The 55,053-nt window shown below is 70.1% G+C and carries 56 protein-coding genes and 3 pseudogenes (2 of these 59 running past the window's edge); 37 read left to right on the forward strand and 22 right to left on the reverse strand.

Annotated features, from left to right (window positions below; genetic code table 11):
• From AB0E02_RS00245 to AB0E02_RS00265, 5 genes are all read left to right on the forward strand, one after another.
• On the forward strand, positions 1-239 hold the end of the coding sequence (locus AB0E02_RS00245) for a glutamate--cysteine ligase (RefSeq protein ID WP_362134294.1). 910 nt of this gene lie to the left of the window's left edge; only the last 239 of its 1,149 coding nucleotides appear in the window; its start codon lies beyond the left edge, outside the window; its stop codon occupies positions 237-239.
• 14 nt (positions 240-253) lie between these two features.
• Positions 254-415 (forward strand): KGG domain-containing protein, encoded by a 162-nt coding sequence (locus tag AB0E02_RS00250; protein WP_362135512.1) that lies wholly within the window; start codon positions 254-256, stop codon positions 413-415.
• Positions 416-907: 492 nt separating this feature from the next.
• Entirely contained in the window at positions 908-1,708 is an 801-nt protein-coding gene (locus AB0E02_RS00255; protein ID WP_362134296.1) for a restriction endonuclease, read from the forward strand.
• A gap of 410 nt (positions 1,709-2,118) precedes the next feature.
• The gene (locus AB0E02_RS00260; protein ID WP_362135514.1) at positions 2,119-3,720 is read left to right on the forward strand and encodes an FMN-binding glutamate synthase family protein; all 1,602 of its coding nucleotides are present in this window, start codon (positions 2,119-2,121) and stop codon (positions 3,718-3,720) included.
• A gap of 83 nt (positions 3,721-3,803) precedes the next feature.
• Positions 3,804-4,685 carry an RNA polymerase sigma factor SigF gene (locus AB0E02_RS00265; protein ID WP_362134298.1) on the forward strand — a complete coding sequence of 294 codons (882 nt, stop codon included), beginning with the start codon at positions 3,804-3,806 and terminating at the stop codon, positions 4,683-4,685.
• 209 nt (positions 4,686-4,894) lie between these two features.
• Here the strand turns inward: AB0E02_RS00265 and AB0E02_RS00270 are convergent, their stop codons facing one another.
• The 3 genes from AB0E02_RS00270 to AB0E02_RS00280 all read right to left on the reverse strand — a co-directional run bounded on the left by AB0E02_RS00270 (position 4,895) and on the right by AB0E02_RS00280 (position 5,854).
• On the reverse strand, positions 4,895-5,068 hold the full coding sequence (locus tag AB0E02_RS00270; RefSeq protein ID WP_362134300.1) for a CsbD family protein: 174 nt from the start codon (positions 5,066-5,068) through the stop codon (positions 4,895-4,897).
• A gap of 147 nt (positions 5,069-5,215) precedes the next feature.
• The gene (locus AB0E02_RS00275; RefSeq protein ID WP_362134302.1) at positions 5,216-5,467 is read right to left on the reverse strand and encodes a DUF5133 domain-containing protein; all 252 of its coding nucleotides are present in this window, start codon (positions 5,465-5,467) and stop codon (positions 5,216-5,218) included.
• A 216-nt stretch (positions 5,468-5,683) separates the two neighbouring features.
• Entirely contained in the window at positions 5,684-5,854 is a 171-nt protein-coding gene (locus AB0E02_RS00280; protein WP_030410393.1) for a hypothetical protein, read from the reverse strand.
• A 122-nt stretch (positions 5,855-5,976) separates the two neighbouring features.
• Between AB0E02_RS00280 and AB0E02_RS00285 the strand changes: the two are divergent.
• A pseudogene (locus AB0E02_RS00285) lies at positions 5,977-6,221 on the forward strand (TetR/AcrR family transcriptional regulator); the annotation flags it as partial.
• Positions 6,222-6,321: 100 nt separating this feature from the next.
• Here AB0E02_RS00285 and AB0E02_RS00290 read toward each other — a convergent pair.
• Together AB0E02_RS00290 and AB0E02_RS00295 are read right to left on the reverse strand one after the other, a co-directional pair.
• Positions 6,322-6,717 carry a VOC family protein gene (locus tag AB0E02_RS00290; RefSeq protein WP_362134304.1) on the reverse strand — a complete coding sequence of 132 codons (396 nt, stop codon included), beginning with the start codon at positions 6,715-6,717 and terminating at the stop codon, positions 6,322-6,324.
• A gap of 145 nt (positions 6,718-6,862) precedes the next feature.
• Positions 6,863-9,340 carry a WD40 repeat domain-containing protein gene (locus AB0E02_RS00295; protein WP_362134306.1) on the reverse strand — a complete coding sequence of 826 codons (2,478 nt, stop codon included), beginning with the start codon at positions 9,338-9,340 and terminating at the stop codon, positions 6,863-6,865.
• 200 nt (positions 9,341-9,540) lie between these two features.
• Here AB0E02_RS00295 and AB0E02_RS00300 point away from each other — a divergent pair, with 200 nt between their 5' ends.
• From AB0E02_RS00300 to AB0E02_RS00320, 5 genes are all read left to right on the forward strand, one after another.
• Positions 9,541-9,780, forward strand: coding sequence for a hypothetical protein (locus tag AB0E02_RS00300; RefSeq protein WP_362134308.1), 240 nt, complete (start codon positions 9,541-9,543; stop codon positions 9,778-9,780).
• Positions 9,781-10,074: 294 nt separating this feature from the next.
• Positions 10,075-10,689 carry a DUF1326 domain-containing protein gene (locus tag AB0E02_RS00305; protein ID WP_362134310.1) on the forward strand — a complete coding sequence of 205 codons (615 nt, stop codon included), beginning with the start codon at positions 10,075-10,077 and terminating at the stop codon, positions 10,687-10,689.
• Positions 10,686-11,444, forward strand: a complete 759-nt coding sequence (locus AB0E02_RS00310; protein WP_362134312.1) for a DUF2182 domain-containing protein — start codon at positions 10,686-10,688, stop codon at positions 11,442-11,444. The genes AB0E02_RS00305 and AB0E02_RS00310 overlap by 4 nt, the downstream gene beginning before the upstream one ends.
• A 339-nt stretch (positions 11,445-11,783) precedes the next feature.
• Positions 11,784-12,347 (forward strand): ferritin-like domain-containing protein, encoded by a 564-nt coding sequence (locus tag AB0E02_RS00315; RefSeq protein ID WP_362134314.1) that lies wholly within the window; start codon positions 11,784-11,786, stop codon positions 12,345-12,347.
• 138 nt (positions 12,348-12,485) lie between these two features.
• Entirely contained in the window at positions 12,486-12,875 is a 390-nt protein-coding gene (locus AB0E02_RS00320; RefSeq protein ID WP_362134316.1) for an STAS domain-containing protein, read from the forward strand.
• A gap of 87 nt (positions 12,876-12,962) precedes the next feature.
• On the opposite strand, the gene AB0E02_RS00325 is transcribed toward AB0E02_RS00320, so the two are convergent.
• Positions 12,963-13,298: a hypothetical protein gene (locus tag AB0E02_RS00325; protein WP_362134318.1), complete on the reverse strand. Its 336-nt coding sequence runs from the start codon at positions 13,296-13,298 to the stop codon at positions 12,963-12,965.
• Positions 13,299-13,623: 325 nt separating this feature from the next.
• On the opposite strand from AB0E02_RS00325, the gene AB0E02_RS00330 reads away from it, so the two are divergent.
• On the forward strand, positions 13,624-14,226 hold the full coding sequence (locus AB0E02_RS00330; RefSeq protein WP_362134320.1) for a hypothetical protein: 603 nt from the start codon (positions 13,624-13,626) through the stop codon (positions 14,224-14,226).
• A 118-nt stretch (positions 14,227-14,344) separates the two neighbouring features.
• Here the strand turns inward: AB0E02_RS00330 and AB0E02_RS00335 are convergent, their stop codons facing one another.
• Positions 14,345-15,322, reverse strand: a complete 978-nt coding sequence (locus AB0E02_RS00335; RefSeq protein ID WP_362134322.1) for a zinc-binding dehydrogenase — start codon at positions 15,320-15,322, stop codon at positions 14,345-14,347.
• A 137-nt stretch (positions 15,323-15,459) separates the two neighbouring features.
• Between AB0E02_RS00335 and AB0E02_RS00340 the strand changes: the two genes are divergently transcribed.
• Positions 15,460-15,804, forward strand: a complete 345-nt coding sequence (locus AB0E02_RS00340; RefSeq protein WP_362134324.1) for a transcriptional regulator — start codon at positions 15,460-15,462, stop codon at positions 15,802-15,804.
• 50 nt (positions 15,805-15,854) lie between these two features.
• Here the strand turns inward: AB0E02_RS00340 and AB0E02_RS00345 are convergent, their stop codons facing one another.
• Positions 15,855-16,367 (reverse strand): GNAT family N-acetyltransferase, encoded by a 513-nt coding sequence (locus tag AB0E02_RS00345; RefSeq protein ID WP_362134326.1) that lies wholly within the window; start codon positions 16,365-16,367, stop codon positions 15,855-15,857.
• Positions 16,368-16,713: 346 nt separating this feature from the next.
• Between AB0E02_RS00345 and AB0E02_RS00350 the strand changes: the two genes are divergently transcribed.
• Positions 16,714-19,284 carry a HEAT repeat domain-containing protein gene (locus AB0E02_RS00350; RefSeq protein ID WP_362134328.1) on the forward strand — a complete coding sequence of 857 codons (2,571 nt, stop codon included), beginning with the start codon at positions 16,714-16,716 and terminating at the stop codon, positions 19,282-19,284.
• 207 nt (positions 19,285-19,491) lie between these two features.
• Here the strand turns inward: AB0E02_RS00350 and AB0E02_RS00355 are convergent, their stop codons facing one another.
• Positions 19,492-20,205: an SDR family oxidoreductase gene (locus AB0E02_RS00355; RefSeq protein WP_362134330.1), complete on the reverse strand. Its 714-nt coding sequence runs from the start codon at positions 20,203-20,205 to the stop codon at positions 19,492-19,494.
• A gap of 111 nt (positions 20,206-20,316) precedes the next feature.
• On the opposite strand from AB0E02_RS00355, the gene AB0E02_RS00360 reads away from it, so the two are divergent.
• Entirely contained in the window at positions 20,317-21,195 is an 879-nt protein-coding gene (locus AB0E02_RS00360) for a helix-turn-helix transcriptional regulator (protein WP_362135516.1), read from the forward strand.
• Between the two features lie 24 nt (positions 21,196-21,219).
• Here the strand turns inward: AB0E02_RS00360 and AB0E02_RS00365 are convergent, their stop codons facing one another.
• Positions 21,220-21,777 (reverse strand): DinB family protein, encoded by a 558-nt coding sequence (locus tag AB0E02_RS00365; protein WP_362134332.1) that lies wholly within the window; start codon positions 21,775-21,777, stop codon positions 21,220-21,222.
• 340 nt (positions 21,778-22,117) lie between these two features.
• Between AB0E02_RS00365 and AB0E02_RS00370 the strand changes: the two genes are divergently transcribed.
• The 4 genes and pseudogenes from AB0E02_RS00370 (at position 22,118) to AB0E02_RS00385 (ending at position 26,452) form a co-directional block, all read left to right on the forward strand.
• The gene (locus tag AB0E02_RS00370; protein WP_362134334.1) at positions 22,118-23,020 is read left to right on the forward strand and encodes a GNAT family N-acetyltransferase; all 903 of its coding nucleotides are present in this window, start codon (positions 22,118-22,120) and stop codon (positions 23,018-23,020) included.
• 114 nt (positions 23,021-23,134) lie between these two features.
• A complete protein-coding gene (locus tag AB0E02_RS00375) occupies positions 23,135-24,124 on the forward strand; it encodes a BtrH N-terminal domain-containing protein (protein ID WP_362134336.1) in 990 nt (329 codons plus the stop codon).
• Positions 24,125-24,338: 214 nt separating this feature from the next.
• Positions 24,339-26,000 (forward strand): annotated as a pseudogene (gene ctaD / locus AB0E02_RS00380) (cytochrome c oxidase subunit I); the annotation flags it as partial.
• A gap of 74 nt (positions 26,001-26,074) precedes the next feature.
• Positions 26,075-26,452, forward strand: a complete 378-nt coding sequence (locus AB0E02_RS00385) for a hypothetical protein (protein ID WP_362134338.1) — start codon at positions 26,075-26,077, stop codon at positions 26,450-26,452.
• 78 nt (positions 26,453-26,530) lie between these two features.
• On the opposite strand, the gene AB0E02_RS00390 is transcribed toward AB0E02_RS00385, so the two are convergent.
• Positions 26,531-27,202 carry a TetR/AcrR family transcriptional regulator gene (locus tag AB0E02_RS00390; RefSeq protein WP_362134340.1) on the reverse strand — a complete coding sequence of 224 codons (672 nt, stop codon included), beginning with the start codon at positions 27,200-27,202 and terminating at the stop codon, positions 26,531-26,533.
• A gap of 111 nt (positions 27,203-27,313) precedes the next feature.
• On the opposite strand from AB0E02_RS00390, the gene AB0E02_RS00395 reads away from it, so the two are divergent.
• The 3 genes from AB0E02_RS00395 (at position 27,314) to AB0E02_RS00405 (ending at position 29,799) form a co-directional block, all read left to right on the forward strand.
• Positions 27,314-28,237: an alpha/beta hydrolase gene (locus AB0E02_RS00395; RefSeq protein WP_362134342.1), complete on the forward strand. Its 924-nt coding sequence runs from the start codon at positions 27,314-27,316 to the stop codon at positions 28,235-28,237.
• Positions 28,238-28,356: 119 nt separating this feature from the next.
• Positions 28,357-28,533, forward strand: coding sequence for a 50S ribosomal protein L32 (gene rpmF, locus AB0E02_RS00400; protein WP_362134344.1), 177 nt, complete (start codon positions 28,357-28,359; stop codon positions 28,531-28,533).
• Positions 28,534-28,596: 63 nt separating this feature from the next.
• Positions 28,597-29,799, forward strand: a complete 1,203-nt coding sequence (locus AB0E02_RS00405; protein ID WP_362134346.1) for a GTP-binding protein — start codon at positions 28,597-28,599, stop codon at positions 29,797-29,799.
• Positions 29,800-30,063: 264 nt separating this feature from the next.
• Here AB0E02_RS00405 and AB0E02_RS00410 read toward each other — a convergent pair whose 3' ends face one another.
• On the reverse strand, positions 30,064-30,393 hold the full coding sequence (locus AB0E02_RS00410) for a hypothetical protein (protein WP_051822940.1): 330 nt from the start codon (positions 30,391-30,393) through the stop codon (positions 30,064-30,066).
• Between the two features lie 346 nt (positions 30,394-30,739).
• On the reverse strand, positions 30,740-31,222 hold the full coding sequence (locus AB0E02_RS00415; protein ID WP_362134349.1) for a MarR family winged helix-turn-helix transcriptional regulator: 483 nt from the start codon (positions 31,220-31,222) through the stop codon (positions 30,740-30,742).
• A 112-nt stretch (positions 31,223-31,334) separates the two neighbouring features.
• Between AB0E02_RS00415 and AB0E02_RS00420 the strand changes: the two genes are divergently transcribed.
• The 6 genes from AB0E02_RS00420 (at position 31,335) to AB0E02_RS00445 (ending at position 37,691) form a co-directional block, all read left to right on the forward strand.
• On the forward strand, positions 31,335-32,069 hold the full coding sequence (locus tag AB0E02_RS00420; protein ID WP_362135518.1) for a dienelactone hydrolase family protein: 735 nt from the start codon (positions 31,335-31,337) through the stop codon (positions 32,067-32,069).
• Between the two features lie 205 nt (positions 32,070-32,274).
• Positions 32,275-33,936, forward strand: a complete 1,662-nt coding sequence (locus AB0E02_RS00425; protein WP_362134350.1) for an alpha/beta hydrolase — start codon at positions 32,275-32,277, stop codon at positions 33,934-33,936.
• A 297-nt stretch (positions 33,937-34,233) separates the two neighbouring features.
• Positions 34,234-34,740 (forward strand): helix-turn-helix domain-containing protein, encoded by a 507-nt coding sequence (locus tag AB0E02_RS00430; RefSeq protein ID WP_362134352.1) that lies wholly within the window; start codon positions 34,234-34,236, stop codon positions 34,738-34,740.
• Between the two features lie 5 nt (positions 34,741-34,745).
• Entirely contained in the window at positions 34,746-35,312 is a 567-nt protein-coding gene (locus tag AB0E02_RS00435) for an ImmA/IrrE family metallo-endopeptidase (RefSeq protein ID WP_362135520.1), read from the forward strand.
• The gene (locus AB0E02_RS00440) at positions 35,305-36,495 is read left to right on the forward strand and encodes an MAB_1171c family putative transporter (RefSeq protein WP_362134354.1); all 1,191 of its coding nucleotides are present in this window, start codon (positions 35,305-35,307) and stop codon (positions 36,493-36,495) included. Before AB0E02_RS00435 ends, AB0E02_RS00440 begins: the two co-directional genes overlap by 8 nt.
• On the forward strand, positions 36,492-37,691 hold the full coding sequence (locus AB0E02_RS00445; protein ID WP_362134356.1) for a cytochrome P450: 1,200 nt from the start codon (positions 36,492-36,494) through the stop codon (positions 37,689-37,691). The genes AB0E02_RS00440 and AB0E02_RS00445 overlap by 4 nt, the downstream gene beginning before the upstream one ends.
• Positions 37,692-37,729: 38 nt before the next feature.
• Here AB0E02_RS00445 and AB0E02_RS00450 read toward each other — a convergent pair whose 3' ends face one another.
• The gene (locus AB0E02_RS00450; protein WP_362134358.1) at positions 37,730-38,614 is read right to left on the reverse strand and encodes a hypothetical protein; all 885 of its coding nucleotides are present in this window, start codon (positions 38,612-38,614) and stop codon (positions 37,730-37,732) included.
• Positions 38,615-39,017: 403 nt separating this feature from the next.
• On the opposite strand from AB0E02_RS00450, the gene AB0E02_RS00455 reads away from it, so the two are divergent.
• Positions 39,018-39,704, forward strand: a complete 687-nt coding sequence (locus AB0E02_RS00455) for a CBS domain-containing protein (RefSeq protein WP_362134360.1) — start codon at positions 39,018-39,020, stop codon at positions 39,702-39,704.
• Positions 39,705-39,750: 46 nt separating this feature from the next.
• Here the strand turns inward: AB0E02_RS00455 and ppk2 are convergent, their stop codons facing one another.
• The gene (gene ppk2, locus AB0E02_RS00460; protein WP_362134362.1) at positions 39,751-40,569 is read right to left on the reverse strand and encodes a polyphosphate kinase 2; all 819 of its coding nucleotides are present in this window, start codon (positions 40,567-40,569) and stop codon (positions 39,751-39,753) included.
• Positions 40,570-40,787: 218 nt separating this feature from the next.
• On the opposite strand from ppk2, the gene AB0E02_RS00465 reads away from it, so the two are divergent.
• Positions 40,788-41,471, forward strand: coding sequence for a CBS domain-containing protein (locus AB0E02_RS00465; protein WP_362134364.1), 684 nt, complete (start codon positions 40,788-40,790; stop codon positions 41,469-41,471).
• A complete protein-coding gene (locus tag AB0E02_RS00470; protein WP_362134366.1) occupies positions 41,468-42,085 on the forward strand; it encodes a CBS domain-containing protein in 618 nt (205 codons plus the stop codon). The genes AB0E02_RS00465 and AB0E02_RS00470 overlap by 4 nt, the downstream gene beginning before the upstream one ends.
• Before the next feature lie 45 nt (positions 42,086-42,130).
• On the opposite strand, the gene AB0E02_RS00475 is transcribed toward AB0E02_RS00470, so the two are convergent.
• Positions 42,131-42,706, reverse strand: coding sequence for a hypothetical protein (locus AB0E02_RS00475; RefSeq protein ID WP_362134368.1), 576 nt, complete (start codon positions 42,704-42,706; stop codon positions 42,131-42,133).
• A 194-nt stretch (positions 42,707-42,900) separates the two neighbouring features.
• Between AB0E02_RS00475 and AB0E02_RS00480 the strand changes: the two genes are divergently transcribed.
• Entirely contained in the window at positions 42,901-43,608 is a 708-nt protein-coding gene (locus tag AB0E02_RS00480) for a response regulator transcription factor (protein WP_362134370.1), read from the forward strand.
• Positions 43,609-43,656: 48 nt separating this feature from the next.
• Here AB0E02_RS00480 and AB0E02_RS00485 read toward each other — a convergent pair whose 3' ends face one another.
• A complete protein-coding gene (locus AB0E02_RS00485; RefSeq protein ID WP_362135522.1) occupies positions 43,657-45,327 on the reverse strand; it encodes a GAF domain-containing protein in 1,671 nt (556 codons plus the stop codon).
• 292 nt (positions 45,328-45,619) lie between these two features.
• On the opposite strand from AB0E02_RS00485, the gene AB0E02_RS00490 reads away from it, so the two are divergent.
• Positions 45,620-46,501: a universal stress protein gene (locus AB0E02_RS00490; RefSeq protein WP_362134372.1), complete on the forward strand. Its 882-nt coding sequence runs from the start codon at positions 45,620-45,622 to the stop codon at positions 46,499-46,501.
• Positions 46,502-46,546: 45 nt separating this feature from the next.
• Here AB0E02_RS00490 and AB0E02_RS00495 read toward each other — a convergent pair whose 3' ends face one another.
• Positions 46,547-47,401, reverse strand: coding sequence for a universal stress protein (locus AB0E02_RS00495; protein WP_362134374.1), 855 nt, complete (start codon positions 47,399-47,401; stop codon positions 46,547-46,549).
• Positions 47,402-47,691: 290 nt separating this feature from the next.
• Here AB0E02_RS00495 and AB0E02_RS00500 point away from each other — a divergent pair, with 290 nt between their 5' ends.
• Together AB0E02_RS00500 and AB0E02_RS00505 are read left to right on the forward strand one after the other, a co-directional pair.
• Positions 47,692-48,153: a cyclic nucleotide-binding domain-containing protein gene (locus AB0E02_RS00500; protein ID WP_362134376.1), complete on the forward strand. Its 462-nt coding sequence runs from the start codon at positions 47,692-47,694 to the stop codon at positions 48,151-48,153.
• 339 nt (positions 48,154-48,492) lie between these two features.
• Positions 48,493-49,416: a nitroreductase gene (locus AB0E02_RS00505; RefSeq protein WP_362135524.1), complete on the forward strand. Its 924-nt coding sequence runs from the start codon at positions 48,493-48,495 to the stop codon at positions 49,414-49,416.
• A 134-nt stretch (positions 49,417-49,550) separates the two neighbouring features.
• On the opposite strand, the gene AB0E02_RS00510 is transcribed toward AB0E02_RS00505, so the two are convergent.
• Positions 49,551-50,066, reverse strand: a complete 516-nt coding sequence (locus AB0E02_RS00510) for a GNAT family N-acetyltransferase (protein ID WP_362134378.1) — start codon at positions 50,064-50,066, stop codon at positions 49,551-49,553.
• 178 nt (positions 50,067-50,244) lie between these two features.
• On the opposite strand from AB0E02_RS00510, the pseudogene AB0E02_RS00515 reads away from it, so the two are divergent.
• A pseudogene (locus AB0E02_RS00515) lies at positions 50,245-50,655 on the forward strand (DinB family protein); the annotation flags it as partial.
• Between the two features lie 99 nt (positions 50,656-50,754).
• Here the strand turns inward: AB0E02_RS00515 and AB0E02_RS00520 are convergent.
• On the reverse strand, positions 50,755-52,644 hold the full coding sequence (locus tag AB0E02_RS00520) for an ABC transporter ATP-binding protein (RefSeq protein WP_362134380.1): 1,890 nt from the start codon (positions 52,642-52,644) through the stop codon (positions 50,755-50,757).
• Between the two features lie 365 nt (positions 52,645-53,009).
• On the opposite strand from AB0E02_RS00520, the gene AB0E02_RS00525 reads away from it, so the two are divergent.
• Positions 53,010-53,456: an RICIN domain-containing protein gene (locus tag AB0E02_RS00525; RefSeq protein WP_362134382.1), complete on the forward strand. Its 447-nt coding sequence runs from the start codon at positions 53,010-53,012 to the stop codon at positions 53,454-53,456.
• Between the two features lie 37 nt (positions 53,457-53,493).
• Here the strand turns inward: AB0E02_RS00525 and AB0E02_RS00530 are convergent, their stop codons facing one another.
• Positions 53,494-54,681 carry an acyltransferase gene (locus AB0E02_RS00530; RefSeq protein WP_362134384.1) on the reverse strand — a complete coding sequence of 396 codons (1,188 nt, stop codon included), beginning with the start codon at positions 54,679-54,681 and terminating at the stop codon, positions 53,494-53,496.
• Positions 54,682-55,011: 330 nt separating this feature from the next.
• Positions 55,012-55,053 carry the end of a MarR family transcriptional regulator gene (locus tag AB0E02_RS00535; RefSeq protein ID WP_362134386.1) on the reverse strand. It continues 414 nt past the right edge of the window, so the window shows 42 of its 456 coding nt (coding positions 415-456); the start codon falls outside the window, past its right edge; it ends in the stop codon at positions 55,012-55,014.

Below are 55,053 nucleotides of genomic sequence, written 5' to 3' on the forward strand. Positions count from 1 at the left end.
TCGATGCCCTGACCGGGCAGGTTCGTCCGGTGTCGGAAGTTGCTGAACGGCTGGTGGGCCACGTGCGCCCGGCGCTGGAGCAGTACGGGGACCTGGCGGAGGTCACAGCGCTTTTCCAACGGCTGGCGGCCCGCGGTGACGGGGCGAGTCGGCAGCGGGCCTGGGGCAGGAGTGGGGCCGGGCCGGCGGGAGTGGTGGACCGGCTCGTGCTGGCCACGGCAGGCGCCGCCCCGACGTGAGCGACGGACCCAGCATGGCGCGGGTGGCCGCACGCATCCCGTGTGCTGACCGCGCTGGGACCGCTGACGCTGCTCCACAAAGAGGCCACGAGAGCGGCGGCAATTTCGCCAATGACCCGCAGCGTGCCTCGGAGGCCGGCCAGAAGGGCGGCCACGAAAGCGGTGGGCAGCGATAGCTGGCCGGACTGGGAGGGGCCGGGCAAGGTTCAGCTTGCCTGGCCCTGGCTCCTTCGGTGCGGAGAATGGCACAGCGTTATGGGTGACACGCTGCGGAGCTGAGCGCTGCGCCGGCGTCGTACGGCCCGCCCAGCAGTGCTTATGCGGTGGTGGTGCCGGGCCCCGCCGAGCAGCGCAGGCGCGATTCTACGGCGGGGCGATGGCCGGTCCACGGTTGGAGCGCTCCAAGTGCTCGTCCCTCGATTGCCCTGACACGGCGCCTCGCCCGGGGCCCGGGGTGCCCGGGGTGCCTGGGGTGCCTGGGGTGCCCCGGGGGGGCGGGAGAGCCCCGGGGAGGACGGGGGTGACCGGGCGCTCGGAGCGCTCGGAGCGCTCGGGTTGCTCCGGGGAAGAGCAACCTCCCCCGGTCTCCCCGTTGTTGTGAGGAGCCCCGAGTTGGGGGCACAAGATCCAAAGGATCTTCGTCGACCGTTGGGAGAGGCAAACAGACCATGGTGACCCCCATACGCCGGCCGCGGCCCCCGCGCCGTCGGCCCGCCTTCAGTCTGCGGCAGCTGTCCCTCTCGTTCGGGCTCCTCGCGATCGCCGTCACCGGAGTGGGCCTGACCTTGCAGAAGGCCATGGCCGCCGCGAGCGCGCACCCCGGCCCCGCGGTTGGCGTCGGGCTGGTCGTCGTCGTGGCGCTGGCGCTGGCGCTGCTGCTGCGTCGGGGACGGCTCCGGCGGGCCGCCGCGCGGAGGGTGCCGGCCGGGCGGACGTGCGCGGCCTGTGGGGGAGTGGCCGGGGAACGTGTGCTCGTACCCCTGGGGGAGCCCGTCGGTCCAGGCGCGGTGGAGGAGCTCGACGCGCCAACGACGGAGGATGCCGGCCCCTGCCCGGTGGTGGACGTCGACCCTCGCCCGCCGGAGATCGACGACTACGCCGAAATGGACGCCGACGCGTTCGAGGAGGCGGTGGCCGGCCTGTGCGAGCGCGACGGCTGCGAGGACGTCCGGGTGGTCGGCGGCGCCAACGACCTCGGCGCGGACGTCGTGGCCGTGGCACCCGACGGCCGCAGCGTCGTCATCCAGTGCAAGCGCTACGGCGCGGACAACAAGGTGGGCTCCCAGGAACTGCAGCGTTTCGGCGGTACCTGCTTCACCGTCCACGGAGCCGATGTCGCCGCCGTCGTCACCACCAGCGCCTTCACCGATCCGGCGCGGGAATACGCGGAACAGTGCGCCATCCTCTGCTTCGACCATGACGACCTCGTCGGCTGGGTGTCCGGTACCGGCCCGGCGCCGTGGGAGTGAGCGCGCTGGGTCCCCGGGCGGAAAGCCGGGCGGCGGTGTGGCGGGAGCCGGGTGACGAAGGGCGCGTGTGCGGGGCCGGACGTGGGCAGCGGAGCGCCGCACCCGGAGCGCCCGTAGGGAGTGCTGGTCGTCGAGTCCGCCGGCTCGTGGCGGAGTTCCAGCGGACCGGCGAGCGACGTGCGCCGGCGGTACGCCGACCGGCGACCCCACGACCTGCACGACTCCGACTGAAGCGGGAGCGGGCGGGTAAACGGCCAGCATTGATCGAACGGCCCGTCCAGCCCGCCCGTTCCTGGGTATCCGTCGCGATGCGGGGCCGTCGCCCTACTTCTCGGGAGCTGATGGTGACCACCAATGCTGGCGTCAGCGGTTCGCGGGCCGGCTCCGGCGGACGGCCGGGCGGCGCGCGCATGCGTCCTCTTGCCCACCTCTTCCGGTGGCTTTCGGTGGCGGCGCTGCTCGTGGCCGCCGCCGGACTCGTCGCGGCGGCGGTGCTGGCATCGCCCTGGTGGTGGCCGCCGGCCCTGGTCTTCCTCGCCCTCGGCGCGGTCGGTGCCGCCGACCTGGCGCAGCGTCGGCACTCGGTGCTGCGCAACTACCCGGTCATCGGACATCTGCGGTTCGCGCTGGAAGCGATCAGGCCGGAGCTGCAGCAGTACTTCGTCGAGCGCAACTTCGACGGCCGGCCCTTCGACCGCGACGTGCGCAGCCTCGTCTACGAGCGCGCCAAGGGCACCGAGGCGGAGGAGCCCTTCGGCACCGAACGCGACGTCTATGCCGCCGGCTACGAGTTCATGGTGCCGTCCATGGCCCCCAAGCCGGTTCCCGACCGGCACCCCACGGTCCGGCTCGGCGGCCCGGACTGCACCCGGCCGTACGACATGGCGCTGCTGAACGTCTCGGCGATGAGCTTCGGCTCGCTGTCCGCCAACGCGATCCTCGCCCTGAACCGCGGTGCCGCCCTCGGCGGCTTCGCCCACGACACCGGGGAGGGCGGTCTGTCCGAGTACCACCTGCGGCACGGTGGCGATCTCGTCTGGGAAATCGGGACCGGGTACTTCGGCTGCCGGACCGCGCAGGGCGCCTTCTCACCGTCCGAGTTCGCCGACAAGGCGGCGCACGACAGCATCAAGTGCGTCTCACTGAAGCTGTCCCAGGGCGCGAAGCCGGGCATCGGCGGCGTCCTGCCCGGCGACAAGGTGAGCGCGGAGATCGCCCGGGTCCGGGAGGTGCCGGAAGGGCGGACGGTGACCTCCCCGCCCTACCACCGGGCCTTTTCCACCCCGCGCGAACTGGTCCGCTTCCTCGCCCGGATGCGCGCACTGGCAAGCGGCAAACCCACCGGCTTCAAGCTCTGCGTCGGCTCCCGACGGCAGTTCCTCGCGGTCTGCAAGGCCATGCTCCAGGAGGGCATCACCCCCGACTTCATCATCGTCGACGGCGCCGAGGGCGGCACCGGCGCCGCTCCCCTGGAGTTCGCCGACCACCTGGGCGCTCCGCTGACCGAGGGCCTGATCACCGTGCACAACGCCCTGGTCGGCTGCGGCCTGCGGGACCGGATCAAGATCGGCGCGAGCGGCAAGGTGGCCACCGGCGCGGACATGGTGAAGCGCATGATCCAGGGCGCCGACTTCACCAACGCGGCACGCGCCATGATGATGGCCGTCGGCTGCATACAGGCCCAGCGATGCCACACCAACACCTGTCCGGTCGGGGTGGCCACCCAGGACCCGTACCGGGCCCGCGCGCTGGACGTGGCCGACAAGTCCGCGCGCGTCCAACGCTTCCAGAAGGCGACGGTGGACAGCGCCCTGCAGATCATGGGCTCGATGGGTGTCCAGCACCCCGACGAACTCCGCCCCCACATGGTGCGCCGCCGCCTCGACCCGCTCACCGTCCGCTCGTACGAGGAGCTGTACGAGTGGCTCTCCCCGGGCGAGCTGCTGGCCGTTCCCCCGCAGGACTGGGCCGCGGACTGGTCGGCGGCCGACCCCGACTGCTTCACCGTCTGACCTCACAAAAGATGTACATGCTCGGTGTCCGACGGGGCAGGAGCTCACTCGACCGGGGCCTTACGAACGGGAAGGAGTCACTCATGAGCGTCAGCAGCGCGAGGGCGGAGACCGCGCAGGACATCGGTGTCGTCGACGGACCGACCGCGGTACCCGCTCCGCCCGCCGAGTTGCCCCTGATCGAGTCGCCCGAGAACCTCGCCCCGGGCGACGCCAGGGAACTGACCCACCTGTTCTTCGAGCAGTTGGAGAAGCTGGAGGAGGGCACGCCCGAGTACCAGTACGCGCGCAACACGCTCATCGAGATGAACCTCTCGCTGGTGCGTTACGCCGCCCGGCGGTTCCGCAATCGGGGCGATGATCTCGAAGACATCATGCAGGTCGGCACGATCGGCCTGATCAAGGCCATCGACCGCTACGACCTGTCGCGCAACGTGGAGTTCACCACCCTCGCCATCCCCTACATCACGGGCGAGATGAAGCGCTTCTTCCGTGACACCACCTGGGACGTACGGGTGCCCCGGCGGCTGCAGGAGTTGCGGGTCGACCTCGCCCGCGCCAATGAGCACCTGGCCAACGAGCTGGGCCGGGACCCCAAGGTCTCCGAGCTGGCGGCTCATCTGGACATCCCGGAGGAAGAGGTCATCGAGGGACAGGTCGCCGCCAACGGCTACAGCGCCTCGTCCATCGACGTCACCCTGGGGGACGACGGCAACGACGTGCCGCTCGCGGACCTCCTCGGTGACTACGACGAGGAAATGTACCTCTTCGAGGACCTGCACGCGCTCAAGCCGCTGCTGGACCGGCTGGAGGACCGCGACCGCCGGCTTCTGGAACTCCGCTTCGGCCAGGAAATGACCCAGGCCGAGATAGGCGAAATCCTCGGCATCTCCCAGATGCATGTCTCTCGCCTGCTCAACCGCTGCCTGGCCCAGCTGCGCACCGCCATGCTCCGCACGGACTGACCGCGCCGGCGGTCCCGGCGCATGCCGTGCCGCGACGGAGGCGGTTGGCCCTCGGTCTGCGGACGGCGTCTGCGCACGGGTAAGACAACGCCTGTCGGGTGCGGGCCAGTTCCCTTGGGACGGACCCGCACCCGACAGGCGCGACGTTTTTGCGGTACTCAGTGCTCAGTGCTCAGTGCTGCTCACCGTGCTCAGCACTTTCTCAGTGCTCAGTCATCAAGGGCGTCCTTGGCCTTTTCCTTCGCGCCCCGCAGATCGCCCTTGGTTTCCCTGGCCGAGCCCTCAGCTTCCACGCGCTCGTTCCCCACGGCGCGGCCCGCCGCCTTCTTCGCCTTTCCGGTGACCTGCTCGGCCTTTGCCTTGGCCTTTTCCTCGGCACTCATCGGGCTCTCCTTTAACCGATCTCATCGGGATTCATCGACAATTTCGTGTCCGCGCTCCCGGACCCGCCGGCCATACCTCTCTGGTGTCCGTTGTCGGGCCGATAATTCCTGCCGGTCCGGCCGGAGACCAAAAACAGCCGGAAGTCCTCAGATGGCGAGCGGCAGTACCGACGGGGCGCCCGGTGCGTACGCCGACTCCGCCAGATCCGCTTCGAGTTGTTCGGCGGCAAAGTCCAGGGCCGCTTCGACGGTCCGGGTTCCGGTGGAGACGCAGAGCGTGTAGGCGAGGTCCTCCGTGCGGCGCCTGATCTCCGGCGAACTCCGGTCCGAGCTCTGGGCACGGAGCTCCTCGTACTGCTTCACAAGATCCCGCAGTATTGCCGGATGGGGCTTCAGCACAGCAGTTCCTCTCTCGCGGAGATCGACATCGAGTGCCGTTTACCCGTGAAGACGTGCTTCACAGCCGTACTTCACCACCGTTTTCGGTCTATGTGGGCCGGAAGGGAACGGGAATGTCTGCGCAGGGACGCCTACCCGGCGGCCAAAGGGCTGGGCCCCGGCACCAACAGTGCCGGGGCCCAGCCCTTTCACTGGACTTTCACTGGCCCCCACTCGTCACCAGCGATACCAGCGACCCCGCTTTCCGGTGGGTCCGGCCGAACGTACGACAAAGCCCAGCAACCACACCGCGAGCACGATCACAGCCACGATCCACAGGGCCTTGAGCGCGAATCCGGCGCCGAAAAGAAGCAGGGCAAGAAGCAGAACCAGAAGAAGGGGAACCATAGTTATCAACCTCCAAAAGGCGTGTGCCCGCGCCTCCCGCCGTCACACCTTTCCTTTCACGTATTTCTTATGTGGCGGGTGCGAGGCATCCATTGAGCGGTATGGACGGAGCCGGGCCCGGACCCACCGGCCTCCCCGTTCTGACCGATGCCCCGACCCCAATCGCCTCCTACCTCACCGCCGAGCCTGAACTCGACCGCATCACCGCAGACGCCGACGTGGAAACGCTCGCACCGACGCTGATCGCTGATCGGGGCCGTGCACCTGCTGTGCGCCGACCGGCACAGCACGCCGTCGGAGGCCGGCGACCGTCCGCAAGGTCGTGACCGCGGTCGTTGCCGGCGTCCGGCGAGAGCCGCTGCGATGAATGGCCTGGTAGGGGGCGTGACGGGGGATCGCACCTCGGGAAGGCGCTGGGGGGGGCTGGCGGCTCGGTGGTGGGTAATCCGACCGGGCCGTGACCGCAGTTACGCGGTCCCGTGGCCCTCAAGGGCGGCCAGGACGAAGGGATGCCCTGCGGGGTCCGCGTATCGCCGGATGTCGAACGACCCGCCGTTGTCCCGGGTCTCCAGCGGACGCGCACCGAGGTCGATCGCCTCACGCTCCGCCTGGTCCATGTCGTCCTGCGGGACGACGAAGTGCAGGTGTGCCTGCTGTGAGGTGTCCGGCCGGGGCCAGCTCGGCGGCGCGGCGCCGTGGTCCCGTCGGACGACGATGCGGACGCCCGCGGACTCGACGATCTCGATGTAGTCCGGGTGGCTGCCGACGCGTGACGCGCCGCCGAGGAATCGGGCGTAGAACTCGGCCAGTTCCTCAGGTTCGGCAGCATCCAGCACCAGGACGCTGCGTTTGGCGACGGCCATTCTGGGTCCCTCCCTCCGGGGCAGGCCCTCGCCCGCCGTAAACCGTCGGATACCCGGGGACCGCCCCGTCACGCAGCGACGGACGGGGCCGGTGCTTACCTGGCGGCTTCGGCGATGGCGGTGGGCTTTCTCGTCCGTCGGGCACTCAAGACGTCTGCGTCGTGTCGATTTCGGGCTTCCGGTGGTGAGGGACTGTCCACAGCCGTACCCGCCGATCGTCGCAAGCGGTGGCGACCAGTGAGCTGTCCGGTGAGAACGCGAGGGCGCGCACGGTGTCGCAGTGGCCCGTGAGCTCCGCGCCGACCCCGTCGCCCCCGTCCGTCCGCAGCAACCACACGGAGTGCTCCTCGCCTCCGACGGCCAGCCATTTCTGGTCCGGTGAGAAAGCAAGTGCCTTCGGTGCCAGGACCTTCGGTACATGGCTGCCGTGGATCATCGTCCAGGTGCGGTGGCGGGTCTGAAGGTTGCAGAGCCGCACCCCCTCCATCAAGCCACCCAGTGCGAGGACCCGGCCGTCCGGCGAGAGGGCCATGGCCGTGACGGAGGGCCCGGCGCTGAGCAACGGCTGCAGGCTGTTGTCGGCCGGGGTCAGTTCCCATGCGACCATGTCCCACATCCACGCCCTGTTGCCGCGCTCGACGGCGACGAGGAGGCCGCCTGGAGAGATCGCCAACGACTCGATCGGGCTTCCGTGGCCGATGAGCGGTTCCCGGACGGCCTCCTGCGTGGCGGGATCCCACAGGCGTACCGCGCTGTCGGTGCCGCCCGTCGCCAGCACCTTGCCGTCGTGGGAGAACGCCGCTGACCTGATCGAGCCGGTGGGGGCAGGAAGCTCACCGACGAGTTCATGGGTCGCGGTGTCCCATAGCTGGACGGGTCTGCCGGTGTGCACGGCGGCCAACAACCGGCTGTCCGGCGAGAAGACCAACGACCGGGCCATTCCGCCGCGTTGGGTGAGCCGGGCACCGACGGGCTCGCGGGTGAGGGGGTCCCACAGTTGCACCGATCCGTCCTCTGCTCCGGTGGCCAGGAGACGGCCGTCCGGCGAGAACATCACCGCTCGGACGCTGTGCGGGCAGTGCAGCGGAGGGAGTGCGACGTGGTGGCCGTGCCGCAGGGCGTAGTGCACCGCGCTCGTGCCAAGCGGTTCCTCCGGCTGCGGGTGGTCGTCCCCGGCAGGAGTGGGAGTGCGGGAGGTCGTGGGGCGGGCGGCTGTCGGGAGCGCGAAGGCCCGCCGGCCGTGCAGGGCCTTACCGAGGAGTTCCACGGTGAAGTTCCTCAGCTGGACGTCTCCGTCGGCGCCGGCAGTAGCGATGAACGTGCCGTCAGGGGAAAAGGCGACCGCGAAGATCGGGCCCTCGTGCAGTTCTGCGACGAACGGACCCGTCTCGTCCTCCTGGGCCCATACCCGTAGCGTGCCGTCATGGCTCCCTGCCGCCACCAGACGTGAGCTCCCGGGAAGCATCGCCACTGCGTACACGGCGCTGCCGGGAGGGCTCAAGGTCATCACCTTGGCGGCGTCGTGCTGGCTGGTGTCTCTCACGTACACCGTCCCACTTGCGTGCCCGACAGCGAGGGCGAATGCCTGGTCGGCCATCGCGAACACCGGGCCGTGTCCCGCCAGGAACCGGGTGGGCTTGTCGGAGTCCCGGGCCCACCACCTCACCAGGCCGTTGGCGTCACCGGCCGCGAGACCGGAGCCGGGCGTGGCCAGGGCGATGATCGGGGTGCCCAGCCCGTCGAGTGGTGTGCCGTACGGCTTGAGCGAGTACGTAAGCCACTGCCGGACGGTGCCGTCGGCGCCGGCCGCGACCACCTGGCTTCCGTTGCCTCGGAACCGGACGGCGTGGACAGCACCGTCGTGGCCCGCCAGGGGGTCGCCGACCGGCTCCCGCGAGTAGGTGTCCCACAGGCGCACCGAGCCGTCGGCGCCACCTGTCGCCAGGTACCGCCCGTCCTGCGAGAAGTGCACCCCGTAGACCGGCCCCAGGTGTCCGGTGAGCGGGGCGCCGAGCGGCTTCGCGTCGCCTCCACCGCGCGTGGTGGAGGTGTCCCAGAGCTGAATCGTCCCGTCTGCGCCGCCGGCCGCCAGGCAGCGCCCGTCCGGGGAGAAAGCCAGGCAGTAGACGGCGCGGCTGCCGTCGACAATCGGCAGGCCGTACTTGTCGCGCAGGCGCAGGGACGGCACAGGCGTCGAGTCCCCTTCAGGGCGTTCCCGATCCATGACGGCGTCCTGCTCCGGCCGTTCGGAAGGGATCGGCGTGAGGAGGGCGGTACTTCGGCGCCTCGATTGCAACGCGGTCGCAGCTGTCCATCGCGTGCGCCATTCGTCCAGCGCCGGTGCTCTGCGGTCGGGCGGAGCACATTCCTCCCCGTACTCGTCCCAGGACAGCAGGGTGCGCACGAGGAGGATGAGGGTGTCGATGCTGACGTGCTTGCCGTTGAACGCGGCGCTCTGGGTCCCGAGCGGTAACGAAGTCGCCTCGCCGAACAACTTCTTCGCGCGCGCTTCGATCTTGCGCAGCGAGGGTCGGCCCCGCTGTGCTTTCAGCCGCGTCAGACGCGTCCCCAAGTCCGCGAGCGCCTCTTCGTAACTGCCTTCTGCCACCTGCTGGTCGACCACGCTCTGCTCCCCGTTGCGTCCCGGAACAGCAGGTTAGAGCTCCCCCGACGAACGGACGTGAACTTTCCTGAACAAGCCTGAACGCGAAAGTGTTCGACTGAACACGACCGCTGCTGAACGGTTGTACCGAGCTGATCAGCGCTTTGCGGGTTCGTTCGATCGATGCAGGTCATGGCGGTGCTCCGGGCCAGAGTTGAGGCATGTCGAACTCAAACCACTCGCCAGCTGTCCCTGCGCCTTCCACCGACCGGGCCGAGCCCGAGCCGGAGGCGCCGTTCTTGTCCGTGCACACCACCGTCGTGCTGCTGACGTCCGTCGTCATCGGGATCGTCGTCGGTTGTCTGACGGCTCTGGCCGGGACGCCGGTCGCGGCAGCGGTCGTCGCTGGGATGGCGGCGGCCGGCGCCAGCATCCCGGTGCTGCGCTCCCTCATCCGGTGACCACGCGTCCAGCGCGGGGGAGAGCGACGCGGGTCTGCTCCTCGTCCGGCGAGGAGCAGACCCACGAAATTCGTGACTGCTGTGATCACGCGAATCGGTGCTTACCCGAGCCAGTGATCATCTGAGTCGGTGCTTACCTGAGTCAGTGCTTACCTGAGCCGGTGATCGCCTGGCAGCGGATCTGCGCGACGCAGGACCGTCGGGAATAGCATGGAAGAGAGCGACACCGGGACGGGGCGCACAGCCCGATGCATTCCCTTCGCGGCGGGGACGCGAAAACAGGGAGGAAGAGCCATGTCCTGGAATCTGACCGGCACGTACCTGGAGAGCTGCAATTGCGACGTGGTGTGCCCGTGCACCACCTCGGGCCTCACCGCTCCGGCCGACCACGAGCGCTGCCAGGTGACCTTCGCGTTCCATGTGGACAGCGGGAACGTGGACGGCGTGGACGTGTCCGACCGCAGCGTCGCCGTCTTCGTCGACGGGCCCCGGGTGATGGCCGAGGGTGACTGGCAGGTGGCGTTGTACATCGATGCTTCGGCCGACGACGGTCAGGCAGAGGCGCTGGGCAAGATCTTCTCCGGCCAGGCAGGCGGGCCGATGTCGGTGCTCACTCCGTTCATCGGCGGGGTCCTCGGCGTGCAGCGCGTTCCGATCGCCTACCGCGACGACGGCCGCCGCCATGCCGCGCGGGTGGGCGACGCCATCGACATCGAGATCGAGGACCAGGTCGCCCCGCAGTACGGCGAGGACGGCCCGGTGATGAGTCTGACCGGCATGTTCCATCCGGCGAGCAGCACGTTGACGATCGCCCGGTCCACCCGGGCGACGGGCGCGGGTGTGTACGGCCGGTCCTGGGACTTCACCGGCGGCAACGGACACTACGCGCCCTTCACGTGGGCGGCGTGACCGGCAGACCGGTCACCGCCCGCGGCACGGCGGGCTCCTCCGGGCTGCTGCTGGTCGCGGCGGCCGCCGCGTGGGTCTGGGTGGTGACGCGCTGGGGCGGCATGCCGGCGATGCCCGGCACCATGGGCCTGGGCCTGCCCGCTTTCCTGGCCGTGTGGACGCTGATGATGGCCGCGATGATGTTGCCCGCCACGGCTCCCGTCGCCGCGCTGTACGCACGTACCCTCACCGTGCACCGGGCGTCGCGCATGGCCGTTTTCACGGTCGCCTACCTGATCGTCTGGGCCGCGGCCGGACTGCCGGCCTACGCGCTGGCCGTCGGCCTCGGCCGGGCGGCGAGCCTCCCCGCCGGGGTGGGGACCGCAGCAGCCGCGGCCGTGTTCGCGGTCGGCGGCGTCTACCAGCTGACGCCGCTCAAGGACCGCTGCCTGGCGAGGTGCCGCTCACCGCTCGGACTGATGCTGCGCTACGCCTCGTACCCGGGGCGCTCGCGCGATCTGCGTGCCGGCGCCCACCACGGAGCCTTCTGTCTGGGCTGCTGCTGGTCGCTGATGGTGCTGCTGGCGGCGTTCGGGCTGATGAACCTGTGGGCCATGGTGGTGCTGGCCGCCGTGATCACCGCCGAGAAGCTCGTTCCGGCCGGTCGCCTGGTGGCCCGCGCCGTGGGGATCGCCTCGCTCGCACTGGCCGTCGCCGTGGTCTGGGTTCCGGCGCTGGCCCCGGGCCTGACCGGCGGCGGAATGACCGGGATGTGAGGACGGGCCGTCCCGGCCGGGGGCTCGCACCCTCCTGAACGCCGCAAGCGCGTACGCGGCGGCCCGGCCCACCAGGCACTCACCGCGCATCCCAACTCCCTTTCCGCGCCTGCCCGGAAGTCGTCCGGCGGCCGACCGGTGACGCGGGTCCCGTTCGAGGAACCAGGAATAGCCCCTGATCATCGGGGCAGGCGATGCATCGGCACAGATCAAGCACGACATCCGACATCCGTTCTCCCGGTTCGCGGAATCGCAGTGACTGGATCTCCCAGCGAGGTGAGGGGAATTCCCCCGGAGCACGGGTGACGGTTCGGACGGAGAGGTGGACCGGAGAAGGTCATGGCTGAATTCCTCACGGATATCGAAACCATCCGCGAGCGAGCGCGCATGGAGATCGAGAAGGGCCCGATCACGGATGCCTACGGCGCGGACCTGGAGCGGGTTCTCCAGGTGCTCAACGAGGCCCTGGCCACGGAGATCGTCTGCACGCTCAGGTACAAGCGGCATTACTACACGGCGTCGGGGCTGTATTCGGAGCCCGTCGCGGCCGAGTTCCTGGAACACGCCGCGGAGGAACAGCAGCACGCCGACAAACTGGCCCAGCGCATCGTCCAGCTCGGCGGTGAACCGGATTTTGACCCCGACACCCTGACGAAGCGTGCGCACGCCGGGTACGACGCCAGTACCGACCTGGTCGAGATGATCAAGGAGGACTTGGTCGCCGAACGCGTGGCCGTGGCCTCCTACACCGAGATCACACAGTGGCTGGGTGACGGCGATCCGACGACCCGCAGGGTCTTCGAGGAACTCCTCGCGCAGGAGGAGGAACACGCCGACGACCTGCGCGGCCTGCTGGAGCGGATCCCCCGGAAGACCACGAACGAACCGTCCGACCGCCCCTGACCGGGTGTTCGGTGTCCACTCGGCGAGCGAGGACACAGTCGAGGACACAGCACATGCGCGAGGACCCGGTGCATGAGCGAGGCACAGCGCATGCGCGAGGACACAGCGCATTGTCGACACAGTGAGGGAGCCCCACACATGTCTGATTCCGATCTGTTGAGCGTGGAAGTCACCGTCATCGACGAGCGGACCGCGATGGTCGCGGTGCGCGGTGAGCTCGACACCGACACCGGTATCGCCCTGCACCACCAGCTCGCCAATCAGCTCGCGCACGGCCGGCGGTATCTCGTGCTCGACCTGCGGGAGGTTCCGTTCATGGATTCCTCGGGGCTGAACGTCATCATCAGGGCGCACAACGACACCCGGCAGGTCGGCGGGAGTGTGCATCTGGCCGCCGTGTCACCGACCGTCCGGAGACTGCTCGACCTGACGGGGATCAGCTACACCACACCGGTCCGGGACACTCCGGAGGAAGCCCTGTTCGAACTCGCCGCCGCCTCCCTGCCGGAGTCGACTCCACCCTCCTGAGCGCACCCGCCGGGTTTCCCGGGGCGCAGAACGGGATCGTCCGGCCCGGCCGGGTCTGCTCAGGAGTCGCTGGTCAGGAGTTGCTGCTCAGGAGTTGGCGAGCGCCACCACGACGATGATCACCGCGGGAATCGCCAGGCCGGCCAGCACACAGCCGCAGCCCTTCGACGTGGCGCTGATGGCCTCCCGCGCCTCGGTCCGGCGGGCCGCGTGCTCGGCCGTCCGCACCGGGCGGAGGGCCCGCCAGACGGTCCGGCTGATCCAGTACGGGCTGGTGACCACGTAGAAGACGCACAACGCCGCGTAATACAGCGCCTCAAGGATCTGCGCGACGAAGGCCACCACGGCCAGTACGGGAAGCATCAGCAGGATCATCCCTGCCGACTTGCCGGCGGCCCAGGCATCCCAACTCGGCTTTTTCACCGGCGATGAGGGGAGTTTCCGCTGCCTACCGGTGGCTGCTTGAGCGGTGGTGGCGTGCGCGTTCGCGGGGGCCGTGGGAGGGCCCGTCGGCCGGTCGTCGTACGGGTCCGCAGGAGATTTGCTTGTCTTGCTCACGCCGGAAAGGTATCTGGGGCGCAGCAGCGGCGACGATTCGGCTCCGGGCGGCTGCTGAGCGTGACCCACACCCTCCAACGCACGCTAGCTTGAGCAACATGGCTTCTCGACCCGGCTTTTCCCTCCACTCTTCCCTCCACGGCTTCCCATCTGCCTGGCCATCCGTCTCTGTTCCCGGAGAGAGCAACTGATGACGTTCCGGGAGCACATGGTGCAGAGGGCGGCGCGTGCCCTGGCGGAGTTCCGCGAGGAACCGGCCTCCGGGATCTATGCCGTCACGTTCCGGATCGACAGCGTCGACCAGGACCCGCGCTTTCCATACCTGGCGATCGGCTACAACACCGACGCGGAGGTGAGCCGACTGCTGGCGACGCCGAGCCCGCCGGACCCCTGGGACGCCCGTTGGCACTACGCCTACTTCCCCTCGTCCGGGCTGGAGGGCATACGTATCTGTGGCCACCATCGCCAACTCGATCCACTCGGCGCCGAGTTGCACCGGCGGGAGGCGAGGGCGCAGGGCCTGTGGTACGAGGACGGCGACGAACTCACCGGCCCGGAGCGGGATGCGCGGAACGAGCGCCTCGACGAAGGGTTCCACGCACTCTGCGTCGACCTGGCGCGGCAGCTGCACACCGGCGGTGGGATCACCGCACGACTGGGACGGCCGGTGCCGGTGATCCTCTACGACATGTTCCAGCCCGACGAGATGTTCACCCTGACCAGAGCCGCCAACCCGGCAGATCTGGTCGCGGAGTTCCTGTCGCAGGACCCGGAGGGGCAGGTGCCGCTGTAGGGATGATGCGAGCGGAGGGTGCGGCGCCCAGAACGGCCGCGGGAGTGCAGCGATGCCCCCCTGACGACGGCGTCTGGCTCGACCGCGAGCACAGCGTCGGGGATCCGCTGCGCTGTGCTCAGTCGGTCGTGCGCAGCAGCAGCTTGCCCGTCGAGGTGCGCCCGCCCATCAGCCGGTGGGCCTCGGCCGCGTCCGACAGGGCGAACTCCGCGGTGATCGGGAGCGCCACGGTGCCGTCGACGACGGTGCGGAAGGCCCGTTCGGCCAGCGAGCGCAGCGCCTCGGGTGCCGACTGCGCGAGCGCCAGGATGGAGAAGCCCGCGACGGAACGGCCTTGCGGGTAGAGCTCGGGCTGTCCGACCTGCCACGGCTCGGCCCCGCCGGCGTTGCCGAAGGAGACCAGGCGGCCGAAGACGGCCAGCGCGTCGAGCCCGCGGCGGAGGGTATCGCCGCCCACCGGGTCGAGTACCAGGTCGACGCCCCTGCCGCGGGTGACGCGGCGGATGTCGTCGGCGAAGGTGTCGGCGGTGAATACCTCGTCGTAGCCGTGCTTGAGGGCGTGCCCGGCCTTGGCCGTGGAGGAGACCACACCGTACACAGCACCCGCGCCGACCGCCCGGGCCAGCTGTCCGGCCACGGTGCCGATACCTCCTGCCGCGCCGTGCACCAGCACGCTCTCTCCGGCGCGCAGGCGCCCCACCTCGTGGAGCAGGGCATGCGCTGTCGGCAATACGGTGGGCAGCGCGGCCGCGGTCCGTAGGTCCAGGCCCTCGGGAAGCGGGAAGACAGTGGTGGTTTCGGCGGCCACCACCTCCGAGTAGGCGCCGCTGTTGACGAGTGCGACGACCTCCTGCCCCGGACGCAGCCCCTCGACGCCGTGGCCGACGGCCCGGATCCGTCCGGAGACCTCCAGACCTGGCCGGAACGGCAGCGAGGCCACCCGGTACCCCTCGGCGCGTGCCTTGAGGTCCGCGAAGTTCACGCCCACATAGGCGGTGTCGATGGTGACTTGGCCCGGCCCCGGGGAGGGGGCTTCGGCCTGCACGACCTTGAGTACCTCGGGGCCGCCGTACGTCTGGAACTCGATTGCACGCATGGGTGGGACGCATCCTTCGACAGAGTGTTCAATGGAAAGCGAACACTGGCACTGTACGATGCTCATCGAACACTCGGCAAGCGGCCGGCCACACAGGTGTCCGGCGACGACGCGACGCGCACGGTGAGGAGAGGGATATGGCGAACCAGACTGAGGGCAGCAGCCACCGCGCGGCGCCGGTGCACACCGATCCCGAGGACGTTTCCCTCCTGACCGCGTTGTCCGCGCTCGCCGACTCCGTGCGTTTGACGCTGGTCCGCGAGCTGGCGGGCTCCGCCGACTGGACCCGTAGCTGCGGCAGCTTCGACGTACCGGTCGGCAAAGCCGCACTCAGTCACCACTTCTCGGTCCTGCGCGGCGCCGGACTGGTCGAACAGCGCGACGAGGGGCCCAAGCGGGTCAACCGACTGCGCCGGGAGGAGTTCGACGCGCGCTTCCCCGGGCTGCTCGATCTGATCCTCCGCGCCGACGAACCCGACTGAGCGACCAGCGACCGGGTGGGTCGGCGGCAGGCCGCCGACCCACGGGGTCATCAGTCGTGAGGATTCAGCTTCGTGACCCTGAAGCGGGCCACGTTCTCCTCGGTCGAACAGTGCTGGAAGCCGGCCTTTTCCAGTACGCGGACGGAGGCCGGGTTCGACAACTCCACGGTGGCGACCACGGTGTGGACGCCGGGCACGGTGAGCGCGAACGCGGCGAGGGCACGCGTGGCCTCAGGGGCGTAGCCCCGGCCGCGGCGGGAGGCCACGATGCCGTAGCCGATTTCGAGGATCCCCTCGTTGGGCGGCCAGAACAGGCCGATGGAGCCCACCACCAGGCCGCCGGCGCGCTCGATGATCAGGCGGTGGCCGTGTTCGCCGAGCCAGCCGGGGTGCTGGTCGAGGAGGCCCGCGATGACTCGGTCGCCTTCGGCGGGGAAGTCGTCGGCCCAATGGGGCGACCTGGTGTCGTCGAGGGCTGCGGTGGCCTCGGCCGCGGTCCAGGGCCGGAGAACGAGGCGGTCGGTGGTCAGCTCAGCGTGGGGGGATGTGAGGGAGGAAGCCATGTGTCACTCCTGGTCGTTGGAACGACCCGGGCCGCGCTCTGCTCACGCGGCGGGCCGGAGAAGGGCATGCTGAAGAGAGCCGTCGGCGGCCATATTCATCAACCTCCCTTGTCCCGTGATCACGCGCTTCCTGCGCCGCGTGACAGTAACAACGCCCTCAGGCAAGGGCAAAGCATTTTCCCGTCGATCAGACGGGCGCGGAGCGCCGGAGTGGTTCCCACACCGGGATCCGCGCTCGCCGACGTCCACCCGGTCAACGGGGGTCGCGTCAGGGGCGGGTAGCGCGGATCCCGTTACCCGGGCCCGGGAGGCCCACGGCCTCGTCGCGCTGTTAGTTTTCTGCGACATGAACGACGTGGACTGGGCCGAGCTGACGCACGCGTACGGAACCGCCGAGGACGTCCCCGGCCTGCTGCACGACCTGCGGTCCGACGACGCCGTGACCCGGGAGCGCGCGCTGGACGCGCTGTATGGGGGCGTGCACCACCAGGGTGACGTGTACGACTCGACGCTCGCCTGCATACCCCACCTCCTGGCCCTCGTGCAGGACCCGGGCGCGCCCGACCGGGGCCCCGTCATCGGTCTGCTGACCAGCATCGGCGCCACCGCGCACGCTGCTGCCGAAGAGGCCGGGGACACCATGCCCGACCCGGAGGCGGCGCTCGCCGAGGCGGCTGCCGCCGGGTGGGAGCCGGACGAGTGGTGGGAGGAGTACGCGTGCGCCCACGGACTGCTCGCCGGGCGGGCGCTGGCCACCGCGGTGCCGTCGATGGTGCGGCTGCTCACGGACGCCGACCCGGACGTGCGGGCGGCGGCGGCCACGTTCCTCGTGCGGTGCGCCGACGAGCCGGAGGCGTTGCTGCCCGCGCTGACGGGCTGTCTGCGCGCCGAACCGGTCCCGGCCACCCGGCAGTCGCTCGTCGAGGACCTGGCCGACCTGCTCGGCCGGCTCACCGACCACGAGGCCGGCCGCGGCACCGGGGTCGGCGAGCGGACCGGGCATGTCCAAGAGGCGGTCGACCTGCTGCGCCGCCTCGCCACCGGGGCGCAGTCGGACGAGGCCACGACCGGCCCCGACTCCGGAGCGGACCGCACCGGGGAGCCGCCAGCCCTCGCGGAGACGTCCGACCTCGCGAAGGCATCGGATCACGCGAAGGCATCGGGTCGCGCGAAGGCTTCGGATCGCGCGAAGGCATCGGCCCTCACGGAGGATCCAGCCACCGTCCTCACCGCGCTCACCGCCCTCGCGGCGCACGCCCCCGACGCGCTGCCGCCGAACGTCGCCGACCGGGCCATCGCGGCCCTCGACCGGGCGAGCGGTCGGCCGGCGCCGCCCCCGGAGAGCGGCCCGGACTCCGGCACGATGCTCTCCTACCTGCGCGACCTGCGCGCGCAGGCCTACCCCGGGGCCATCGAGGCGCGGCTGGTGGACGCCGTACACGACCTCCACGGAGCGCTCGGCGATCGGCTGCACGACCGCCATCGGCTGGTGCTGCACGATCTGCGGCGTACCGCGCCCTGCGTGCGCAGCGACGTTTTCGACCGGGTGAGGGAGCTCTACGGCGGCTGGCGAGTGCCCAAGCCGGAAGCGGCGGAGGCGGCGGCCCTCCTCGGTGGGGTGCTCGCGGCGTACGCCGAGACCATGGAGACGCAAACCGAGGACGGCACGGCCGACGACGCCGGATCCGCGGCCACCCCCGGCCCGGACGCACGAGTCAGTCCAGCCACCTCCGGCTCGGACGCACGCGTCACCGCAGCCGCCCCCGGCTCGGAAGCACGAGTAAGCGCGGCCACCGCTGCTGCCGCGGCCGAGGAACTGCGTTGCTGCTGCCTGCCGTTGACCGCCGGCATCCTGGACGCCGCCCACCGCATCGCCGACGCTTCCGGTTACCGCACCGGTCACGGATGGGAGCGGGACGCCGGCGGCGAGTGCCTCCAGCTCCTGGTGGCCGCCGAGGACGAGCGGGGCGCCCGGCTGCTCGGGGAGTTGCTGTACGGCAGGGCGCTCCCTGAGGGGCTGCCCGGCTGGTGCCGGGACCTCGGCCCGCATGCCGCCGGGATGGTGCCGGAGTTGGGGGCCCGCCTACAGCAAATCGCCGAGCGAACGGCGGAGGAACCGGGGGACGACCACGCTCTGGACGAGGCCGCCCGTCTGCTGTCCGCGCTGCGGTCGACAGGCTTCGACGAATCCGCCGGCGTGATCGCACCCTTCCTCGACGCACTCGCCGAGCAGGCGGAGAAGCAGGGGACCGGACTGCACCGAGCCGGAATCCACCTTCTCGCGTCACCGGACGGCATCGGTCCCGACGCCGCCGACCACACAGGGCTGCTGTGCCGCCTCCTCGCCGACCCCTCCCCGTACGCCCGGGTCGGTGCCGCTCGGGCGCTGTGGCACGCCGGACAGGACGCGGCGGAGATACTGCCGGTGCTCACCGCCGCCGTGGAGAACACCGTCGAGAACACCCATGACTGGCACGCCGGTCACGAGGCGTTGGAGCTGGCTGCGGTGATGGGCCCCGCGACGACCCCACTGGCGCCCGCCGTCCGAGCCTGCCTCGACGCGCCGCATGCCGGCACGCTCACCGCCGCCCGCGCGGCGCTGGCCCTCCGGGCGATGACCGCGGGCACGGGCAACGCGGCGGACCGGCCCGCCGCGGACCGGACCGCCGCGGACGCCGCGCTGCTCACGGCGTGGCAGGCCGATCGCTCGGTCCGCTCCGTCATCGCCGCCGGACTCGATCGCGAGGACCCGGCCACGCCACTGCCACCCGGACTGGCCGTCCTCCTGCGCGACGAGCTGGCCGACCCACGTCGTCTGGACAACCCGGGCCGGCCCACCCGCACGCGCTTCCGCCACGACACCGCGGCGGACGAGAGGTTCTACGCCCAGGCCACCGCCCTCCTCGCCCGCGCATGAGGCTCGGCTCATCGCTCACGGCACGCCTCCGTGGCCACCCGAGGGCGTTCCAGAACGCGCAGTGGTGGCGGCGCTGAGCCCTGCGGGTGGGGACGATGTGGTCGGGGGCTACACGGTAACCACGTCCGCCGTAACCAGGGATGATGCGTCCCTTCACAGACATGACGCGGCGCCGACCGCGAGACGGGCGGCGGCGCCGGTGCGGGTTCACATGAGGCGGTGGCCGCCATCGACATGCAGGACTGTCCCGGTGACGAATCCATTGCGCATCACCGAGACGAATGCCTGGGCGATGTCGTCGGGGGTGCCGATGCGCCGGACCGGGAGCCGTCCGGCCAGCTCGGCGAACGCCGCCTGCTTGTCCATGCCGAGTTGGTCCCAGATGGGGGTGTCCACCCAGCCCGGTGAAATGACATTGACCCGCACCGGGGCCAGTTCGATCGCCAGCCCGTAAGTCAGCGAGGCGAGCGCGCCGTTGGCAGCGGCCACGATCGTGTTGGAACCGTTCGGCCGGTAGGCGTTGATGCCGGAGGTGTAGGTGATCGAGCCGGTCACCCGGCCTGCTGCGTATTTACCCACGAGCCACGCCCCGAGCAGTTTGGTGTCCACAACGGACCTCGCGGTGGCCGAGGCGACCTCGGCGGTCCGGCCGTAGGCCCCGCTCGCGTCCATCGCGGTGACCGCCACATGCTCCACCCGCCCCACCCCGGCGAACAGTTCGGCCACCTCCTCTTCGCGCCCGATGTCGGCCCGTACCGTGCCGACCTTTCCCCTTGCGGCTCGCTCCAACTCCGCCTGCGCCGCGCCGAGCCGGTCCGCGGACCGGCCGGCGATCGTTACGTCCATGCCCTCGGCCAGCAGGGTCCGGGCCAGGGCCAGGCCCATGCCGGAGCCGCCTCCGATGATGAGTGCGTCAGTCATGAGCCGAGGTTCCGCCGTCCGCTGCCGGGCCGGGAAGGCCGTGCGGTTCCTGGGTGCGATACGGCCACCCAGGAACGGCTCCCCGATGGCACACTCGACGGCGTGAACGCGATGGCTGAGTTCCTTCGGATCCGGCGCGGGCGGATCGGCCCGGCCGACGTCGGTCTGCCCATCGGGCCGGGCGCCCGGCGGGCCCCCGGACTGCGCCGCGAGGAGCTGGCCGCGCTCGCCGGGGTCAGCATGGACTACTACACCCGCATCGAACAGGGCCGGGAGACCGCGCCCAGCGACGCGGTGCTCAACGCACTGGCCCGAGCCCTGCGGCTCACCGACGACGAGCACACTCACCTGCTCGCCCTGGCCGACCGCGCCGCCGGGCGGACGCCGCGGCGGCGGCCCGTCGAGCCGCAGCCCGTACGCCCCGCGGTGCGACTGCTGCTGGAATCGCTCCGGCCCGGCCCGGCGTACGTACTCAGTGACGTCAACGACGTGTTGGCCGCCAACCCGGAGGGCCTGGCCCTGATGCCGGGGCTCGACGACTGGCCCCCCGCCCGGCGCAACACGATCCGGTACACCTTCCTGCACCCGGCCGCGCGGACGGTCTTCGCCGACTGGGACCGGGTGGCCGGCAACTGCGTGGCGCACCTCCACACCGCCGAGGTCACCGCACCCGAGCGGACCGCCGCCCTGATCACCGAAATGTGCGCGGCCAGCGGTGAGTTCGCCGCGCTGTGGCGCCGGCACGACGTCCGGGTGAAGCGCGGCGGTCAGACCGCGTTCCAGCACCCGGTCATCGGCCCGCTCACCCTGGCCAACGAGATACTCGGCATCGCCGATGACGGCCAGCGCATGCTCGTCTATCAGGCCGCGCCCGGCACCGCCGAACACGACGCGCTGCTCCTGCTGGCCATGACCACCGAGCAGGTGGGAGCGCCCATGACCAGCGTTGCTGAGTCACGTCATGGGCGTCCCCCTCATGGGCCCGCATGAGGGTCCGTCCCCGCCCGCTCTGCACTAGCCCATGCTCTTGGCGCCATCCATGGACTCGCGGATGATGTCGGCGTGGCCGGCGTGCTGAGCGGTCTCGGCGATGATGTGCGTCAGTACCCGGCGGGCCGACCACTGGGCGTCGGCCTCGAACCAGGGGGCCTTCGGCAGCGGCCAGGAGGCCCCCAGGTCGGGCAGAGTGGCCACCACGTCATCGGTCCGGCGGGCCACTTCCGCGTAGTCGTCCAGCACACCGGCCAGCGTCTCACCGGGCAGCAGCCGGAAGCCGTCTGCACGACTGGCCCAGTCGGCCTCGGTCATCGCCGTGAAGTCCGGCATCGCAGAAGGACCAGTCAGGATGAAGTCGACCCAGTTCTTCTCAACCGCGGTGACGTGTTTGATCAGGCCGCCCAGGCACAGTTCGCTGGCGGTGGCCCGCAGCCTGGCCTGCTCGTCGGTGAGGTCACGCGTGGTGAAGCGGAGGAAGCCCCGGTGCTTGTCCAGTGCCTCAAGCCATTCGGCGCGCTCGCCGCTGACGGCCGGACGCTCTGCCTGGTCACGGATGGCCTGTTCGTTGCTGCTCATGGTCGCTGCCTTTCGGGTGTTCCTGTTGCGTCGGTGAGACCACGCTAAGGCTTATATAGGTCAGCCTCTGTCCTCAATCGATCACGAGGGCAACCGATCGAGCGTGGCGAGGCGTGCGCCGTAGCTCCCGCGGCCGACAGCAACTACGAGGCGGCGAACCCTGGAGGGAATTCGATGGACGTCCGGGAGCGGCCTCGCCTAGGCTGAGCGCACGCCCATGACCACAAGGAAGGAGGCGAGAGCGATGCCGATCGCGACAACCATGCGCTCCCGCCCCGTCCACCGGGCGTTGCTGGTCTGACTCGGGAGCGCGTCACTCTCCCGAAGGACTGTTTCATCCATGACTGAACTGGTCATTCGTCCGCTCATCGCGGGCGAGACGCCCCTGTTCGCCTCGCTGCCCGACCCCGGCCTCGTCGGCCGCGCCGTCCTCGGCGACGTGTACGGCATGATCGCCGACGGCGGTCAGTACCGGCCCGAATGGACCTGGGTCGCCCTGCGCGACGGCGTCGTGGTCGCCCGCGCAGCCTGGTGGGCCAAGCCGGGGGACGAAAAGCCCATCGCCCTCGATTGGTTCGACTTCACCGATGCCGAGGCCGCTGTCCAACTGCTGCGCACCGCCCCGCTGCACGCCGAATACAGCCTGCTGCTGCCGCCGGACTGGCGCGAGAAGCCGGAGGTGCGGGCGGCAGCGGAGGCCCGAACGGCCGCAGCGGAGGCGGCCGGCCTGCGGAAGCTGGTCGAGCGCTACCGCTACAGCTGGACCTCCGACTGCGCGCTGCCCCAGCGCACCGGGCGCCTGGCGTACCGGCCGGAGCCGGACGACGACGTCCTGCGCGGCGTGGTGCGCCGGATCCAGGAGGGCTCGTTGGACGCTCATGACGTGAACGACATCGCGACATACGGCAGGGATGGCGCCGTCGAGGAGCTTTTGAGGATCCTCAGCTGGATGCCCTCCCCGCGCGACTGGTGGCGCTTGGCCTACACGCCGGCCGGCGAACTGGCGGGCCTCCATGTCCCCGCCCACAATCCCTCGGGCCCCTGCATCGGCTTCATCGGGGTCGTGCCTGAGCAGCGCGGCAACGGTTATGCGCGAGACCTCCTGATCGAGTGCACCCACGACCTGGTGGCGCGGGGCGCGACGCGCATCGCGGCTGCCACCGACCAGTCGAACCTTCCGATGGCGGCACATTTCGCGAGGGTCGGCTATCCCATCAGCGAGGAACGCATCGACTTCGTCTGACCGGACCGGACCGGACCGAGCCGGACCGATGAAGCGAACCCTCACGCACCACAGGGGCGGCGCCGAACTTCGAAAAGAGGGGGGAGCCGCCGCTGTGGTGGAGGAAGCTATGGCATGACCACCGTAAGAGACATCGATGCCCGCGGTACGCAGCACTGTGAGACGACAGCTCTGGGGGTACTGCTACGGCACCAAGGACTCGATCTGTCCGAGCCCATGCTCTTCGGCCTCGGCTCCGGTCTGTCCTTCATCTACTGGGACAGCAAGAACATGGGCTTCCCCTTCCTCGGGGGACGGGTCAAGCCCTTCGACCTCACCAGAACCCTGGCCACCGGACTCGGGCTGCAACTCCAGGTCCAGGAGACCACCTCGCCCCGCAGGGCTTGGGAGAACGTGGCGACCCCCCTCGACGCCGGCCACCCCGTCGGGCTGCAGCTCGACTGCTACCACCTGGACTACTTCGCCTCGAAGGTGCACTTCGGCGGCCATGTCGTCGCCATGTACGGCTATGACGAGCACGCCGCCTACCTGGTGGACACCGACCAGCAAGGCGGAGCGGTATCCACCAGCCTGACCAGCCTCGCCCAGGCCAGGGCCGCGCGGGGCCCGATGACCGCCAAGCACCGCTCCTTCACCCTCACCGCCCCGAGGGACCTGCCCTCCCCACAGGGCCGGATCGTTCCCGCCATCACCGCCTGCGCCGACGCCTTCCTCAACCCGCCCATCGCCAACCTCGGCCACCGGGGCATCGAGAAGGCCGGCAAGCTGGTACCCACCTGGCTCCAGCGGACCGACGCCCCGCAACGGGACCTCCCGCAGACCGCGCTCTTGATGGAGAAGGCCGGCACCGGCGGCGCCCTGTTCCGCAACCTCTACCGCGACTTCCTCGCCGAGTGCACCGAACTGCACGACAGCAGCCGTCTGCGCACCGGCCTGGGGCTGTACACGGAGGCGGCCACCCTGTGGACGGAGGTGGCAGCCCTGATCACCAGGGCCGGCGAATCGGGTGAGACAGCATTCCTCCTGCAGGCCGGCACGATCCTTGGCGCTCTTTCACGTCTGGAACGCGAGGCCATGCAAGCGCTGAGCCGCCTGGAGGCGTGAGGCATCGAGCACACCTACCTGGCCGCGGCCCGCGCCGCCTTCACCACCGGCACCGCCTCGATCTGCGACGACAAGGCCCTGAGTACTCCAGTCAGGGCATGACCGCATCCCATTGGCGGCGTTTCGACCGCTGAAGACGGCTGTCCGGCTCCTGCCGCGGCCAGGATGGCGACTGACTGGCGAGCCAACCGCGAGCATCGGGAGAGACCCACCAGTGAGCATCCGCAACGAACCCCACGGTGCCGCGGCAGCCGAGGACTCGTACGAAAACGAAATCCCGCTCAAGGGCAAAGAGCCGGGCAACGTCGTGGTCAGGTGGCTGACGACCACCGACCACAAAACCATCGGCACCCTGTACCTGGCGACGTCCTTCGCGTTCTTCCTCATCGGCGGGCTGATGGCGCTGGTGATGCGCGCCGAACTGGCCCGACCGGGCCTGCAGATCGTGTCGAGCGAGCAGTTCAACCAGGCATTCACGATGCACGGCACGGTGATGCTGCTGATGTTCGCGACGCCGCTGTTCGCCGGCTTCACCAACTGGATCATGCCGCTGCAGATCGGCGCGCCCGACGTGGCATTCCCACGGCTGAACATGTTCGCCTACTGGCTCTACCTGTTCGGCTCGACGATCGCGGTGGGCAGCTTCCTCACCCCGCAGGGCGCGGCCGACTTCGGCTGGTTCGCCTACTCCCCGCTGTCGGACGCGACCCACTCCCCGGGAGTCGGCGCCGACATGTGGATCATGGGCCTGGCCTTCTCCGGCTTCGGAACCATCCTGGGCGCGGTCAACTTCATCACCACCATCATCTGCATGCGGGCCCCGGGTCTCACCATGTTCCGGATGCCGATCTTCACCTGGAACGTGCTGCTGACCGGTGTGCTGGTCCTGCTGGCCTTCCCGGTCCTGGCCGCCGCGCTGTTCGCCCTGGAGGCGGACCGCAAATTCGGCGCCCACGTCTATGACCCGGCCAACGGCGGCTCGTTGCTGTGGCAGCACCTCTTCTGGTTCTTCGGCCATCCAGAGGTGTACATCATCGCCCTGCCGTTCTTCGGCATCGTCACCGAGGTCATCCCGGTGTTCGCCCGCAAGCCGATCTTCGGCTACATCGGGCTGGTGGCCGCGACCATCTCGATCGCCGGCCTCTCGGCCACGGTGTGGGCGCACCACATGTACGTCACCGGTGGCGTGCTGTTGCCGTTCTTCTCCTTCATGACGTTCCTCATCGCCGTGCCGACCGGTGTGAAGTTCTTCAACTGGATCGGCACGATGTGGAAGGGCTCACTGTCCTTCGAGACGCCGATGCTCTGGGCGATCGGCTTTCTCGTCACCTTCCTCTTCGGTGGTCTGACCGGTGTCATCCTGGCCTCCCCGCCGATGGACTTCCATGTGTCCGACTCGTACTTCGTGGTGGCGCACTTCCACTACGTGGTCTTCGGGACGGTGGTGTTCGCGATGTTCTCCGGCTTCCACTTCTGGTGGCCGAAGTTCACCGGCAAGATGCTCGACGAGCGCCTGGGCAAGATCACGTTCTGGACGCTGTTCGTGGGCTTCCACGGCACCTTCCTCGTCCAGCACTGGCTCGGCGCCGAGGGCATGCCGCGGCGCTACGCGGACTATCTGGCGGCCGACGGCTTTACCAGCCTGAACACGGTCTCGTCGATCAGTTCGTTCGTGCTGGGCCTGTCGATGCTGCCGTTCCTCTACAACGTCTGGAAGACCGCCAAGTACGGCACGCCGGTGGGCGTCGACGACCCGTGGGGCTACGGTCGTTCGCTGGAATGGGCCACCTCCTGCCCGCCGCCGCGGCACAACTTCCTCACCCTGCCGCGGATCCGCAGCGAATCCCCGGCGTTCGACCTGCACCACCCCGAGATCGCCGAACAGGACCACGCGGCGTACCTCGGCAAACGTGACGCGGTGGAAGCACCCGGACATGAAGGCGACCGGCCGTGACCTCCCCGAGCCGTCAAGGGGCACCGCTGGACCGGCAGAGCGCCGCACTCGCCAACGAGGTCGAGGGCTATCTCCTTGCGCAAGCCGAACGTGAGCAGGCACGACGCGAGGCCGCAGCTCTCTGCGCGCGTCTGACCTGGCTCACGACGGGGCAGGCCGAAGAGCTCGCCCGCCACTACACCGAGCAGCGCCTCGGTCTGACACGCCAGGCGCTCCAGGCCACCGCCGACCGGGCCAAGCGCCTGCGCGGCGAATACGAGGCCCGCTACGCCGCACTGCGCCGCGCCTTGCTCAGGCGGCATGCCGCCTGTGCTTGCCTGCTGTTCCTCTGTTCCACCGCGGCCGGTGCGACGGCTCGTCTGCTGGGCAGCTGACCTGACCTGCCCTTGCCTGGACAGGACCAGAACCAGGGTCAGGGAGCTCGCCGAGGAGTATGGCCGACTGCGACCAAGTCAGCCCAGCACGCCGGTCAGGGCTCGGACCACCACGACGTCGAACCGATCGCGGGGGTTGCCGTCGGGCGGAGAAGCGGCGAGCAAGGCGGTGATGCGGGGGTGGCTTCCTGTGGCGGCAACGTGGCGTAGGTAGGCGGACCGGCGCGTGGCGCTGGTGTCCGTGGCCGCCCTTTCGTTCTGGACGAACAGTGCGGTCAAGCCGCTGATGAGGGCGAATGCCTCAAGTTTGGCGGCGGGGTCGGCCGGGTGGTCGGCGAGCACGTCGAGCACGTGCTCCAGGAGGTCGATCCCGTGGGGGCCGAGGGTGGGGCGGCCCATGACCATGGCGGGTAGCCATGGGTGACGGTGCATGATCTGCCGGGCCTGGCGGGCGAGGGTGAGCAGGTCGGCCTGCCAGTCGCCGCTGGGAGCGGCGAGGTGGTATTCGCTCGCGGTGCTGTCGGTCATCAGGTCGAGCAGCTCGTCGCGGGTGGCCACGTAGCGGTAGAGCGAGGCAGCGCCGGTCCCCAGGACTGCTGCGACGCGGCGCATGGAGACGGCCTCCAGGCCCTCCCGGTCGGCCAGTTCCACCGCGGCGGCGGTGATCTCGGCACGGCTGCGCTCGGCCCGGCGTCCGACCGGCGCCTGCTCCGGCCGCATCCAGATCACCGGCTCCTGCTGTTCTGCCACTGCCACCTCCCACGTTGCCACCAGCCTACCCATCGCATACGGTGTTCGCATACGTCGTTCGCGAACATCGTATGCGAACAGCGAAACGGTTTTGTGAAGGGGAGGGACGCGATGCCGCGCTTCGCGCACAACGACGAGATCCGGATCGCCTTCGAAGACCTTGGCGGCACGGGCGGCGACCCGCTGCTGCTGGTCATGGGCCTGGGGGCCTCACGATTCTGGTGGCCGGACGGCTTGGTGGCCGAACTGGTCGGCCGCGGTTTCCATGTCGTGGCCTACGACCAGCGCGACGCGGGCGAATCCAGTCACCTGCCCAACCGGCGCGTCGGCCCGCCGGTCAAGGCCCTGCTGCACCGCAAAGCTCCGGCCTACAGCGCCGAGGACCTCACCGACGACGCGGTCGCCGTCCTCGATGCCCTCGGCTGGGAAGGCGCCCACCTCTTCGGCCACTCGTTGGGCGGGCTCGTCGCACAGCGCACCGCGATCCGCCATCCGAAGCGCGTCCTCAGCCTGGCCACCTCCTCGGCGGTCCCCAGCGACGCGAAGGGCCTGAGCGTGCTGCGTTACCTGCGCCCGGCATGTCTGCCCCGCTTCGCCCGGCTCCACTACCCCCAGACACCTCAGGGCGACCTGGACCTGGCCGTGGCCATCGCCCGCATCCTGGCCGCGACCGACCAGCACATCGACGAGCGCGATGTGTGCGAGTTCGTGGACAAGGAAGCGGCGCACCAGGTCGCCAGCTTCCGCGACCAGGTGGCGCAGAGCCGCCAGATCGGCGCGAAGTGGCAGGGCGGCCGGCTCGCCCGGATCGCCGCGCCGACCCTCGTCCTGCACGGCGAGAGCGACCCGCTCCTGCGGGTGGCGGCCGCGCGCCACATCGCCGCGGCCATCCCCGGAGCCCGACTGCGCACCCTGCCCGGGGTCGGCCACTTCCTCGCCCGCGATGTCTGGGCCACCTACGCCGGCGAACTGCGCGCGCTCGCCGACCGTGCTGCCGACAGGCAACCGGGGATCAACGGGGCCCCGGGCAGGTAACCGGCGGCCGCCGCCCAAACCCCTCCTCCGCGTTCAATGGAACCGGCAGCGTTTTTGCGCACGACATTCGTTTTCATGTAGCTTCGGTGCTCCACCTCGCCTCCCGGAAGGTTTCCACCGTGGCCGTACCCAAGCGCAAGACGTCCCGCAGCAACACCCGCCACCGCCGCGCGCAGTGGAAGGCGAGCACTCCGGAGCTCGCCCCGATCCACATCGACGGCGTCGAGTACCAGGTGCCCCGACGACTCGTGCGCGCCTACGAACGAGGGCTGTTGCCGCTCCCCGAGAAGAACTGACGGCCGTCTGCCCTCGTCGCCCTCCACCCCCACCCCGCTCCGTACGAACAAGGAAGCCGGACCGTGTCAGCACCCGCCGTCCCGTCCCACCGCCGTCTGCCCGTCACCGTGCTGTCCGGATTCCTCGGCGCCGGCAAGACCACGCTGCTCAATCACGTACTCCACAACCGCGCGGGACTGCGCGTGGCGGTCATCGTGAACGACATGAGCGAGGTCAACATCGATGCGGCGCTGGTGCGGGGCGGGGGAGCGGCGCTGTCCCGCACCGAGGAGCGGCTGGTGGAGATGACCAACGGCTGCATCTGCTGCACGCTGCGGGACGACCTGCTGGAGGAGGTGGAGCGGCTCGCCCGCGCGGGCCGGTTCGACTACCTGCTCATCGAGTCCAGCGGGATTTCCGAGCCCATGCCGGTGGCCGCCACGTTCTCCTTCGCGCGCGACGACGGTGCGATGCTCGCGGACGTCGCGGCCCTGGACACCATGGTCACCGTCGTGGACGCGGCCAACTTCCTTCCCGAGCTGGCGCACGGCGACGAACTGACGGAGCGGGGCCTCGACCAGTACGAGGACGACGAGCGCACGGTCAGCGATCTGCTGATGGACCAGGTCGAGTTCGCCGACGTCATCGTTCTCAACAAGCTCGATCTGGTTGCCGATTCGGAAGCCGAGCGGCTGCGAGCCACGCTGTCCCGGTTGAACCCCGCCGCCGAGATCGTGCCCGTCAGTCACGGGCGGATCGACCCGGCCCGCGTTCTCGGGACCGGACGCTTCGACGTGGAGAAGGCCCAGCAGGCCCCGGGCTGGGTCGCCGAACTCAACGGTGATCACGTCCCGGAGACGGAGGAGTACGGAATCTCCAGCCTGGTTTTCCGCTCCGCTCGCCCGTTCCATCCCGATCGACTGTGGCGATTCGTCACCGAAGACCTGGACGGCGGTGTCTACGGCGACATCCTGCGTTCCAAGGGCTTCTTCCGGCTCGCCACCCGGCCCGCGGTCACCGGGCTGTGGTCCCAGGCCGGCGTCGTCGCACGCTTCGAGCCGGCCGGTGTCCGCGGCGGGGATCAGCAGGCGCAGGAGCTGGTGTTCATCGGCACGGGCCTGCGCAAAGAGGCGCTGGCCGAACGGCTCACCGCCTGCCTCCTCAACGACGGCGACTCCGCCGGTCGGCTGTGCGACCCGTTCCCGTCCTGGGAGACGTACGGCCTCGACGACGCCTGTGGGCACGAGCACGGCGGTGACGCCCGGGGCGGTGCCCGGACGGCTTAGCAGCGCGCAGGTCCGTATGCGGGGGCGGTGCGCCGGGCGGGCGGTAACCGTCCGTCCGGCGCACCGTTTCGCGCGCCACGACGAGGCAGGTGTCGATGTCCTCGCCGGTGTGGCTGAGGTGTCCCGGCCAGGCTCCGGCCCCGGGTGGCGTCCGCTTCAGGAAGGGAGGACCGTCGATCACGCTGTGGTGAATCGTTCGACGCTCATCCCTGCACCACCTGGACGGAGTCGCACACGGCCCGGCCGTGGACCGTCGGGCAGGACCTAACGGCCGCCGCGGCCTCTTCCGCGGCCGCCCAGGTCATTGATCAAGTCGCCGGAAATGGTGCTGCCGTCGAGGCGCTGGTGGAAGTCGAAGCGGGAGTAGCGCCTGTGGGCGTCGGTGAACCTTTCATTGTCGATGAACAGGAACGTGCGGCAGTCGTTGCGGCTGGGGAAGAGCAGACTGAACGACGGGGCGCCGCACTGGCGATGACCCAGCCCGAACGGGTCGTACGCCGACCGCCCGCCTTCAGCACTCGCCGCGCCGACTGCCGACAACACCAGCGCGCCCGCGCCAAGAGCCACCGAAACGATCCGACCGATTTTTCTCACGGTGCTGTTTCCTCCTGTGCTCGTCCCGATCTTGTGTCGGGTTCGTCGCGGTAACGACCACGTCTCCTGAAGATCACGCAGTGCTACTCCATCCAGCCCGCGGCTGAGCGGGCGAGATCGTTACCAGGCCCTGACGGCCTCCCTCGCTCGCGGGTTCTCCACGGTGTGGCCGGGTGGGCGCTGACCTGCCCGGATCGTGACCCGCTGTGGGCCGGCCGGGTGGAGACCGGTCCGCCGGGTCGTCCGGAGCAGCGGTGTCCGAGGAGGTCCACATCTGGGACTTCGTGAAAAGGGCAGCATGGATGCCGGATGTTCGATGCCGGATGTCGGATGCCGCCGGCCGGGGTCAGGAGGTCCGGGAGTGGTGGTCCAGCAGGCGGGTGAGCAGCTGCACGAACTGGTCGCGTTCGGCCGGGTTCAGCGGCGCGAGCAGTTCGTCGTGGAGGTCGTCCAGGACCTTGTCGAGCCGGCGCAGATGACGGCGGCCTTGGGGGGAGATCGTGATGATGTTGCGGCGCTGGTCGTCGGGGTCCGGCGCCCGCTCGACGAGCTGACGCTCGGTCAGTTCGTTGAGCACGCTGACCATGTCGCTGCGGTAGATGCCGCTGCGCCGGCTCAGCGTCGCTTGGCTGCCGGGCCCGCACTCCTGCAGCGAGGCGAGCACGGCGTAGTGCCACTTGCGGGCGTCGGCCCGGGCCAGCCCTTCGTTGATCAGCCGGTCCGACCGAGTGGTCAGCTGCGACAACAGTCGGCTCGCCCGTCGACGCAGTCTGTCGGGCGTCTCGGGCGCGCCGTCGTCGGGCGTGTCCACGGCTTCGGCTCTGGTCATGGCGCCCATCCTATCCATTGCGTTAGTCCCACTAACGATGTACGTTCGCTCGTGCCAACGCCGTTAGTGCGCCTAACGTTCGTTGAGCGAACTCCCGGAAGGAAGATTCGTCATTCCCACCAAGACAGTGCAGATTCCCACCCCTGACGGTCAGGCCGACGCTTTCGTCGCCTTCCCTGACGGTGCTGAGCGGCACCCAGGCGTGCTGATGTACGCGGACGGCTTCGGCATCCGGCCCGTGGTGCGGGAGCTGGCCCGCGAACTGGCCGGGCACGGGTACTACGTGCTCGTCCCCAACTTCTTCTACCGGCACGGCCCGGCGCCGGTGGTCGAGCTTCCCGCGTACATCGGAGAAGAGGCCCGGTCCGCGCTCGTCACCCAGCTGATGCCCTTGATCGAGGCGCACACCACCGAACGGGTCCTGAGCGACGCCGACGCCTACCTCAGGTTCCTCACCGCCCAGCCGGAGGTCGGTGCCGGGCCGGTCGCGGTGACCGGCTACTGCATAGGCGCCCTGTTGGCGGTGCGCACCGCCGCGGCCCACCCCGGCCAGGTGGCCGCCGTCGCCGGATTCCACGGACCTGTGGGCGCCGACGGGCCCGACAGCTTCTCCAAGCTCACCGCCCAGGTCCACTTCGGCCACGCCGAAACCGACCTGACGCCCGAGGACCTCGGCGAACTCAACCAGGCCCTGGACGCCGCAGGCGTGGACCACACCTCCGAGATCTACCCCGGCACCGTCCACGGCTTCACCATGTCCGACACCGACGCTTTCAGCGCCTCCGGGCTGAAGCGCCACTGGGACTGCCTGCTTCCCCTCCTGGAGCGCACCCTGGCCGACGGCTGAGGCTCCGGCTCGGCCGGCGTACGGCGGTTCGCTGTCGTCCGCCGTACGGTTCGTCGTTGTTGTCATGCCCCCGGACTGGGCCGTCCGGGGGCGCTGACGCGCGCCCGCCGCCGAATCGTAGTGTCGTGGACACGGGCGCGTGTCGGGATTCGGGGCCCGGTGGTCTGGGGCGCTCCGCCATGGAGAAGGACGGACGGAGACGGCCATGCCCCGCATACCCCGGTTCGTAGCACGCCGCCGACATGGTGTCGTTGCCCTGGCCGCGTTGGTGACCTGCTCGAACGTACTGATCGGGCAGGACCTCACCGCGGCCGACGGAATGCCCACACCTTCGGTGCCCGCCCCGCAGCTGGACTGGAGGCCCTGTGTGCGCGGCAGCGAGTTCGACTGTGCGACCGCGCAGGTGCCCCTGGACTACGGCCACCCAGGTGGCCGAGCCATCGAGCTGGCGGTCATCAGACGGAAGGCAACCGGCCCCGGACGGCGCATCGGCACCCTGTTCTTCAACCCCGGCGGCCCCGGCGGGCCCGGGACGGTGCAGATGCCACAGACCTACCGGGCCTTCCCGCGCGAGGTGCGGGAGCGGTTCGACATCGTCAGCTGGGATCCCCGCGGGGTGGGCAACAGCACCGCCGTGAACTGCTTCGCCAGTCCCCGGGAAGCCGCTGACTGGAGGGCGAGCAAGGCCGCGGGCTTCCCGGTGGGCGAGCAGGAGCGGACGGCCTTCACCGCCGCGTACCAGGACCTGGCCAGGCGCTGTCAGCGGCGTGACCCCGAGCTCCTGCGCCATGTGTCGACCGCCGACACCGCTCGCGACCTCGACCAACTTCGCCGAGCCGTGGGGGAGTCACAACTCACCTACCAGGGGATCTCCTACGGCACGATCCTGGGCGCCACCTACGCCAATCTCTTCCCCGGCAAGGTCCGCGCCATGGTCCTCGACAGCAACATCGACCCACCGGCCTGGACCCATGACGCCTCCGACCAGGCACCCCGACTCACCACCTTCCTGCGCATGGGCTCGGACCGCAGCGCGGCGGCAACCCTGGACCAGTTCCTCACCCTGTGCGGATCCGCCACCGCCAGTCACTGCCCCTTCTCCGCCGGTGGCCCGAAGGCGACCCGGGACAAGTTCGACCAGCTGATGCGGCGGCTGCGGAAGCGTCCCGTGGGCAGGTGGACCTACGCGGGCACGGTCGGCGACGTGGTGAACAGCCTCTACGTCGTTCATCCCGGATGGCCGGAGCTCGCCGGGAGACTGCAGGACCTGTGGCAAGGCCGCGTCCCAAGACGGTCCCCCCTCCCACCCGCACCACCGGTCCCGCATCCCCATCCCTACCTGGGCGAGGAACAGGCCGCCGCGGTGGTGTGCGCCGAGAGCCCCAACCCGCGCGACCCCGACGCCTACCACGCCCTGGAGGAGGCAAGCGCCGCCCGTGCCGGCGACGCCGGACGCTTCTGGACGTGGGCCACCGCGGGGTGCGCCCCCTGGCCCGCCGTAGCGGCGAACCGCTATCGCGGCCCGTGGAACAAGCCGACGGCACACCCGGTCCTGGTGGTCGGCACCACCTACGACCCCGCCACCCCGTACCGGGACGCACAGGCCATGGCCGAGGAGCTGGCCCACGCCCGGCTGCTCACCCACCGCGGATACGGGCACACCGCACTGGTCAACCCCAGCAGTTGCGTCAACGCCCATGAGAGCCGCTACTTGATCGACGGCCGCCTCCCGCCGGCCGGAGCGACCTGCCGACCGGACACGCCGCCCTTCTCCCGCTCCGCGCGCAAGCCCGTCGGCGGGGTCGCCACCGGTGGCGGCGGAATGCTGCGCTTCGTACGGAGGGGCCGAGCAGCCGACCCGATGTAGGAGCCGCCCGGCCGGATCGGCCAGTGGTGAAGCGGACCGCGGAGTTTTCCGGCCATGGCTCCGTGCCGTCGAGCGACTTTCAGCCACGCCCCAGCTGGCTTTCCGCCAAACCGTAGGTGTGCTGCCCGGGAAACACCCTTGGAGGCGCTCCACCGGCGCGCGCTCACGCGCAGCAGACGGCGCCGGTTCGTGCACGCTCGTCCCCCACGACCGCCTTCGGAGCTCGGCGCCCCCTGCGGAGGGCACTTTCGGTACGTGTCACCCTGTAGCGCAGGTGTTGTCGGAGGGGGATGAGGGTTGGATCACCGAGAGTTCGCCAATTCAGCAGACGCGTCGGCCGGTCTCGACGAGACCATGCAGGCCACGAAGACCGCCATTGCCCGACGGCTGCGGTACATCCGCCAGCAGCATCCCGAGGGTCCCTTCACCATGGCCGGGTTGGCGGAACGTGCCGGGATCTCCAAGCGGACGCTGGCGTCGGCCGAGTCCGTGGACGGGACGAATCTGACCGTCGAGACCCTCGTCAAAGTGGCGCACAGTCTTGGGATCTCCCGCGTGGGCTACTTCCTGGACGACCAGGTCTTCGACCAGGTCAACTCGGAGCTGGAGTGGCTGAAGAAGATGCGCAGCCAACGGGTGGAGAGCGTCGCCCTGCGGCAGTCGGCGCCTGCGGGACCGCCGGCCGGTTCCTCCCTGAACGAGCTGAGCCACCTCATCACGCATCTGGTCAGCACCGCCGAGGCGGCCCGCGCGACCCTTGAGGACCTGCCCAGACAAGACCTCCCTGACGACACTCAGTCGTGATAGTGATGCGCTGGCGACGCAAGGGCGGGGACCTGCAGGCGATATGGCTGCGTGAGCAGTGCGAACGACGGGTCGACGCGCTGGGGCTGCCCGTCGGCAAGAAGCTGTCGGTCGATGCGTTGTGCGAGCACCTCAGCCGGCTCTCCGGGCGTCCCATCCAGCTCATGCCCTTCCCCCTGCCACTGGGGAGCCCGGACGGCCTGTGGGTCTCCGCGGCAGGGGCGGAGTACGTCATCTACGAGCAGCGGCTCGCCCCGGTCCACCAGCAGCAGGTCGTCCTCCACGAACTGGGACACCTCATCTGCGACCACGAAGCCACCCCCGTGCTCACCCCCGAAGCGTCCCGGCTCCTCCTTCCCTCGCTCGATCCCGACCTGATCCGGCGGACGCTCGGACGGGAGCACTCACAGTCATCGGCCGAGGTGGAGGCCGAGTACATCGGCACGCTGATCGGCCGCCGCATCGGCACCTGGACGACGGAGCAGGTCCGGCCGGTCCCCCCTGAAATGCAAGAACTCGCCGCCCGGCTCAGTGCGCTGGACAACCCCGCCTTCCGAGGGAGCAATGAATAGCGTTCTCTATCCCCTGTGCGCCGCAATAGCCTTCCTGGCACTCCTCTACAAGCTCCGCGTGCTGCGCACCGACCGTTCCGTCACCCAGGTCGCCCTCGTCGGCAATTTCTTCTTCCTGGCCATCACCTACACCGTCTCCACACCCGTCGTATGGGTGGCGACGAGCCAGGCCGTGGGCGTCGTCAACTTCTCCGGCCTGCTGACGCAGAGCTGCGTCATTCTGCTGACTGCCTGCCAGCAGGTCGTCCTGCTGCACCTGAGTCATGAAGCCCCCACCGCCTGGCGCAAGGCGAGGCCGCGCCTGATCGCGCTCGCCCTGGTCCTGGCCGGCATGGTGGGCCTGTTCGTCGCGGCCACCAGCCGGGGCGAGAAGCCCGACGACTTCGCCATCGACAGTGCCCAGTACTACCCCGCCTACCTCACCATCTATCTGCTGGCGTACGCGGCGAACCAAGTGGACGTCGGCGTGCTGGGCTGGCGTTACGCGAGGATCGCCCCGCATCCCTGGATGCGCCGCGGGCTGTATCTCATCGCGGCCACCCTGCCCTTCGCGCTCATCTACACCGGCTGCCGCGCGGCGGACGTCGTTGCCGCACAGTTCGGCGTGAGCGGGCAGGCATGGGAACCGCTCGCCCAGGTCGCCGTCACGATCGCCACCCTCACCAAAACACTGGGCTGGGTCCTCCCCGACTGGGGCCGCAGCCTCAGCGACCTCTGGCAGCGGATCGACGATCGCCGGGCCTACCGCGACCTGGCACCCCTGCACCGGGAGGTCACCGGGCACGTCCCGGAGCCCGTTCTGCATCTGGAGCCCGACACGGAACTGCGTACCCGTCTCTACCGCCGGCTCGTCGAGATCCGCGATGCCCAGTGGGCCCTTCGCACCTGGACCCCCGCCGCCGTCGCCGAAGCCGCGGAGCAGCGCGGCCGATCAGCCGGGCTGGCCGATACCGACCTGGCGGCCACGATCGAAGCCGCACAGCTCAAGGCCGCCGTGCAGGCCCGGGCCGCGCAACGGCAGCCGGTCCCGCACACCCTCTCGCCGCGGGTGGCGGAACCGGAAGACCTGGCCGCGGAACTGGCTTTCCAACGCAAGATGGCCCGGGCGTTCGCGACGTCCCCCGTCGTCGCCGCCGTGGCCGCAGACTTCGTGCCCGGCCCGTCCGTCCAGGAGAAATCATGACCCGGCAGATCCCGTCGCCGGCCCTCAGCCAGCCGTTCGACCAGGACTTCTTCAACGATCCGTATCCCGTCTACGCACGGCTGCGGGCACAGGGACCGGTGCACCGGGTCGCGCTTCCCGACGGCTCCTCCGCCTGGCTGGTCACCCGCGAACGCGATGTGCGGGCGGCCCTGACCGATCTGCGGCTGTCGGTGAACAAGGCCCACTCCACCACCGGCTACCAGGGCTTCTCCCTGCCGGCCGCCCTGGACCGCAATCTGCTCAACATCGACCCGGACGACCATCTGCGCCTGCGCCGCCTGGTCTCCAAGGGCTTCACGCCGCGTCAGGTCGAACGACTGCGGGAGCGGATTGCCGCCGCCGCGGAAGACCTCGCCGACCACCTCGCGGCGTTGGGGCAGGCGAACCTGGTCAGCGAGTTCGCCAACCCGCTTCCCCTCGTCGTCATCGGCGACCTGCTGGATGTCCCGCCCGCCGACCGCCGCCCGTTCTCCGAGTGGGTCAGCGCGATGTTCGCCCCCCAGCACCCCGGCCACACCGCCGAATCCATCGACCGTATCCACCACTTCCTGCTCGACCTCATCGCCACCCGACGCGCGCACCCGGGCGACGATCTGCTCTCCGCGCTGATCGACGCCCGCGACGACGGCGACCGGCTCAGCGAGGACGAGCTGGTGTCACTGGCCTTCCTCATCCTCATGGCCGGCAGCGAGAACGCCCAACACCTCATCAGCAGCGGCCTGTTGGCACTGCTGCGCCACCCCGAACAGCTGGCGCTGCTGCGTTCCCGGCCGGACCTGATGCCCGGGGCGGTCGAGGAGATCCTCCGCTTCGCCCACCCCAACCAGATGGCCATCCGCCGTTTTCCCACCGAGCCGATCGAGATCGGCGGCGTGCCCATCCCTCGCGGCGAGACGGTGCTGCTCTGCCTCGCCTCCGCCAACCGCGACCCGGACCGCTACGGAGAGCCGGACCGCTTCGACATCCGCCGCGCGGACGTGGCACACCTCGCCCTCGGCCACGGACTCCACTACTGCCCCGGAGCCGCCCTGGCCCGGCTGGAGATCGGCACCGCCCTGGCCACCCTCCTCCGGCGGTTCCCGAACGTGCAACTCGCCGTGCCCGCCGAGTCGTTGCAGTGGCGGGCCTCGTTCAGGTCACATGCGCTCAGGCAACTCCCCGTACGCGTCGGATGAAGCGGTGGCCGCCTCCCCGGCCGTCGCGGATCGAGTCGTCAGTAGCCCGGCGTCTCGTCGTACGCGGAGCGGAACCCGGCACAGGCCACCACGGTCGAGGACAGGTCGAGGCTCTCGTACGACAGGTACTGCATGGACCGGCGAATGATCCGTTCGGCTTCCTTGCGGGCAGTCCCGAGTCTGCTCCGCCAGACCAACTCCTCGGCGATCCCGTACGCCCAGGCACCGAACCATGCGGCCTGCGGTGCGCACTGCAGCACCAGCGCGCTGCTGTAGGTGTCGTACGCCCGCAGGAGCTGGGAGGAGAGGGCGGCGTCCGGGTGTTGGGCGTGCGGCCGCTCGTGTAACGGCGGGACATGCTGCCCGTCGAGGAAGCGGGCGACCCGGGAGTACAGCAACTCGACTCCTTCCGCCACCTGTTGGACGCTGCCCCCGCTCGGCGCCGACTCCTCCCAGAGGTCTTCGAGCGGATCCCGGGCCCCGAGCGAAGCCTGCAGGACGGGAGGGTGGTCCGCGCAGCCGTCGGCCGGCGGCGGACAGAGCTGTCCTTCCGTCAGGTACTCGCAGGTCTCCGCGTCATCGCCGGCGAGCTCTTCCCGTGCCGCGGCATCGTGGACGACGTGTTCGTGGCGCAGCTGGGACCAGGTGGCTCGCGGGGCGCTCGGCCCGGTGAGTTGGCGCCAGACGGGGTTGATGTCCCAGGAGTAGCCCGTCACCCGCTCCACGTGCCCCGAGGCGCGGGTGGCGAACACGGCGAACCGGCCGGTGAAGTCGTCCTGTACCTGGGTGTAGAGGCTCTCTCCGACCTGCCAGGCCCCTCCGAGGCGGAACGGAACAGGCTGTGCGCCGGCTGCTGTTCTCCCGGCGGCGGGCGGAAGGAGCACGTGGAGCGTCTGGCTGACCGGCTGGTGTGCCGGGGACACGAGGAAAGGGAGCCGCTGGCGTGAGCTCCTGGAGAGCGAACTGTTCCGGTCAGTGCCCATGCCGGCTCCTTGGCGCGGGACGGCACGGTGTCTCACCGGTGGACGGAGTAGCGGCACGAGCGATGACGAACAATGGTCAACCCCCTCTGGCCCACTTACAGGGCCTCTGCGGCGAGACGATAGGCACACACGCACCGCGGTGCAACTTGCTGCCGACCGGGTGCAATGAATTGCAACGCCGTGACGTGTCTGCGCGGCGCGGGAGTTGGGCCCCGCGGCCCCCGCGGCCGGCCGAACGGCAGCGGAAAGGGCCGGACGGCCCCTGTCCCGGGAGGGCCGTGCTTTGGAGGCTGGAGGTGTCATGGCGGTCCTGGGCCGTCGGTCCGGTTACCGAGGAGGCATCATGCTGAACGCTCCGCACATCGTCAGTGACGTGATGACCGAGACCGTGGCCGCGGTCGACCGCCGGGCGCGGTTCAAGGAGATCGTGGAGACCATGGAACGGTGGAAGGTCAGCGCCCTCCCCGTCCTCGCGGGGGAGGGGCGGGTGGTCGGGGTGGTCTCCGAGGCCGATCTGCTGCCGAAGGAGGAGTTCCGTGAGTCGGACCCGGAACGGCTGGCGCAGCTACGGCGGGTCGACGACGTCCGGCGGGCGGAGGCGGTGACGGCGGGGGAGCTGATGAGCACCCCCGCGCTGACGGTTCCGGCCAACGCCACGTTGTCCCAGGCCGCGCGGATCATGGCGCGCGGGTCCGTCAAACGGCTGCCGGTGGTGGACGGGCACGGCGTGCTGCGCGGCATCGTCAGCCGCGCCGACCTGCTGAAGGTCTTTCTGCGTTCGGACGAGGAGCTGGCGGAAGAGGTCCGCCGGAACGTCCTGAGCGAGCTGTTCGCGCCACCGGCCCAAGGTCTGCAGGTCGAGGTCGCCGACGGTGTCGTCACACTCAGCGGGCAGGTCCGCGACACCTCTCTCATCCCGGTGATCGCACGCCTGGTGCGGTCGGTCGAAGGGGTGGTGGACGTGGCGTTCGACGTCACCGGGCCGGCGTCCGTGCGGCCCGATGCGCAGGCCGGGGAACCACGGATCTGACCGCGCAGGGCAGGGGCGGCGGATCGGCAAGAGGTGGGCCGAGCCGTCACTCCAGCCCGGCCGCATGGTCGGGAACGTAGTGCTGCAGGTCGCGGGGTGGGCGTTGGTAGCCGGTGTTCGGCGGCCGCGGCGGAAGGTCGAGCTCCGGCGGGGAGATGTGGTGGTAGGGCACCGTGGACAGCAGGTGGGCGATCATGTTCAGCCGGGCCCGGTGCTTGTCGTCGCTCTCGACGACGTACCACGGCGCCTCGGCGATGTCCGTGTGCACGAACATCTCGTCCTTGGCCCGTGAGTACTCCTCCCAGCGGGTCAGCGACTCCAGATCCATGGCGGACAGCTTCCAGCGCCGCGTGGGGTCCTTGAGCCGCCGCCGGAACCGTTGCTCCTGGACCTCGTCGCTGACCGAGAACCAGTACTTCCGCAGCAGGATCCCGTCCTCCACCAGCATCCGCTCGAAGACCGGGCACTGCCGGAGGAACCGCTGGTGCTCGGCGGGCGTGCAGAACCCCATGACCCGCTCGACGCCGGCGCGGTTGTACCAACTGCGGTCGAAGAGCACGATCTCGCCGGCTGCGGGCAGGTGCTCCGTATAGCGCTGGAAGTACCACTGGGTGCGTTCGCGTTCGGTGGGCCTGGGCAGTGCCACGATCCGTGCGACCCGCGGGTTGAGGTACTGGGTGACCCGCTTGATGGCGCTTCCCTTGCCGGCCGCATCGCGTCCCTCGAAGACCACGACGAGCCGGGCACCCTCGTGACGCACCCACTCCTGCACCGCCACCAGCTCGGTCTGCAGGCGGTACAGCTCCCGCTCGTAGACCGCCCGGGGCAGTTTGGCGCGGTCCTTGTCGCCTCGTTCCTTCGCCATGAGACGACGGTACGAGGAAACGCCGGTTCCCGGCTCGGGCAGGTGGACTGAACGGAGCCGGGGCATCCGGCTCGGGGCGCGGCACGGGGCGTGGCGCGTCCGGGATCGGCCGGCCGGCAGGGTGGGGGCCGGACGGCCCCTGCCCGGCGCGGGCGGACGGCAGCAGGCTGGAGGTGGGACCACGGCCGTGCTTCCGCGGTCCGTATCGAGGAGGCGTCATGGAGCACTCTCCGCACACCGTCAGCGATGTCATGACGCAGGCCGTGGTGGCCGTCGGGCAGGAGGCGGGGTTCAAGGAGATCGTCGAGACCATGGAGAAGTGGAAGGTCAGCGCGCTGCCCGTACTGGCCGGGGAAGGGCGGGTGATCGGCGTCGTCTCCGAGGCCGATCTGTTGCCGAAGGAAGAGTTCCGGGGCAGCGTGCCCAGCCGTCTCGAACAGGCACGGCGGTTGGAGGATGTGCGCAAGGCCGGCGGCGTGACGGCCCGGGACCTGATGAGTGCTCCCGCCCTGACGGTGCACCCCGGCGACACCCTTGCCCAGGCGGCGCGGACGATGGCGCACAAGTCGGTGAAGCGGCTTCCCGTGGTCGACGGTGAGGGGTTGCTGCAGGGCATCGTGAGCCGTTCCGACCTGCTGAAGGTCTTCCTGCGTTCGGACGAGGAACTGGCGGCGGAGGTGCGTGCCGACGTCATCGACCGGCTGTTCGCGGGCGCCGCCGAGGACGTGGAAGCCGTGGTCACCGATGGTGTGGTCACGCTCCGGGGCAGTTTCGCCGCGGCCTCGCTGCTGCCCGTCGCGGCCCGGTTGGTGCGGGCGGTGGAGGGCGTCGTGGATGTGACGCTGGACGTCACGGCCATGACTCCGGACCTGACGGAGCCGCCCGCGGCGGGGCCGAGATGAAGCAGCGACGGGTCGGCAGCGTGATGACGGACGACGTCGTCAGTGCGCGGCGGGACACCTCGACCGAGGACATCGCGCGGTGGCTGGCGGAGTACGACATCAACGGGCTGCCCGTGGTGGACGCCGAGGACCGGGTGATCGGCGTCATCTCCGGGACGGACCTGGCGGACGAACGGGGCTCGGGGGCCGGCGCCGGCAGGCTGACCGCCGGTGCGGTGATGTCCGCTCCCGCTCGTACGGTCCGCGCCGACGACTCCGTCGTCCGTGCGGCCCGCCTCATGTGTGCGTGCGGCGTCGAACGGCTCCCCGTGGTGGACGAGGAGGCCCGTCTGGTGGGCATGGTCACCCGGCGGGACGTGCTGCAGATCTTCGCCCGGCAGGATGCGGACATCCGCCAGGAGGTGATCGACCAGATCGTGGTGCGGGCGCTGTGGTTGGGGCAGCGGAGCATGGACGTCGTGGTCCACGACGGGGTGGTGACCCTCAGCGGGCATCTGGAGAGCAGCGGCGCGGTGGCCGTCGCGGTGCAGATGACCCGGCAGGTCGACGGGGTCACCGCGGTGGTCAATCGGTTGACCTCGGCGCGGGAGGCGCCGTACCGCCGGCCTGGGTAGCCGCTCGCCGAACGCTCGGCAGAACCTTCGGTACCTGGCCGTGGCTCAGGGCTGCCGGTGCCGTCCCTGGGCGTCTGTTTCCGCCCAGTCCTTCTCCCACTGGCCGTAACGCCGATGGTTCAGCAGGACGACTCCGGCCTTGTCCGCGCCGATCAGCAGCAAACCGGTGGTGGACGCGGCGACGATGCCGACCGCGATGCTCTGGACGACGGCGTCTTCGGGAGTGACCGGGTCCGTCAGCAGGGCTCCGTGCCGGTCGACCCGTGCGGTGGTCCGGTCGCCGGCCCGCAGGCCGGGTTGCACGGCCGTCACTCCGGTCCGCACCGTGCCGTCCCGGGCCGTCCACCGCACCGTGGCATGGACCCGGCCGGCGGTGCCGCCCGGGGAGTCCACACCGATGACGGTGGGGGCGTCCTCCGCGAGGACGGCGGACACCGGCACCGACGCGTGGCTCTGCTGCTCGGCCGCACGGCTCACGACCCCCGCGGCCACCACCCCGCCGGCCGGGGCCAGCACCGCGATCAGCACTCCCGTGATCAGCAGCAGCCAGGACTCCGCCACGTCCGTGCCGCGCTTGAGCGGGTTACGCAGCCACAACCACCGGATCTTCGTCAGAGGCATGGCACACCTCTTTCGCCCTGCCCTCCGAGCGTGGCACACCCGGGGAGCGCGGGCGAGGGCCGAACGGACTTATCGGGAGACGCGTGGGGAATCGCCGGTGGGCGGAGGGGCCGCCCGGGCCTGGCGCGGCCCTCGGGGGTGCTTCACGATGGGGGTAGACGGCGTCGGCCCGTACCACCAGCCCGGAGGACGCCATGAGCGAGGCAGCCGGCTTCTCACCGCAGCGACCGATCCGGGTGTTCCTCGTGGACGATCACGAGGTGGTCCGTCGTGGCGTCGAGGACCTGCTGGATGCCGAACCGGACATCGAGGTGGTGGGCGATGCGGGGACGGCGAGCCATGCGCTGGCCCGCGGACCCGCGTTGAGGCCGGACGTGGCGGTGCTCGACGTGCGGTTGCCGGACGGTGACGGGGTGTCCGTCTGCCGGGAGCTGCGCTCGCGCATGCCGGGTCTGGCCTGTCTGATGCTCACCTCGTTCGACGACGACGAGGCGTTGCTGGACGCGATCATGGCCGGTGCGGCCGGGTACGTCCTGAAGGAGATCAAGGGTGCGGACCTCGTGGCCGCGGTGCGCACGATCGCCTCCGGACGCTCGATGCTCGACCCGGCGACGACCGCGCGGCTGATGAGCGCGCTGCGGGGCGAGGAGGCCGACGAGCAGTCCGAAGCCGGTGCGCTGGCGAGCCTCTCTCCGCGGGAGACGGAGATCCTCGGCCTGATCGGCGAAGGGCTGACGAACCGTCAGATCGGCAAGCGGCTCTACCTTTCGGAGAAGACCGTCAAGAACCACGTCTCCCGCATGCTTGCCAAGCTCGGCGTGGAGCGGCGCATCCAGGCTGCCGTGCTCGCCACCCAGGTCGCCCCCGCCCCGGGCCGGGCGTCCGGCCGGCAGCACGGCTGAGGCGGCACGACCGGGCCACACGAGGCGGCCGAGGCGTGCGGGAGCGCGTCACCCGGCGGGCACCGGCACCTGCCACACCAGCCGGGCGCCACCCCCCACCGGCGTCTCGACGGCCATCGCGCCACCCAGACTCTCGGCCCGCTCGGCCAGGTTGCGCAGACCGCTGCGCCGGCCGCCCGCCGGGATGCCCACCCCGTCGTCCTGGACGGTCAGGGTCAGCGTCCGGTCGCGGAGGACCAGGGACACCGCCACAGCACCGGCGTGCGCATGTCGCGCCGTATTGCTCAACGCCTCGTCGAGTACGGCCAGTACCTGCTCGGAGATCTCCGTAGGCACCTCGGTGTCCAGGAGGCCTTCCATACGGAGCGACGGCGCGAAGCCCAGTGCCCTCGCGGCCCGTTCCACGGCGCTGACCGTGCGGGCCCGCAGGCCGTGGGAGACACGGGCGGACTCGTGGGCGCGGAGCCCGAAGATGGTGGAACGAATGATCTTGATGGTCTCGTCCAGATCGTCGACCGCCCGCATCAGCCGCTCACCGGCCTCCGGATGATCGACGAAACGCAGCGTGCTCTGCAGCGTCATGCCCGTGGCGAAGAGGCGCTGGATGGCCAGATCGTGCAGGTCGCGCGCGATGCGTTCATGATCCTTCAGCAGAGCCAGCTGTTCGGCGGCCCGGCGCTGGTCGGCCATCTCCATCGCGAGGGCTGCCTGGCCCGCGAACGTCACGAGCGGTGTGGTCTCCGGCTCGGTGAACGGATCGCGGCCGCGGATCCGGGCCAGCAGCAGCGCGCCCCGCATCCGGTCGCCGGTGATCATCGGCACGGCGATCGCGGGCCCCAGACCGCTCCAGCGGGGCGGACCGGCCGTGATCCTCCGGTCGTGCTCGACATCGAGGCTGGTCAGCGGACGTCCGGTGCGAAGCGCCGTACCGACCAAGGAGCCGTCGAGGGGGAGGACCAGACCGCGATGGGCATCGGCCTCCACGCCGACGGCGAGTGCGACGCTCACGTGGTCGTCGTCGACCGGCAGGGCCAGCGCGCCGAGATCCGCCGCGAGAATGCGCACGGCGTGGCCGAGGATCATTTCGAGGACGTCGTTCTCACCCGGCCCGGGCAGGAGACCGGCGACGATCTCACTGTTGGCCTCCAGCCACTGCCCCCGGTAGCGGACCTCGTCGTACAGACGGGCGTGATCGATCGCCACACCGGCCGCCACGGCCAGCGTCGCGAGCACCGTCTCGTCCGCGGCGTCGAAGGGACGGCCGCCGCGCTTCTCGGTGAGGTAGAGATTGCCGAACACCTCCTCGCCGACCCGAATCGGCACCCCGAGGAAGGAGCGCATCGGCGGGTGGCCCGGCGGGAATCCGTACGACGCCGGATGGGCGGCGAGCTCCGTCAGGCGCAGCGGCCTGGGGTGGCGGATCAACTCACCCAGAATTCCGTGCCCCTCCGGAAAATGACCGATGGCCTCGGCCTGTGCGTCGGGGATCCCGACGGTCAGGAACTGGGCGATCCGGGTGTCTTCGCCGATCACCCCGAGCGCCCCGTACTCGGCGTCCACGAGGACGACCGCGACCTCGACGATGCGGCGCAGCACCTGCGACAGCTCCAGCCTGCCACCCACGGACATGACCGCTTCGAGCAGCAGATGCGGCGACCGGTCCGAGGTGCCTTCGATCGCCCGGAGCCGCTCCTGCAGATCGTGGGGCAACGCACCCAGGCTGAGGTGCGCCCCGTCGCCCCGGTCAGGCCTCTCGCCAGCCACGATGTCCTCCGCGGTGGCCGCCCCGGAATCCGCGGCCACACTTCCACGGTAGTGACCGCGGCGGGACGAGCACGTTCGTGCCGGACGTGTGGGGCGCCGGACCGGTCGGACAGCGCGGCGGTGGGCCGTTCGGCCTCCTGGCGGCACCCTTCGGCTCATTGCCGGCCGGGGGAGCGTTCAGCAAGCTCGATACGTGGGACGGGTGCATCGCGACCCGTATCCCCTCCTCGCTGGAAGAAGGACAGCCATGGAGCCGGAAGTGATCACCGTGGGGCTCGACGGCTCTCCCGAGAGTCTGGCAGCGGCACAGTGGGCAGCCGACGAAGCGGACCGGCGGCGCTGGGTGCTGCGACTCCTCCATGCCTGGGTCCTGCTGGCAGCCGAAGCACCCGACACGCCTCCCGATCGCGACCAGAACGCCGGCGCCCGGCGCCTCGTGCGCCGGGCACGGGAAGAGGTGCGGGACCGCCATCCCCACGTCCAGGTCATCGAGGACCTGGTCGGTTCGGAGCCGTTGCCGGCGCTGTTGCACGCGGCGAACGATTCGCGGATGGTCGTGCTCGGGACCCGTGCCCTGACGGCATGGGAGAGCTATGTGCTCGGCGATGTCAGCCTGGACGTCGTGGGCCAGGCCGATCGGCCGGTCGTGCTCGTCCGCGGGGGCTGGTCCACCGAGGCACCGCGATCCGAGGGACACGTCGCGGAACCACGCATCGTCGTCGGGGTGAGCCTGAACGGGCCCTGCGACCCCCTCCTCGACTTCGCCTTCGACACCGCGGCGAGCCGTGGCCTGCCACTGCAGGCCGTGCACGGACGTGCGCTTCCGGCAACCGCCTACGTGCCGTGGGGGATCGAACCGGAAGTGGCGGAGGAAATCGCCAAGGAGGCGGACAGTGAGCTGAGGGAAGCGATCCGCCCCTGGCGGGAGCGCTTCCCCGACGTACCGGTACGCCTGACCGTGCTGCCGGAGAACCCGGCCCGGGCCATGGTGCAGACGGTCCCGGGCGCCGAGCTCCTGGTCGTCGGCCGGAGGAGGAACCATCCGCGCTTCGCACCCCGGGTCGGCCCGGTCGCGCACGCCGCGATGCACCACGCCACCTGTCCGGTGGCAGTGGTACCCCACGACTGAGAGGACCTTTGGCCCGGCCCGTGACGGCGCGTCCGGGCGGCCTGCTCAGATCCGCGGCACGACCGCCACCGGGCAGCGGGAATGGTGCAGCACGGCGAACACGACGGGCCCGAGCAGCATCGGCGTCCGCTGCACACGCCGCCCCACGACCAGCAGACCCGCCCGGGAGCAGGACTCCAGCAGGACCGGCGTGATCCGGCCCCGTTGCAGGTGGGCGACGACGTCGACATCGGGGAACTTCGCCCGCCAGGGCGCCAGAATCCCGGCGAGCTTCCGCTCCTCCTCCGCCGCGAGCTCCGCTTCGTCCACCGGAGGCACGGTGGTGGGCACGCACTCCACCACCGGCGGCTCCCAGGCCCGCACGGCACGCAGGCGCGTGTGATGGGCCTGGGCGGCGACGAACGCGAACTCCAGCACCGCCTCGCCTCGCGAGCCGGCTTCCTGGACGCCGACCACGACTTCGGGCCGCTCGTAGGCGGCGCTCTCCTCCTCGCGCACGGTCACCACCGGGCACTGTGCGCGCCCCAGGACATGAAGGCTGACCGAACCGAGCAGGAAGCCGGCGATCGCGCCGTGCCCGCGCGATCCGAGCACCATCATCGTGGCCAGACCACTGCGGTCCACCAACGCGTCTACCGCCTGCTCCGAGACCTGCTCGGTCGTCACCGCCACGCCCGGATGCAGCTCGTGCGCCATGGCTTCGGCCGCTCCGAGCACCTCGTCCCCGTGGCGCTGCCGGTCCGTGGCCGCCCGGGCGCCGGGGGCGTTCAGCGGCTGTGAGACCCAGGAATGGAGGAGGTGCAGCGGAACGCCCCGGGCCGCCGCCTCCGCGGCACCCCAGCGCACGGCCGGCACGCTGTTCCCGGTGCCGTCCAGACCTACGACAACAGACCCGCCCATGACGTACCTCCGCGCACCCAGGGCCCGGATACCGGCTTCCTCGTTCCAGCATCGCCGCAGCCCGGAACGGATCCCATGGGCCGAGTGGGCCCGGACGGGGGCCGGGTGGCGGTGCGGGCCCGGTTCCCGTCCGGCGGTCCGTCGCCGGGTGGCCAGGGGGGCTGTTCGGCCCACCGGCCCGCGCCGAACAGCCCTTGCCCGGAGCACCGTCCGCGTGGGCACGCTGAAGGTTGACCGACTTGCGGAAGGCCGGCCCGCACGCCGCCGGCCGGAAACCGGGAGCAACCGTCATGACCACGGAGCCACTGCTCACAGCGCTGCCGGCCGAAGGGCGGGAACGCCTGATGCGATTCGCCCACGAAGTGTCGTTCCCGGCAGGAGAGCGGATCTTTGAGGAGCACGGGCTCGCCGACCGGTTCTGGATCATCCGCACCGGCTCGGTGAACCTGGACGTCCACATCGCGCCCGGCCCACCGACGGTCGTCGACATGCTCGGGCACGGCGACCTGGTCGGCTGGTCCTGGCTGGTCCCGCCGTACACCTGGCGCATGGGCGCGGAGGCCGCCACCCCGGTGCGCGCCTACGAGTTCGACGCCACGGCCGTGCGTGCGCTGTGCGAGGCGGACCGGGATCTCGGCCTGGCAGTGACCCGCCGGGTCCTCGGCATGCTCGCACGCCGCCTCCAGGCCACCCGGCACCGGCTGGCCGACATGTGCGCGCCGGGGGCGACCACCATGCCGGCCCCGCCGTGAGCGGTTTCGTCCGGCGAAACGGCCCGGACGCCTCACGCGGCGATTACGGCCGAGACGCTTCACGTACGGCTGCCGGTCCGGGTGCTGCGCCAGCCTGGCCGCAGCGGACCGGCCGGGGGATGAGCCGATCGGCCCCGAGCGGTGGCCGGCAGGCCCGAAAAGGCCCGGGTGGCCCACGGACAGGGCCCTACGGACCCTGACGCGGTCCCGGCCGTACCGGCGAAGCTGAAGAGGTTCAGCGATCCACCCTGCCGGTTAGGGAGGCACCCGGTGTTCACCAAGATCCTCGACGACACCCTGGTCACGAGCCTGGTCGCCGACGCGGTCACCGCGCCGTCCATGCACAACGCCCAGCCGTGGCACTTCCGCTACGCCCGCCACAGCCGCACGTTCACCCTCTCCGCCGACCTGGACCGCGCGATACCGCAGGCCGATCCGACGACCCGCGGCATGCACCTGGGCTGCGGAGCGGCGCTGCTGAACCTGCGGGTGGCTGCGGCCCATGCCGGCCACCGCACGTGGACCACGCTGCTGCCCGACCCGGACAGCCCGGCACTGCTGGCGACCGTGCGTCTGGACGACCCGCACGGCCACGCCGACGAAGCCCTCCCCGACCTCCACCCGGCGATCCGCGAACGCCACACCAGCCGCTACCCGTTCACCGAGCGGCAGATCCCGGAGACCCTCCGCACCGCCCTGACCGAGGCCGCGGCCCGGGAAGGCGCACGGCTGAGCTTCCTCACCGCCGCACACCGCGAGACCGTACTGGACCTGATCAAGCACGCCGAGGGCTACAACCGCATGGACGACGCCCGGGACGCCGAACAACACGGCTGGACCCGCGACACCGGCACCGGACCGTCCGCCGACGACGGCATCCCGGCCTACGCCTTCGGCCCGCGCAAACGCGCCGGCGACACGCCCGTCCGGGACTTCGCCGGCCGGCACGCCGTGCCCGACCGTGGCTACGCCGACTTCGAGCAGAGCCCCCAACTGGCCTCGCTCAGTACCGCCGAAGACGGCCCCGCCGACTGGCTGCGCGCCGGCCAGGCACTCGAACGCGTCCTGCTCGTGGCCACCTCCGAGGGAGTCGCCGGTTCGTTCGCGACGCAGCCCGTCGAATGGCCGGACCTGCGATGGATCCTGCGCGACCCGGTCACGGGCTCCGGGTACGTCCACATGCTCCTCCGCCTGGGCTACGGCCCACAGGGACCCCGCACCCCGCGCCGCCCGGTGGACCAGGTATTGACGATCGCACCGTGAACGAGGCTCGCATCACCGCTGTGCTGCCGGACCTCCCGGGACCGAGAAGCCGCTCCTACTCCCGGCGGCCACTGGGACCTCGCACCCATCCCTGACGCATCGTCAATCCCACGGAGTGGTGAAGCAGTCGCCCGCTACTCCTGCCGGCGCAACCATCGGAACTCGCCCTCGTGCCATGCATCGGTGGGCATGAGCCCGGCGGCGGTGGCGACGGCGATTGACGCCTGATGTTCGGGGTGGATGTGGGCGATGACGGTCTGCACGGACTGTTGGCCGAGCCAGTCGACGAGTCCTCGGGCTGCTTCGGTGGCGATGCCTCTTCCCTGCCACGGGGTCCCCACCACCCAGGCGATCTCGGCGAGGGAGCCGTGGCCGGAAGGGCTGACCGTCGCCTGAACCGTGCCCGTCAGGCAGTCCTCGTCACGCAGCCGGATCACCCAGTTCAGCCAGGAGACGGCCGGATCGGCTGAGCCCGCGGTCATCCGCCGGTAGCGGGAGCGCAGGGCTTGCGGGGTGTCCGGGGCGCCGCCGATGAAGGTGTGCAGCACCGGATCGGACAGTACCGCTGCCATCTCTTCGGCGTGCTCGACGCGAAGGGGCAGCAGGTCCAGCCGCGCGGTGCGGATGGCCCGGGCGGTGAGGGTGCTCATGCCGCGACCGCCTCCATACCCTCGCCCCAAGGTCCCTCCGAGCATTCAACCACCGGCAGCAGGGCGGTTGTTGCTCGGTGATGCGGCCACTGTAGTCGTGCGGGGCCTTGTCGCAGTGTGAGGGCGGCGATGACAGTGCCACCCATCGCCGCGACGCCGATCCAGGACGCTGTCGTGGCTCCGGATGAAGTGCGAGGGTTTGGAACCGGACCAACTGGCGTGCCGCTCGGTGCCGCCGTCGACCATGTCCTTGCTGGGGCTGGTCCGCCATCTTGCCGAGGTGGAGCGGGACTGGCGCAACTGGATCCTGCCCGGCGACCCGGCCCCGAAGCTGTACGGGGCGGATGACGGCGACTTCGAGGGAGCCGTTGCGGAACCGGAACTGGTCGAGAGCGCATTCTCCGATCTGGCCCGCGAACAGGCGGCGACCGATGCGGTGCTGGACGGGTATCCGGATCTGGGTGCGCGGGTGGGTCGCGACGACAACTCCGTCCGGGAGCTGTTGGTCCACCGGATCGAGGAGTACGCCCGCCACTGTGGGCACGCCGATCTGCTGCGCGAACGCATCGACGGCCGGGTGGGGCAGTAGCGCACTCCTCCCGCAGCTCCTTCCGGTCGCCCTGACCGCACACCCGCGGCTTAGAGCATGACCGGTGCCGACCTCACACAAGAGCCGGTTTGACGGCCGTCACCGGTCCTTGGCCAGCGCGACGAGCTCGGCGAACAACCCGCCGGCGTGGACCAGTTCGTCGTATCCGCCCTGCTCGATGACCCGGCCGTCGCGCATCACCAGGATGCGGTCCGCCAGCCGGGTGTTCTCCAGCTGATGGGTGACGACGATCGTCATGCGCTCGGCGGCAATGCGCTTGACCTCAAGGAAGATCTGGTGTTCGCCGCGCGGGTCCATCTGCGAGGTCGGTTCGTCCAGGATCAACAGGGGCGTGCGCCGGTAGAGAGCACGTCCGCACACGAGGCGCTGCCACTGTCCTCCGGACAGCTCCACCCCGCCGAAGAGTTCCCGAGCGAGCAGGGTGTCGAGTTGTCGGGGCAGCTTCTCGATCGCTTCGCGCATCCCCACCGCGTCCACGGCCTCCCACACCGCCTCGTCGTCCCATGTCTTGGGCTGCCCGAGGGTGATGTTCTCCCGTGTCCGCAGTGGCCAGCAGGCGAAGTTCTGCGGGACCAGTGCGGTGCGTTTCCATACGGCGTCCGGGTGCGCGTGGGCGAGGTCGATGCCGTCCCACACGACGTTGCCCTTGTCGGCCAGGAGGATTCCGGTGATGAGTTTGGCCAGCGTGGACTTGCCCGAGCCGTTCTCGCCGACGATGGCCAGGATCTCGCCGCGGCGCAGAGTGAGGGACACTCCGTTGACCGCCGGCTCGTCCTTTCCGGGGTACCGGTACACCACCTCATCGAGGCGGATCTCCTCCACATGGTCGGGGATGGTCAGCTCGCCACGCTTCGGCGCACGCTCGGCGGCCATGTCGAGGAAACTGCGCATGTCGGCGAGGTACAGGGAGGTGTGGAACAACGCGGCGCCGTAGATGACGAATTGGGACAGCGCGGCCAGTGTCGTTTGAACGGCGACGACCGCGGTGGCCGCGACGGGCAGCGCGACCCGGCCGGTGGTGGCCAGCCAGGCCAGGGTCGCCCAGGTGCCCAGGAGGAACGCTCCGCCGACCGCACTGGTCACGAGGACGATGCGCAGCATGCGGGGCGCGGCGCTCAGGGTCCGTTTGTCGATGCGCTCGGACAGGGCGCGGTACCAGAAGGTGAGGTAGCCGGTCATGCCGTTGGCACGGACTTCGTCACCGTGCCGGGAGTAGGTGGCCCACCAGCGCATCATGCCGCGGACGTTGCGGTCGCCCACGTTGGCGTAGTGGGTCTCGTAGTCGACGCGTGCGCAGAGCACCGCGCCGGTGCCGGCGGGGATGACGGCGAGCAGGAGCAGCGGGAGCATCATCCAGTGCAAGGCGGTGATGACGCTGCTCGCGGCGATCATGCGGATCAGGGAGGCCATGAAGCGCTGGGCGTCCTGCACCATCATCCGGGTGCGTGTGACGCCGACTTCGGCGGCTTCCTGCCGGTCGGCGAACCCGCTCTCCCCGTAGGCGGACGCCTCGACCCGGCACACGGCGGAGACCAGCGCGACGTCCGCCTCGGTCATCAGCAGAGGGGTGATCCGTCCGTCGGCGTAGGACGACAGAGCGCTGCTGATGCGGCCCACACCCGCGGTGGCTGCGACCACGATCAGGGCGGGCAGCGCGGCGTGCAGACGTGGGGACACGGTGCCCGGCCCGAGGAGGTGCGTCATGGCCTTCGCGGTGAACCCGAGCACCAAGGCGGCCGAGGCGCCCGTGAGGAGCTGGCAGATCAGCAACAGTGCGACCGCGGGTTTGTCGACGGACCAGGCCATCCGCGCGGTGTGACCGAGCACAGCCGGCAGGCGCCGGCACATGGCGGTGAAACTGGCTTCGGCCAGCGGATTCTTGCCGTGTTTTCCTTCGAAGGTGAGGGCGGCCGGCGGGGGAGGGGGCGGATTCTCCGCGTGGGCGGTCGAGGCGTCGGTCACAGTCATCTGCATCCTCCCTGGGGCGGGCGCCGCGCCTGGATGGCTCGGCGGTGCACGGCATAACGACAGGCCGACGGAATCGAACGCGCTCGATTCCGGACGGCCTGCGGCCCTGGAAACGCCAGGAGTTGACGTCCTGGGAGCGGCGCTACGGCCGTTGCGGCGGGGACGGGGATTGGCCGAAACACCGAGGACCGTGAAGCGAGTGACGGATGGGACGTGGCACGTCCTCGCAGCGTCTTCGCGCCGGGGTGCGCCGGCGAGGTGATGCGCGCCATTGGGGGAGAGATGTGGAGGTCTGCCCGTTCCGGGCTCGTCGAGAAGGGATCTCGCTAGCATCTCGTCGGACGTGTCGAGCAGAGGGGGAACTCATGCTCTTGAAGAGGCTGGCCGCCGTGGGGGCGGGCATCGCGCTCATGGTGGGCCTGAGCAGCACACCGGCGAACGCAATCCCGCGCACCACCGGTTTCCGGAATCAAGCCACGGACAAGCCGTGCCTGGACTTCCGGGCCGACTACGGTCCCTACGTCTTCAACTGCAACCGCACCGACTACCAAAGGTGGCACTGGGACGACGACTACGAGTACACCGCGTTGCGGCAGGTGGCGACCAAGCTGTGCCTGACACTGCGCAACGACCGACTGACCATGAAACCCTGCGCCGCCGCTGACCAGGCAGCACAGTGGCAAATCGACGAAACCGAACCCGTTCTGATCCGGAACAGCGTCAGCCGCAAGTGCCTCGCGCGGATGGCGAACGACCGCGTCTCCACCGCGCCGTGCACCGGGGGCCCATCCCAACGCTGGACGCTCCGGTAGACCTTCTGGAAGAGGAATGAGCGGAGCTGGTCCGCAGTCAGGAGAGTGTCCCCACCCGGTCACTCTCCTTCTCCGAACGGTCGACCTGCTCCGCGCAGGCGAGGCTCTGCTTCCCTGCATCCTCCTCGGTGCGGGCGCCACCTTGCCGGCCCGCGCGCCACGCCCCGGGTCGCTCCGCCGGCGGAGCCGCCCGGGATCCGCGGCGCATCTCCTGCAACCCCTTGTCGATCCCGTCGCGCAACCAGCCACCCACGGAACGCTCCACCCACCGGTTGACGGCGTACGAGAGCACCAGCATGAGGGCGAGGATCGACAGGAGCAGCACGGGTGCCGGTAGACGGTGCCGCAGCAGGGCGATGAGCGTGAAACCGATGTACATGTGCAGCAGATAAAGCGGGTACGTCAACGAGCCGGCCCGGCTCAGCCAGCGCCACCGCACTCCGTCGAACACCCCTAGCGCGATGGCCGCCATGAGGAGGAAGGCCAACAGCACTCCGATGCGCGCGGGCCAGTCGTGTGCGGTCGCGGCCTTGTCCCCGAGGTTCATCACCACGCGGCCCTTGACGTAGTGCTGGGCCAGCAGGAATTCGACCGCGACGATCGCCCACAGCAGCATCGTGGGCCGGAAGCGGTGCATCAGGTAGAAGGCGATTCCCGCGATGAAATACGGGGAGTACGGTGCGATGGCCCATACCGAAAGGAAGCTGGTGTCGGCCTTGTAGGCGACCACACCGGCCACCGTCCACAGGCCGCAGAACAGTACGCATCTGCGGTAGGTGACGCCCTTGTAGACGACGAGAGCGAAGAGCAGGTAGAACTTCAGCTCGATGAACAACGACCAGTAGACATCGTCGAGATCGGACACCCCCACGCCTTGCTGCAGCATGGTGAGGTTGGTCAGCACCGTCTCCAGACTGTCCGCACTGCGGACGCGGGGCCACAGCGTCAGGACCGAAGCCGTCAGGAGGACGGCGACCCAGTAAGCGGGATAAAGGCGCGAAACCCGGGACTTCACGAAATCGCCGAGGGTGCGGCCCCATGCGCTCATGCAGATGACGAATCCGCTGATCAGGAAGAAGACTTCGACACCCAGCCAGCCGAACTGTGCGACGTGGTAGAGCTCCGGTGAGAACGCCCGCGGATCGTTGCCCCACCCGTCGCGAAGGGTGAGGTAGTGGTAGCCGAGGACCATCAGTGCCGCCACGAACCGCAGCCCGTCGAGCACATAGAGTCTGGGTCGCTCGAGTGCCGATTCCGAAGGTGCCGGACCGTCAGGCGCGACCAAGCGCATACCGCGATTCCTCATTCTTCCTGGGGTGTCGGGCATCGTCCTCGCTCCCCGTGGGCGAGTGAGGAATTGTCTCTTCGATCGTTGCCGACATCGGGGATGCCGTGCGGCAGGGGTGGCGCACGGCGGCACATGAACCGGTGGGGGGTTGGTTTCCGGCTATCGTGCAGGAAGATGTGAGGCCCCGCTCTTCGGTTCAGTCGGTGCCCCGCATTTCTCCCTCCCGACCCGCCGGACCACGCGCTGCCGGGCTCCCGGTCGGCGTCGTCAGCGTGCCGGGGCTGTCGGGGTCTGCTCGATGAGGGTGGT

The sequence above is a fragment of the Streptomyces sp. NPDC048196 genome (assembly GCF_040652715.1).
GTDB classification, from domain to species: Bacteria; Actinomycetota; Actinomycetes; order Streptomycetales; family Streptomycetaceae; genus Streptomyces; species Streptomyces siderophoricus.

Bases quoted from the DNA above. Each gene is read 5' to 3' on its own strand.
- AB0E02_RS00250 (WP_362135512.1), top strand. From the start codon at position 254: ATGGCGCGGGTGGCCGCACGCATCCCGTGTGCTGACCGCGCTGGGACC.
- AB0E02_RS00255 (WP_362134296.1), top strand. From the start codon at position 908: ATGGTGACCCCCATACGCCGGCCGCGGCCCCCGCGCCGTCGGCCCGCC.
- AB0E02_RS00260 (WP_362135514.1), top strand. From the start codon at position 2,119: ATGCGTCCTCTTGCCCACCTCTTCCGGTGGCTTTCGGTGGCGGCGCTG.
- AB0E02_RS00265 (WP_362134298.1), top strand. From the start codon at position 3,804: ATGAGCGTCAGCAGCGCGAGGGCGGAGACCGCGCAGGACATCGGTGTC.
- AB0E02_RS00270 (WP_362134300.1), bottom strand. From the start codon at position 5,068: ATGAGTGCCGAGGAAAAGGCCAAGGCAAAGGCCGAGCAGGTCACCGGA.
- AB0E02_RS00280 (WP_030410393.1), bottom strand. From the start codon at position 5,854: ATGGTTCCCCTTCTTCTGGTTCTGCTTCTTGCCCTGCTTCTTTTCGGC.
- AB0E02_RS00290 (WP_362134304.1), bottom strand. From the start codon at position 6,717: ATGGCCGTCGCCAAACGCAGCGTCCTGGTGCTGGATGCTGCCGAACCT.
- AB0E02_RS00300 (WP_362134308.1), top strand. From the start codon at position 9,541: ATGTCGAACTCAAACCACTCGCCAGCTGTCCCTGCGCCTTCCACCGAC.
- AB0E02_RS00305 (WP_362134310.1), top strand. From the start codon at position 10,075: ATGTCCTGGAATCTGACCGGCACGTACCTGGAGAGCTGCAATTGCGAC.
- AB0E02_RS00315 (WP_362134314.1), top strand. From the start codon at position 11,784: ATGGCTGAATTCCTCACGGATATCGAAACCATCCGCGAGCGAGCGCGC.
- AB0E02_RS00320 (WP_362134316.1), top strand. From the start codon at position 12,486: ATGTCTGATTCCGATCTGTTGAGCGTGGAAGTCACCGTCATCGACGAG.
- AB0E02_RS00330 (WP_362134320.1), top strand. From the start codon at position 13,624: ATGACGTTCCGGGAGCACATGGTGCAGAGGGCGGCGCGTGCCCTGGCG.
- AB0E02_RS00335 (WP_362134322.1), bottom strand. From the start codon at position 15,322: ATGCGTGCAATCGAGTTCCAGACGTACGGCGGCCCCGAGGTACTCAAG.
- AB0E02_RS00340 (WP_362134324.1), top strand. From the start codon at position 15,460: ATGGCGAACCAGACTGAGGGCAGCAGCCACCGCGCGGCGCCGGTGCAC.
- AB0E02_RS00345 (WP_362134326.1), bottom strand. From the start codon at position 16,367: ATGGCTTCCTCCCTCACATCCCCCCACGCTGAGCTGACCACCGACCGC.
- AB0E02_RS00350 (WP_362134328.1), top strand. From the start codon at position 16,714: ATGAACGACGTGGACTGGGCCGAGCTGACGCACGCGTACGGAACCGCC.
- AB0E02_RS00355 (WP_362134330.1), bottom strand. From the start codon at position 20,205: ATGACTGACGCACTCATCATCGGAGGCGGCTCCGGCATGGGCCTGGCC.
- AB0E02_RS00360 (WP_362135516.1), top strand. From the start codon at position 20,317: ATGGCTGAGTTCCTTCGGATCCGGCGCGGGCGGATCGGCCCGGCCGAC.
- AB0E02_RS00365 (WP_362134332.1), bottom strand. From the start codon at position 21,777: ATGAGCAGCAACGAACAGGCCATCCGTGACCAGGCAGAGCGTCCGGCC.
- AB0E02_RS00370 (WP_362134334.1), top strand. From the start codon at position 22,118: ATGACTGAACTGGTCATTCGTCCGCTCATCGCGGGCGAGACGCCCCTG.
- AB0E02_RS00375 (WP_362134336.1), top strand. From the start codon at position 23,135: ATGACCACCGTAAGAGACATCGATGCCCGCGGTACGCAGCACTGTGAG.
- AB0E02_RS00395 (WP_362134342.1), top strand. From the start codon at position 27,314: ATGCCGCGCTTCGCGCACAACGACGAGATCCGGATCGCCTTCGAAGAC.
- AB0E02_RS00415 (WP_362134349.1), bottom strand. From the start codon at position 31,222: ATGACCAGAGCCGAAGCCGTGGACACGCCCGACGACGGCGCGCCCGAG.
- AB0E02_RS00425 (WP_362134350.1), top strand. From the start codon at position 32,275: ATGCCCCGCATACCCCGGTTCGTAGCACGCCGCCGACATGGTGTCGTT.
- AB0E02_RS00435 (WP_362135520.1), top strand. From the start codon at position 34,746: ATGCGCTGGCGACGCAAGGGCGGGGACCTGCAGGCGATATGGCTGCGT.
- AB0E02_RS00440 (WP_362134354.1), top strand. From the start codon at position 35,305: ATGAATAGCGTTCTCTATCCCCTGTGCGCCGCAATAGCCTTCCTGGCA.
- AB0E02_RS00445 (WP_362134356.1), top strand. From the start codon at position 36,492: ATGACCCGGCAGATCCCGTCGCCGGCCCTCAGCCAGCCGTTCGACCAG.
- AB0E02_RS00455 (WP_362134360.1), top strand. From the start codon at position 39,018: ATGCTGAACGCTCCGCACATCGTCAGTGACGTGATGACCGAGACCGTG.
- ppk2 (WP_362134362.1), bottom strand. From the start codon at position 40,569: ATGGCGAAGGAACGAGGCGACAAGGACCGCGCCAAACTGCCCCGGGCG.
- AB0E02_RS00465 (WP_362134364.1), top strand. From the start codon at position 40,788: ATGGAGCACTCTCCGCACACCGTCAGCGATGTCATGACGCAGGCCGTG.
- AB0E02_RS00470 (WP_362134366.1), top strand. From the start codon at position 41,468: ATGAAGCAGCGACGGGTCGGCAGCGTGATGACGGACGACGTCGTCAGT.
- AB0E02_RS00475 (WP_362134368.1), bottom strand. From the start codon at position 42,706: ATGCCTCTGACGAAGATCCGGTGGTTGTGGCTGCGTAACCCGCTCAAG.
- AB0E02_RS00480 (WP_362134370.1), top strand. From the start codon at position 42,901: ATGAGCGAGGCAGCCGGCTTCTCACCGCAGCGACCGATCCGGGTGTTC.
- AB0E02_RS00490 (WP_362134372.1), top strand. From the start codon at position 45,620: ATGGAGCCGGAAGTGATCACCGTGGGGCTCGACGGCTCTCCCGAGAGT.
- AB0E02_RS00495 (WP_362134374.1), bottom strand. From the start codon at position 47,401: ATGGGCGGGTCTGTTGTCGTAGGTCTGGACGGCACCGGGAACAGCGTG.
- AB0E02_RS00500 (WP_362134376.1), top strand. From the start codon at position 47,692: ATGACCACGGAGCCACTGCTCACAGCGCTGCCGGCCGAAGGGCGGGAA.
- AB0E02_RS00505 (WP_362135524.1), top strand. From the start codon at position 48,493: ATGCACAACGCCCAGCCGTGGCACTTCCGCTACGCCCGCCACAGCCGC.
- AB0E02_RS00510 (WP_362134378.1), bottom strand. From the start codon at position 50,066: ATGAGCACCCTCACCGCCCGGGCCATCCGCACCGCGCGGCTGGACCTG.
- AB0E02_RS00520 (WP_362134380.1), bottom strand. From the start codon at position 52,644: ATGACTGTGACCGACGCCTCGACCGCCCACGCGGAGAATCCGCCCCCT.
- AB0E02_RS00525 (WP_362134382.1), top strand. From the start codon at position 53,010: ATGCTCTTGAAGAGGCTGGCCGCCGTGGGGGCGGGCATCGCGCTCATG.